Source organism: Bradyrhizobium sp. 132, from assembly GCF_023074185.1.
Classification (GTDB): domain Bacteria; phylum Pseudomonadota; class Alphaproteobacteria; order Rhizobiales; family Xanthobacteraceae; genus Bradyrhizobium.
On the sequence record NZ_JADPKY010000030.1, the window covers coordinates 171,462 to 227,087 of the forward strand.

The following is a 55,626-nucleotide window of genomic DNA, read 5'->3' on the forward strand; positions in this document are numbered from 1 at the left end:
CTGGAGCGGCGTGCGCTTCAGAAACGGCTCGAGCCTGAGCAGCCTTGCGGCTTCCGCCACGCGCGCCTCGATTTCAGCGCGCGGCTTGCCCTGCACACGCAAGGGCGACGCGATGTTCTCATAGACTGTAAGCGAGGGATAATTGATGAACTGCTGGTAGACCATCGCGACCGAACGCTTGCGCACGTCGGCGCCGGTGACGTCCTTGCCGTTGACCAAGATCTTGCCCGAAGTCGGCTTGTCGAGGCCTGCGAGCAGCCGCATGATCGAGGTCTTGCCCGACAGCGTCGGCCCGAGCAGCACGTTGAGCGTACCGCTCTCGAGCGTCAGCGAGACGTCGCGGATGTGCGGGACGCCGTCGACAGTCCGGGTCACGTGATCGAGTGTCACCGTCATGAGCGTCCTCCGGCTTCCAGCAGGGGACTTTGCGGCACGGCGTGGGTCCTGATCCAGTCGTCAAGCGCCGCGATCTCGTCGGCACTTAGTCGCAGGCCGAGCTTTGAGCGGCGCCAGACTATGTCCTCGGCAGTGACGGCCCATTCGTTGGCCATGAGATAGCGGACCTCGCGCTCGCTCAGCGTCGCGCCGAAGGCCTGGCCGAGATCGGCCGCGGATTTCGCATCCCCGAGCAGCTTGATCGCCTTTGTGCCATAGGCGCGCGCGAGTCGCCGCGCATGCTCGTGGCTGAGGAAGGGATAGCCGCGCTGAAGCTCCGCGATCAGGCCGTCGACATCGGAGACGCCCATGTCGCCGCCGGGCAGCGGCCATTTGCCGGTCCAGCCCTCGCGCGCCTTCGCACTGCGAAGATAGGGCGCGAGCCGCTCCAGCGCCTCCTCGGCGAGACGGCGGTAGGTCGTGATCTTGCCGCCATAGATCGACAGCAGCGGCACGCCGCCGGGCGTGTCGAGCTCGAACACGTAGTCGCGCGTCGCGGCCTTGGCTTCGCTGGCGCCGTCGTCATAGAGCGGGCGCACGCCGGAATAGGTCCAGACCACGTCGTCAGGCGTGACCGGCTTGGCCAGATATTCGCTTGCCGCGGTGCAGAGATACTGGATCTCCTCGGCCGTCGCCTTCACCTTGGCCGGATCGCCGTCATAGTCGCGGTCGGTGGTGCCGATCAGCGTGAAATCGTCCTGATACGGGATCACGAAGATGATGCGGCCGTCCGCGTTCTGGAACATGTAGGCGCGGTCGTGGTCGTAGAGTTTTTTCACGACGATGTGCGAGCCCTGCACCAGGCGCACCTTGGCTTTCGCGTTGACGCCGGCGCCACTGCCGAGCACGTCCTCGACCCAGGGCCCGCCGGCATTGACGAGCGCACGAGCCTGGATCGACGAGCGCGCGCCGGTCAGCGTGTCGATCATGCTGACGGTCCAGATGCCGTCGGACTGCTTGATATCCGTCGCCCGGGTGCGGGTGCGGATCTCGGCGCCCTTGTCGGCGGCGTCGCGCGCGTTGAGCACGACGAGACGGGCGTCATCGACGAAGCAGTCGGAATATTCGAACGCGCGGGTATAGCGGTTCGGGATCAGCGGGCGACCGACCTCGTCACGCCTGAGATCGACCGAGCGGGTCGCCGGCAACAGATGGCGGCCGCCGATATGGTCATAGAGGAAGAGGCCGAGGCGCAGCAGCCAGGCCGGTCGCAGGCCTGCATGGTGCGGCAGAACGAAACGTAAGGGGCGAATGATGTGGGGTGCGATGCCCCAGAGGATCTCGCGCTCGATCAGCGCCTCGCGGACCAGGCGAAACTCGTAATATTCGAGATAGCGCAGGCCGCCATGCACCAGTTTAGTCGACCAGGACGACGTCCCGCTCGCCAGATCGTTCATTTCGCACAGGAAAACCGTGTTGCCACGGCCCACCGCGTCGCGCGCGATGCCGCAGCCGTTAACACCGCCTCCAATGATGGCGAGGTCAAAAATACGCTCCAACAGACGCATCCCCCGGCGACCGCCCGTTCAATCGAGCGGTTACTTTCGTTTTTGATTAGATCACACCGAAAAACGAAAGCAAGATGAAAGAGAGAAGAAAGGAAGTGAAAGCGGAACTTTTAAGTGGGGCAGACAGACGCGGAATTGAGCAGCCTGGGCCGGCAATTCCAGCGGCAAAAGCACCCTTGAATGCTTAGCTTCAGAGAATTATAGTCATAGTAGTCATATTGGTCGATATTCTCATGGCCGACTCCAACACTGCACCCGATGCGCTTCCAACCGATGACATCTGGACGCTTGCCAACGCCAAGGCACGGCTTTCCGAGGTGATCGACCGCGCCCAGTCCGGCCCGCAGGTCATCACCCGTCACGGCAGGCCCAATGCGGTTGTCGTTTCCGCCGACGAGTGGGCGCGCAAGACGGCGCGCAAAGGCACGCTGGCCGAATTCCTGCTGGCGTCGCCATTACGCGGCGCCGACCTCGATCTTGAACGCATGCACGACACGCCGCGCGACGAGATGCCGTGAACTTGCTGCTCGACACCAAGGTGCTCTCGGAGGTTCGGCGGCCGACGCCTTCCCCGAAAGTTTTGGCGTGGCTCGATACGATCGACGAGGACCGCGCCTTCATCAGCGTGGCATCGATCGCGGAGCTTCGCCGTGGCATCGCACTGCTGGATGACGGCGGCCGGCGCGCGGCACTGACTGCCTGGCTCACGCATGATCTGCCGGAGCGTTTTGCCGGGCGCATCCTGCCGATCGACCATGCGGTCGCCGAGCGCTGGGGCGACCTGATGGCGCAGAGCCGCCGCAGCGGCATCGCTCTGTCCGTGATAGATGGATTCTTCAGCGCGACCGCGCTCGCAAACGACCTCACACTCGCCACACGCAATGTGAAGGATTTTGCGGCATTCGGCGTCGTGCTGCTCAACCCGTGGGACGACGTATAAGACTAAGACGTCGGCCGACCCAAAACTCAGGGCAGCAGCCCTGCCGCCCTGTAAGCCTCGATCGCCTGGTCGTAGACCGCGATGTCGCCTCGCCCGCGCGCGACGAGCTGTGCGCCCTCGACGGCCGCGAAGATCGCGAGCGCCCGCTGCTCAATCGCTCCCGTTGCCGCCTTCTTTCCACGCGACAGCAATTTGACCAGCCACCGGATGTTGACGTCGGTGAACCTGTCGACCTCAGCTCTGACTTCGGCCGGCAAGTCATCGTGCTCGGCGGCCATGATCCCGCACAGACACATCCTGTTGTCGTTCGACAGCGCGGAACGGAAGACGTCCGTATACATCCTCAGGCAGGCCCCGACGTCCTGCGAGGCTTCGAGGAACCCGTCGAAGATCTCGATCGCCTCGTCGGCATAGCGACGCGCAAGCGCGGCGCCAAGATCGCCCTTGGTCGGAAAATGATAGTGGACGCTGGCGCTCTTGACGCCCACCTCCTTCGCCAGGTCGCGAAAGCTCAGGCCGTTGTAGCCGCGCGCCTGCACCATCGCGCGGGCCGCATCCATGATCACCTGCTTGGTATCGGCCGTCATCGTCGCCCCCATCTATCTATCGATAGATAGCCGTTGACTCCGCCATTGCAAAGGCCCCATATCCGCCTGCCCACCTATCTATCGATAGATAAAGGAATGTTCTCATGAAAATCTACGACCGGCCCGGATTTCCCAATTCCTCGCGCATTCGCATCGTCCTTTCCGAAAAGGGACTCGACGACCGGGTCGAGTTCGTCAGCGTCGATTTGATCGGGGCAGAGCACAAGCAGGCGCCGTTTCTCGCGATCAACCCCTCGGGGAAAATCCCGGTGCTCGAACTCGATGACGGCACCTTGATCTCGGAGTCGACGGCCATCACCGAATATCTGGACCATCTCGATGGCCATCCGGTCCTCACCGGCAGGACACCGCGCGAGAAGGCGGTGATCCACATGATGCAGAATCGCGCCGAGGCCGAGCTCATGGGCGCGGTCGACGGCTACTTTCACTATGCCACGTCGGGCCTCGGACCTGCGATGCAGCCCTATGTGGCTCCGGAATGGGCCGGCAGGAAGGAATGGGGTGAGCGACAGCGCGCCAGGTTCATCCGCGGCATGAATTATTTCGACGGCGTCCTGAAGAACACACCGTTCGTTGCCGGCGACGCCTTCTCGATGGCGGATATCACGGTCTTTGCGAGCCTGGACTTCGCTGGCGCAGCGGGGATATCGATTCCCGATGCGTGCAAATCCCTCATCGCTTGGCGGGAAAGAGTATCAAATCTGCCAAGCGTCAAGAACCGGACAGGTCGAGATTTCCTGCCGGAGGACCTGAAGCGTTTTGGTCTGTGAACTGCGGCGTGATGTCAGCTCCGGATCGATCGCAGCCATCTAACGCAACCGAACGACCGGCGCGGCCTCTTGCGCCGGTTCGGCCGCCTCATCGATATCCGCCCCCTTCGGCATCGCTGCCATCACCTCGATGCCCTTGGCATTGCAAATCGTGGCGAGGCGCTCGGGCAATTCCTGATCGGTGACGAAGGTCTGGATCTGGCTGATATGGGCGATGCGCACCGGCGCGCTGCGGCGGAGTTTTGTGGAATCGGCAACCAGCATAACGCTGCGGGCATTGGCGATGATGGCCTGCGCCACCTGCACCTCGCGATAGTCGAAGTCGAGCAGCGCGCCTTCCTCGTCGATCGCGGACGCCCCGATGATGGCGTAGTCGACCTTGAACTGGCCGATCAGCTGCGTCGCGGTCGAGCCGACCACCGCACCGTCGGCGCGCCGTACCGTGCCGCCGGCAACCACCACCTCGATGCGGGGATGGCGGTAGAGCAGCATGGCGACGTTGAGATTGTTGGTGATGACGAGGAGGTCCTCGTGCGAGGTCAGCGCGCTTGCCACTTCCTCGGTCGTGGTGCCGATGTTGATGAAGAGCGAGCAGCCGTTCGGGATCAGCGATGCGGCCGCGGCTCCAATCGCCTTCTTCTCGTCGGCGGCGACGAAGCGCCGCGCCTCATAGGCGAGGTTTTCGACGCCGGAGGCGATGATGGCGCCGCCATGGATACGGGTCAGCGAGCGGCGCTCGCAGAGATCGTTGAGGTCCTTGCGGATGGTCTGGGCCGAGACCTCGAACCGGCGCGCCAGCTCCTCGACCATGACGCGGCCCGAAGCCCGCGCGATGTTGAGGATTTCGGCTTGGCGATGAGTCAGTCCGGTCACGACAATAGCCTCAAGTCAGGAAGCCGCATGGTGCGGCGGTTCGCACGTTCGGTCAATGCGCGTGCCGATCACGGTTAACGGACCAACGTCCTCACCACGCCATCGCGGCGGCGAGGCGCGCCAGCAGTGTCGGATCGTCGTAAGCGCTGGCGGAAGCGACCGCGCCGGCGGCAACAAGGTCGGCGTGGCCGAGAGTGGTGCGCATCCCGATGGTCGGAATGCCGGCGGCGGCGGCCGATTGCACGCCGGAGCGGGAATCCTCGAACGCGATCGAGGCCGCCGCGCTGGCGCCGGCGAAGCGCAGCCCTTCCTGATAGGGCAGCGGATGCGGCTTGCCGTGCGGCAGCTCGTCGCCGATCACGATCGCCTTGAAGCGGTCCGTAATGCCGAGGCCCGACAGCAGCAGTTCGGCGTTGAGACGCGGCGCGTTGGTCACGGCCACCATGGGAATGCCGGCGCTATCGGCACGGTCGAGCAGCGCCATCAGGCCCGGAAGCGGCACGATCTGTCCAGCCACCAGGTCACGAAAGATCGCCTCCTTCTCGCCGAGGATTGCAACGCGACGTTCCGGCGATTCGTCCGGCAGAAATCGCTCCCCGATCGACACATTGGAAAAACCCTGGAGCTCGCGCTTGAAGCGCTCCTCATCCACGATATGGCCGCGCGGGGCGAACACGCGATGGAACGCCTCGCGATGAAGGAAATCCGTGTCGGCCAACGTGCCGTCGATGTCGAACAGCAGCGCCCTGCCCATCGCGTCGATCATGTCCGTACTTTCCCAAATGCGCAGCGCATTGATGCGAAAGACGTATCAATACACCCTCGATCGCGCAATGACACATCCACATGACGGAGATGCGCCACTCGACAAAGTCGCGCGCGGCTGCAACACTGGCTGCAAGATCAAAAAGGAGGAAACGATGACGATCAACCGACGCGATCTGGCTCTCTCGACTCTTGCCGTCTCGGCGCTTGCTGTCTCAGCTGTCACGACACCGGCGCTGGCGGCATCGGCGGACGAGGAAGCCGTGGCGAAGAAGGTCGAGGCCTTCCGTCTCGCCCAGATCGCCGCCGATCCCAAGGCGCTCGGTGCGCTGTGCTGGGACGATGTCAGCTACAGCCATTCCAGCGGCAAGGTCGAGGACAAGGCAACCTTCGTCACCAACGCCACCGACGGCAAGTCGAAATTCCTGTCGATCGAGTACAAGGACCCGACCATCAAGGTGGTCGGCCCCGCCGCGATCGTGCGCTTCCATTGGGTAGCGGAACAGGAGATGGCGGCCGATGGGAAAAAAGTGCCGACCAACCTTCACATCCTGATGAACTGGCAGAAGCAGGGCGATGACTGGAAGCTGCTCTCAAGGTCGGCGACGAAGTTGTGAACAACGGCTCTTTCCCTCTCCCCCTTGTGGGAGAGGGTGGCTTCGCGAAGCGAAGTCGGGTGAGGAGTTTCTCTCCGAGAACGAATCTCCCGCTTCTGAATCTGCTGAAACGACCCCTCATCCGGCGCTTCGCCCCACCTTCTCCCATAAAGGGGAGAAGGGAAGGCAGAGTTCGCGGCAAAAGATTCCTACCTCTCGCGCTACGCGCGACCCTGACCAGCGGGACTACTACGCCGCTTCCTTCACATCACCGTTAACCAGCTTGCGCGCGGCGCGCTCGGCTTCGCGGGCGTTGCGGAAGAGCTGGCCTTCAAGGCGGTTGAAGCGGTGGGATGAGGCGAAGAAGCAGTAGCCCCCTTGAGAACGAACGACGATACCTGCGGTCTGCGAATTGACTTCGATGATGTAGCTGTCCGGCATGGCCCTTAGATTCCTCAGTGCGAGCAAATAACGGCATCGGTGCCCAAAGGTTCCTTGAGCAAATCAGCCTGTTTCCACCCGAATCGACGGGAAATTGAGTACGCCGGGACCTCATCCATTTTATGACTTGTTCTTGGCGAAGACGCGACGATGGCAGGCGCAACGCCGCGCGGTCATGCGTCGCGCGCGGTTACGTCGCGATTGGTGGATCGTTTCTCTGGATCGTTTGCGGACGGCCGTCGTCGTCGATCGAGACGTAAGTGAAATTGCCGTCGGTCACCAGGATCGGCTGGAGCTCCCTGCGCCGCAGCGCCCAGGCTTCGAGATGCACGGTCATCGAGGTACGGCCCACGCGGACGAGATTGGCATAGACCGAAACGAGATCGCCGACATAGACCGCTTTGCGAAAATTCATAGCTTCGATTGCGACGGTCACCGTGCGCGACTTCGCGGCTTTTGACGCAAACACGCCGCCGCCGACATCCATCTGGCTGAGCAGCCAGCCGCCGAAGATGTCGCCGTTTGCATTGGTGTCGGCGGGCATCGCCAGCGTGCGGATGCAGAGATCGCCGCTCGGCCCGGTATTGGCTTGTTCGTTCATGCCTCTCTCACTTGAAATTTGCTCACTTGAAATTGTCCCAGCCCGGATCCGGCGCAAAGCGCTCGCCGAATCTCCCGGCCAGCGCGCGCAAGGTGGATACGACATTCTCCACGCCGCGCGTGCGCGCATAGTTCAACGGACCACCACGGAACGGTGCATAACCGGTTCCGAAGATCATGGCGCCGTCGACCATGTCGGCATCGTCGACGATGCCTTCGCGAAGTGCCGCGACGCAGACGTTGGACATCGGCAGCACCAAACGGTCTATCATCTGCTCGGTGACGCGGGGGCCGGTTTCCGGCAACGGCGCCTTCTCCGCCTTGCCGTCCTTCCAGGTGTAGAAACCCTTGCCGGTCTTGCGACCGAGTTCGCCCTTGGCGACCTTCTCGCGCAGCCAGGCCGGCGTCGGCGGCAGCAGATCGCCGAACTTGGTGCGCAGCATGTCGCCGACATCAATGCAGATGTCGAGCCCGACCTGGTCGGCCAGTTCGATCGGCCCCATCGGCATGCCGAACTGCTCCGCGGCCGCGTCGATCAGGCGCTGGTCGATCTTCTCGTCCAGCATCACCATCGCCTCCAGCATGTAGGGCGTCAGCGCGCGGTTGACGAGGAATCCGGGCGAGCTTTTCACCGACAGCGGCAGTCGGTCGATGGCGCCGACGAAGGCGAGTGCTTCCTTGAGCACCTGCCCATCGTTGCCGTCATGGCTGACGATTTCGACCAGTTGCAGCCGCGACACCGGATTGAAGAAATGCAGGCCGACGAGGCGTTCCGGCCGCGCCAGCGTCGTGCGCAGGTCCTGGAGCGGAATGCTCGAGGTGTTGGTCGCAAGGATCGCGCCCGGCTTCATCTTCGGCTCGATACTCGCATAGACCTTCTGCTTGAGCTCCAGCTTTTCCGGCACCGCTTCGATGATGAGATCGGCGTTGCGGACCCCCTCCCCGTCCAGATCGGGGATAAGACGATCGAGCGCGTCGCGGACATCGGTGGGCTTCCGGATGATCTTGCCAAAAAGATCGGCGGCGCGCTTGACCGCGCCCGCGATCGGCTCCGCCTTCATGTCGGCAAGCGAGACGCGCAGCCCCTGCCCCGCACACCAGGCCGCGATGTCGCCGCCCATGGCGCCAGCGCCGATGACGTGAACCTGCTTGACCGTGTTGCCGGGGCCTGCCGCCTTCTTCATCTGCTCGCGCAGGAAGAACACGCGGATCAAATTCTGCGCGGTCGGCGTCACCATCAGCTTGGCGAATGAGGCCTGCTCTGCCCTGAGCATCGCGGCTTTGCTGCCGCCATGGGTCTCCCAGAGGTCGATCAGCGCGTAAGGCGCGGGATAGTGCGCGCGGGACGCAGCCTTCGCAGCTTCGCTGCGCATGCGCCTGGCAAGGAGCCCCCGCACCGGTCCGAAATTGGCGGCGCGGGTGAGAATCCCCGGGCGCGCTCGCTTCAACCGGCCAAACAGCGCATCCTTCACCGCATTGCTGACATGGCGCTCCTGCGTCACGGTGTCGACGAGGCCGAGCGATTTGGCGCGGCGCGCATCGATGGTGCGGCCCGTCAGCATCAAGGCCATCGACTGGGCCGGATTGACCAGCGCGGTGAAACGCGCCGTGCCGCCGAGACCAGGATGCAGGCCGAGCATCACCTCCGGAAAGCCGAAGCGCGCGCCGTCGATGGCGATACGCGATTGGCAGGCGAGCGCGACCTCGAGCCCGCCGCCGAGACAGAAACCATGGATGACCGCGACGGTCGGCAGCCTCAGCGCCTCCAGATGATCGACCACCGCATGCGCGGCGCGGATCCGTATCTCCACCATTGCGGGATCGCTGGCGCCGCGGAATTCGTTGACGTCGGCGCCGGCAATGAAGCCGGACGATTTTGCGGAGCGGATCACGAGGCCGGCAGGACGCTCGGTCTCGATCGCCGCGAGCACGGTGTCGAACTCCTCCATCACATCCGAGGACAGCGTGTTGGCGCTGGCATCGGCGCGGTCGAACAGCAGCCAGGCGACACCGTCGGCATCGCGCGTCAGCTTGAAGTTCTTGTAGGGACTGTCTGACGCCGGCTTCGGCCCGAGCGTGAGGACGCGATCGCCGAGCGCGGTCATGATCCTGGAATCCATGGTCACACCGCCTCGATCAGCATGGCGCCGCCGAGTCCGCCGCCGATGCACTCAGTAGCAACGCCACGCCGCGTGCCGAGCCGCTTCATCGCATTGACCAGATGCAGCACGATGCGGTTGCCGGAGGTGCCGACGGGATGCCCGAGCGAGATGGCGCCGCCGTCGACATTGAGCTTTTCGCGGTCGATCTCGCCGGCCGCGCCGTCGAGCCGCAAAATCTCGCGGCAGAATTTGTCGTCATTCCAGGCGGCAAGGCAGCCGAGCACTTGCGTGGCGAAGGCCTCGTTCAATTCCCAGGTCTCGACATCCTTGATGGTGAGGTTGTTGCGCTTCAGTAGCGGCGTCGCCGACATCACGGGACCGAGCCCCATGATAGCAGGATCGAGCGCGGCCCAGTTGCTGTCGACGATAACCGCCTTCGGCGTCAGCTTGTACTTGGCGACCGCTTCGTCGGAAGCCAGGATCACCCAGGACGCGCCGTCGGTGATCTGCGAGGAATTTCCGGCGGTGACCCGGCCCCAGGGACGCTCGAACACCGGTCTCAGTTTTGCCAGCGTCTCGGCCGACGAGTCCGGCCGCACGCCATCGTCATGGTCGAAGAACTTGCCGTCGCGGGAGAATGCGGTCTCGACCTCGCCCTTCAGAAAACCCGACGTCTGCGCATGCGCAAGCCGGCGATGGCTCTCGGCGGCGTAAGCGTCGGACTGGGCGCGGGTGATGCCGAAGAGATGGCCGACGACCTCGGCGGTCTGGCCCATGTTCAGGTCGGTGATGGGATCGGTCAGCCCACGCTCGAGCCCGATGATCGGCTTGAGATAGCGCGGCCGCAATTTGAAAGCAGCGGCAAGCTTCGCGGCCACGCCCTTGGCCGTGGCAAGGCCGGCGAACCAGCGCACGCCGGAATTCGGCCAGACCAGCGGCGCATGACTCAAGGCCTCGGTGCCGCCGGCGAGGATCATGTCGGCATGACCTTCGCGGATGTAGCGGTAGGCGGTGTCGATCGACTGCATGCCGGAGCCGCAATTGATCTGCACTGTGAAGGCGACCATGTCCTCGCCCATGCCGAGCCGAAGCGCGGCGACGCGGGCCGGGTTCATCTCGTCCGCGATCACGTTGACGCAGCCGAGAATGACCTGGTCGAAGGTATCAGGCGAAAACGGCTGGCGCGCCAACAGCGGCCGGCCGCATTGCACGGCGAGATCGACCGGCGTGAACGGACCCGGCCCCGAACGCGCTTTCAGAAACGGCGTTCGGCTGCCGTCGACGATGAATACCGGTCGTGCCATCAGCTCGCCGCCCTTTGGTCACCGAGTTCCTGGAAGAACTGATGCACGTCGCCGGTTTTCTTGTAAATCGGCGACAGCGCCTCCGGCGCAAAATCGTCGACCTCGATCACTTTTGCGACGGCTTCGCGAGCCGCGGCGAGCTGCTCGCCCTCGGCCTGCGTGATTACGCCCTTGGCGACCGCATCCTTCCAGTCGCTCATATGCGCCGCGCGCATGCGCTTGGCGATGGCGTCCGTGCCTGCGACCAGCTTGAACGCGCGCTCCAGCCGGGCAAAGCCGCCGTCGTCATCGACATGGGCAAGATCCGGCGTAAGGCGCTCGCGCGCCGCCGAGGGCTCCAGCACCAGGCTTGCACATTGGTGCACGACGCGGTCGGAGGGACCCAGCACCCGTGCGCCGAACGGCTGGACCACCAGCTTGAGAAAACCGGCGACAAAGCGGTTCGGCAGATTGGCGAGTATCTCCGCGAGCCGGTTCTCGATGGTCTTGAAGCCGGTCGCCATGCACCATTCGAGCGCGGCAAAATCCTCCTTCTGCCGGCCCTCGTCATGCCAGCGTTTGAGCGCGGCAGAGAGCAGATACAGCTCGGACAGGATGTCGCCGAAGCGCGCCGACAGCATCTCCTTGCGCTTGAACGCGCCGCCGAGCGTGAGCAGCGCCATGTCGGCGCAGAGTGCAAACGCCGCCGAATAGCGTGAGAGCTGGCGATAGAATGGCGTGGCGTCGCCCGCATCGGGCGCTGGCGCGAAGGCACCGAAGGTCCAGCTCCGGCCGAAGGCGCGCAACAGCGTCTCGAAACTATGGCCGACATGCTTCCAGAACGCCTTGTCGAAGGCGGTGAGCCCGCGTTCACGGTCGGTATCGGCAAGCGCATTCATCTCGTCGAGCAGATAAGGATGCGCGCGGATGGCGCCCTGCCCGAACACGATGAGATTGCGGGTGAGGATATTGGCACCCTCGACGGTGATGCCGACCGGGACGGCGCGGTGGAGATTGCCGAGATAGTTTTGCGGACCGTCGATCACGGCCTTGCCGCCATGGATGTCCATGGCGTCGTCGACCGCGGTGCGCATCCGCTCGGTCGCGTGCAGCTTCATGATGCCCGAGATGACGGCGGGGTGGATGCCGGCATTCAGCGCGGCGCAAGTGAGCCGCCGTGCCGCGTCGAGCTGATAGGCGGTCGCGACGATGCGGGCGAGCGGCTCCTCGACGCCCTCGAACTTGGAGATGGAGATGCCGAACTGCTCGCGGATGCGGGCATAGGCGCCGGTGGTGCGGGCGGCATAGGCGGCGCCGGCCGCAGACAGCGATGGCAGCGAGATGCCGCGGCCGGCGGCGAGCGCCGTCATCAGCATCTTCCAGCCCTGCCCCAACCGCTCCTGGCCGCCGATGACATAGTCGAGCGGGATGAAGACGTCGTGGCCCCGGTTCGGGCCGTTCTGGAACACCTGCATCGACGGCAGATGGCGATGGCCGATTTCGACGCCGGGCAGATCGGTCGGGATCAGCGCCACGCTGATGCCGAGCTGTTCCTGATCGCCGACGAGATGATCGGGGTCATGGGCTTTGAAGGCGAGGCCCAACAGCGTCGCGACGGGACCGAGCGTGATGTAGCGCTTGTGCCAGTTGAGCCTGAGGCCGATGACCTCGCGGCCCTCGAAATCGCCCCTGCAGATGATGCCGGTGTCGATCATCGAGGCCGCATCGGATCCGGCTTCCGGGCTGGTGAGACCGAAGCAGGGAATGTCGCGGCCGTCGGCAAGACGCGGCAGCCACCGCTGCTGCTGCTCCTTGGTGCCGAAGTGCATCAGGAGCTCGCCGGGGCCCAGCGAGTTCGGGACCATCACCGTCACCGCGGCGGCGATCGAGCGGGTCGAGATCTTGCGCACCACTTCCGAATGCGCATAGGGCGAAAAGCCGAGGCCGCCAAACTCTTTCGGAATGATCATGCCGAAGAATTTTTCGCGCTTGATGAAGGCCCACACGTCCTGCGGCAGGTCGCGCAATTCCCAAAAGATCTTCCACTCGTCAAGCATGGCGCAGAGCTCGTCGACGGGGCCGTTGAGAAAGGCCCGCTCCTGTTCGGTCAGCGTTGCCTGCGGGACCTTCAGCAGCTTCGACCAATCAGGGTTACCGGTGAAGAGATCGGCGTCCCACCAGACGTCGCCGGCCTCCAGCGCCTCCCGCTCGGTGTCCGACATCGCCGGCAGCACGCCGCGCGCCCAGGAGAAGATCGGCTTTGTGATGGTATCACGGCGGAAGCTCATAGCGGACCTCGTGCATCGGCGCGGTTATCGGGCATTTTAGCGAAAAGTGGCCGGCGGAGGTGAACACTTCGCCTGCGAAAATACGCGAATTGACGCGGCCGGGCGGCCGCCCAGAGGCTATAACGGCCGGGGCGTGGTGGCAGTTCCGGGAGGGGCTAGGCGACGAGGTCGGCCGGGCTAATCCGGCCGCACCATCTCGAACATGTTTTCCGGCTTGATCTCGAAATAATCACCGCTGCGGCCGGCGCGGACAATCGGGCGGGCGGCGGCGGTCTGGTAGACGCCGTCCTTGATCATGGCCTTGTCGATGTGGACGGCGACGACTTCGCCGAGCGTCAGCCAGGCATTGGCTTCCTTGCCGTCAGCGCCCTTGAGGCGGACGATATCCGCCACCTTGCATTCGAAGGCGACGGGGCTTTCGCCGACGCGCGGCACGTTGACGAGCTTGCCGGGCACGGCGGTCAGGCCTGCAATCTTGAACTCGTCGACCTCAGGCCCGACGTGGGCGGCGGTCGCGTTCATGTGCCTGGCCAGGTCCATCGTGGCGAGATTCCAGACGAACTCGCCGGTCTGCTGGATGTTCGCGACGGTGTCCTTCCAGTTGGTGGAGGAGAAGCCGATGATCGGCGGCACATAGCAGAACGCGTTGAAGAAGCTGTAGGGCGCGAGATTGACGTGGCCGTTGGTGTCGCGCGACGAAATCCAGCCGATCGGCCGCGGCGCGACGATGGCGTTGAAGGGATCGTGCTTGAGGCCGTGGCCCTTGGCGGGCTCGTAGAAGTGCAGGTCTTTGTCGGTCACGCTGGCTTTTCCCCGGTCCTTGTGCCCGGATTGCGCTTCGCTCCATCCGGACTACGTCGGCCTGCTTATAGGAGGAAATCCGCCGCCGCGTCAGTGCCGCGGGGACAATCCCGCGATGACGAAATCGATCATCTGGTCGATGGTCGGACCCGGCTTGGTGGCGCACTGGGCGATCATCTGGGGGTGGAAGAAGCGCATCATCGCGGTGCAGGCGCAGAGCGCGGCCAGTTTCAGGTCCGGGGCCTCGAACTCGCCGGAGGCCGCGCCTTGCGCGATCATCTGGCCGATGACCCCGGCAATGCACTCCATGTGGTTGACGCAGACGTCCCAGTCCTCCTGCATCGCGATCTCGACCATCTCGTGCAACTTGGAATCGCCGACATAGCGCTCGGTGTTCATGCGATGGATGGTGGAGAGCAACTCGCGGAAGCGCGGGAGTACCGGACCCGGCCTCGCCACGATCCGCTGCGCTTCCAGTTCGACCTCGCACATCAGCGAGCGGGCCACCGCCTGATGAATCGCCTTCTTCGATTCGAAGAAGCGATAGACGTTGGCGGGGCTCATCTTGAGCTCCTTGGCGATGTCCCCGACCGTGGTCTTGAGATAGCCGATCTGGCGGAACAGCCGTTCGGCCACCTCGAGAATACGATCCCGGGTGTCGCCTTCGATATGTTCCGAAACCAGTGTCATCTGTCAGGACTCGTCAATCAGCAGTTCATCTTCACTTATTCAGCCGCCTCAGCAAGCGGAATTGCGTGCTCGTCATCGCTCCCATGCTGCGGTGCGGCGGGCTGCTCGGGGGTGCCTGCCTCATCCAGGCTCTTGCGGAACCAGAGGGCGTAGAGGCCCGGCAGGTACAGCAGCGTCAGGAAGGTCGCAACGAACAGTCCGCCCATGATGGTGATCGCCATCGGGCCCCAGAACGCCGAGCGCGACAGCGGGATCATGGCGAGGATGGCGGCGAGCGCCGTCAGCACCACCGGCCGGGCACGGCGGACGGTGGCCTCTACGATCGCCTCGCGACGGGTCAAGCCATGAGAAACGTCGGTCTCGATCTGGTCGACCAGGATCACCGCGTTGCGCATGATCATGCCGGCGAGCGCGATCAGGCCGAGCAGCGCCACGAAGCCGAACGGAGCGTTGGCGATGTTGAGCCCGAGGGAGGCGCCGACGATACCGAGGGGTGCGGTTAAAAACACCAGGATCAAGCGGGAGAAGCTCTGAAGCTGGAACATCAGCAGCGTCAGCATCACCATGACCATCAGCGGGAAGAGAACGAAGATCGAGGCGTTACCCTTGGCGGATTCCTCGAACGCGCCGCCCGCCTCGATGCGGTAGGCCGGCTCGAGGTTGTCCGTGATCGCCTTCAGCTTCGGCGTGATCTGGCCGGTGACGTCAGGCGCCTGCACGCCGTCGACGACGTCGGAGCGCACAGTGATCGCCATGTCGCGATTGCGCCGCCACATGATCGGCTCCTCGTGGCCGTATTCGATCTTGGCGATCTGCTGGAGCGGCACGGCAACGCCGTTACGCGAGGTGATGGTGAGATCACCGACGCCGCCGAGGTCGAGGCGTTCGGACGGGATCGCACGGGCGACCACGGCCACCTTCTCGATACCGTCGCGCACGGTCGTCACCTGTGAGCCCGAGATCAGCATCGACAGCGCCTGCGACACGTCCTGCGGCGTCAGGCCCATGGCGCGGGCGCGATCCTGGTCGACGACGAGCTTGAGGTAAGGCGACTGCTCGTTCCAGTCGAGCTGGACGTCCTTGACGCTCTTGTTCTGCCGCATGACGTCGCGAACCTGGTAGGCGATCTCGCGCACCTTGTTGGCGTCGGGGCCGATCACGCGGAACTGCACGGGAAAGCCGACCGGGGGACCGAAATTGAAGCGGTCGACGCGCACGCGGGCCTCGTTGAGCGCGCCGTCGGCGACGGCGTTTTCAAGCTTGGCCTTGATACGCTCGCGCGCCTCGACGCCCTTTGCGACGATGACGATTTCGGCAAAAGCCTCGTTCGGAAGCTGCGGATTGAGGCCGAGCCAGAAACGCGGCGAGCCCTGCCCGACATAGGCCGTATAGGTCTCGATGTCCTTGTCGTCCTTGAGCAGCGTCTCGGCCTTCTTCACCGCCTTTTCCGTGACGTTGAAGGCGGTGCCCTCGGGCAGGCGAAGCTGGAGGAACAGCTCGGGGCGCTCGGACAGCGGGAAGAACTGCTGCTGGACGTGGCCGAATCCGACGATCGAGGCGATGAAAACGCCGACGGTCGCGACCACCACGGTGACGCGGTGGTTGACGCACCATTGCACGATGGCGCGCAGGCCCCGATACATGCGGGTCTCGTAGACCGCGTGCGGATCGTGATTATGGTGCAGCTTGATGTTGGGCAGCAGCATGACGCCGATATAGGGCGTGAAGATCACCGCCACGAACCAGGACGCGACCAGCGCAATCGCCACGATCCAGAAGATGCTGCCGGCATATTCGCCGACCGCGGAATTGGCAAAGCCGATGGGGAGGAAGCCAGCGGCCGTGACCAGCGTTCCCGTGAGCATCGGAAACGCAGTGGATTCCCAGGCAAAGGACGCCGCACGCATGCGGTCCCAGCCCTGCTCCATCTTCACCACCATCATCTCGACCGCGATGATGGCGTCATCGACGAGCAGGCCGAGTGCGATGATCAGCGCTCCCAGCGTGATGCGGTGCAGGTCGAGCGACATCGTGTTCATGACGACGAAGACGATGCCGAGCACCAAGGGCACCGACAGCGCGACCACGATTCCGGTGCGCCAGCCGAGCGCCAGGAACGACACGAACAGCACGATGACGAGGGCTTCCATGAAGGAGTGCACGAACTCGCCGACGGCGTGCTCGACCACCTTGGGCTGGTCGGCGATCAGCTTGACGTCGACGCCCTGCGGCACCGCCTTCATGAATTCAGCCGTCGCCTTCTCGACCTCCTTGCCGAGATCGAGGATGTTGGCGCCCTTGGCGGTGACGACACCGATGCCGATCGCGGCCTTGCCTTCCTGGCGCACGATGAAACTCGGCGGGTCGACATAGCCATGGGTGACGGTGGCGATGTCGCCGAGACGGAACACGCGGCCATTGCTCTCGACCGGGGTTTCGGCCACGGCCTTGGCGCCGTCGAGCGCCCCCGTGACGCGCAGCGGCACGCGCTGCGACGAGGTCTCGACCGTGCCGGCCGGGGTCACGTTGTTCTGCTTGGCGAGCGAATCGAACAGCGCCTGCGGCGTGATGCCGAGGGTGGCGAGCTTGGCGTGCGAGAATTCGACGAAGATGCGCTCATCCTGGTTGCCGTAGACGTCGACCTTGGTCACGCCGGGCACCTTCAGGAGGCGCTGCCGAAAACCCTCCGAGACCTTCTTGAGCTGCGCATAATCGGCGCCGTCGCCGGTCATCATGTAGAGAATCGAATCGACGTCGGAGAACTCGTCGTTGACAACGGGGCCCAGAATCCCCGCGGGCAGTTGGGCCTGCACGTCGACCAGCTTCTTGCGCAGCAGATAAAAGAGATACGGCACATCCTTCGGCGGCGTGGAATCGCGGAAGGTCACCTGGAGCGCGGTGAAGCCGGGCTTGGAATAGGTCTGCACCTTCTCGAAGTAGGGCAGCTCCTGGATCTTCTTCTCGATGGGATCGGCGACCTGAGCCTGCATTTCCTGCGCGGTCGCGCCCGGCCAGATCACGGAGACGTTGACCACCTTCACCGTAAAGAACGGATCCTCGGCACGGCCGAGCTTCTGATACGAGAAGAACCCGGCGATGCCGAGTATGACCATCAGGAACAGGACCAGGGTCGGATGGCTGACGGCCCAGGCCGAAAGGTTGAAGCGCTTCATCGCACTCTCCAAAGATGATCCGGTTGCAAAAAAAGGCAGCTACTCTGTTCAACGCGTCGTCGCGAGGCAGCGAAGCAATCCAGGGGGCTGGGCAGGTTCTGGATCGCTTCGCCGCTTCAGCCCCAGCATTTGCGCTTAGGCCGAAACTCACCTCACACGACGTAACTCGTAAACGAGACTTAAAAGGACAGTGACGATACGATCCGCACCCTCTGGCCCGGATCGAGCTTCTGCACACCGAGGGCGACGATCTTGGCGCCCTCTTCGACACCGCCGGTGATGACGACGTCGTTGCTCTCGTAGGACTTCACCGCGACCGGCTTCAGCGTGACCGCGCCGTTGTCGTCGACGACGAAGAAGGACGGCTTGCCGCCTTCGTTGAACAGCGCCGACAGCGGCAACCGCGCGACGCGCTCGGTCGCGGCATCCGACAGCGTCAGCGTCGCGGTCATGCCGAGCGAAACCCTGTCGTCGGCCTCGGGCAGCGAGAATTTTGCGAGATAGGTGCGCGTGGCGGAATCCGCGGTCGGCGCGATCTCGCGCAGCTTGGCCGTATATTTCTTGCCCGGCTCCGACCAAAGAGTGACGCTGGCGGCGCCCGACTTGGCACGTCCGACCAGCGTCTCAGGGATCGCGACGACCGCTTCCTTTTCGGCAAAGCGGGCGACACGGATCGAGGTCTGGCCTGCGGCAACCACCTGGCCTGGCTCGATCAGCGTTGCGGTGACGACGCCACGGGCGTCGGCGTTGAGCGTCGCGTAGGAAAGGGAATTATTGGTCAGCTCGACCGAGCGCTCGGCCCGATTCAGGCGCGCGCGCGCCTCATCGGCGGAAGCGCGGCTCTGGTCGAGTTGGGCGTCGGTGGTCCAGCCCTTGGCCTTCAAATCCTTGGCGCGCTGCTCGGCGGCGGCGGCCTGAGCCAGCACGCCGGTCGCAGCGGTTTGCTCGGCGACCGCTTGCTCAGCCTGGAGCTTCAGGTCGATCTCATCGAGGGTCGCGAGCGGCTGGCCGATCTCGACGGTCTGGCCGACCTCGACCAGGCGCTTGGCAACCTTGCCGGCGACGCGAAAACCGAGATCGCTCTCGATCCGCGGCCTGACCGTGCCGACGAAGCTGCGCTCCGGCGTTTCGGCATCATAATGGGCCGTTGCGACCAGAACCGGCCGCGGCGGCTCGGCCTTTTCAGCAACGGTGTCATTGCACCCGCCCAGGGTGGCAGCCATCAACGCCAGCGACACACCCGCCAATAGCTTGGAATAGCTCGACAAAACTGACCGGACGAACATCGGAGAACACTCCTGCGGCTGCAATGAGAGGAATGTCGACTAATCATTGATAAAAGTCAATATTCGTCAGTCATCAGGAAAGCGTGATCGTTAAGGGATAGTAAGATTCCGTGGATTGGCGGAACTCCCTTCGCCTGATATGGTTACATGTAACCAAACGGAGAGAACTATGCCGTCCTCTTCTAAGCCGAAGTCGTCGCGAGCGAAGGTCCGCAAGCATCGAGAGCGGCTGCGCGCGCAGGGGCTCCGTCCGATCCAGATCTGGGTTCCGGATGTACGTTCAGCCTCTTTCAAGGCGGAAGCCCATCGCCAATCATTGGCGGTCGCATCGAACCCACATGAGGATGAGGATCAGGCTTTCATCGATGCGATCTCCGATTGGCCTGGCGAGACAGAATAACCTGTGAACAGCGCAGGGAATCTCGTCGGCAGGGCCTCAGGCCCGAAACAGCTTCGCAGCAGGCTTTGGCCCAAACTCGCTCCCACTGAAATTCGTCCGCGCGCGGACGGAGGTCCAGCAACTGAGCGTGCCCAGCATGGCGGTTCACGAACCAATGAAGAGAGGCGAAGTTTGGACAGCAGCAGGCGCAAAGGACTACGGAGGGAAACCGCGTCCGGTCATCGTCGTGCAAGACGACGATTTTGACGCAACGGAATCGATCACGGTTTGCCCAATAACAACATTCGAAACTGAGGCACCACTCTTCAGATTGCAGGTCGAACCGAACGATCGCAACGGCCTCCGAGTGGCATGCCGCCTGATGGTCGACAAGATCACCACGGTACCGAAATCCAAGATGGGCATGCTGATCGGGCGGCTCGACGACGAGGATCTCTTGCGCCTCAATCGCGCCATGCTGGTGTTTCTCGGGCTGGCTGGCTCACAAAAATCCCGTGGCACAGGTTAGCGATCCGTGCGCCGGAGCAGCTTCGCCCTTCCAGGACGGTCCGAAGGACCACCCCGGAATATCAGCCCCCTCGCCGCCCCTGTTCGGCGAACTCGTGCTTGCTGTCGTGGCCGCCGATGAACACCAGGATGCCGGCGAGCAGAGGCAAGACCGCCAGCACCAACAAGCCGGTCGAGGTCTGGCCGGTGGCTTCCTTGACCCAGCCGATCAGGTAGGGGCCGCCGAAGCCGGCGAGGTTGCCGATCGAGTTGATCAGGGCGATGCCGCCGGCCGCCGCCGTGCCGGAGAGCCAGGCGGTCGGCAGGGTCCAGAACACGCCGAAGCAGCAGAACACCCCGATCGCGGCGACAGTCAGCACCACCATCGTCATGGTGGGATCGGTGAGATAGGAGGAGACGGCAAGCGCAGCGGCGGTAAGCAGCAGCGGCGCGCCGACATGCATCACGCGCTCGCGCGTGGCGTCCGAGTGCCGCGCCCACAGGATCATCGCCATGGTGCCGAACAGATATGGGATCGCGGTGACGAAGCCGGTCTGCGCATTGGTGAGGCCGAACGCCTTGACGATCTGCGGCAGCCAGAACTGCATGCCGTAGAGCGCGCCGACGAAGCCGAAATAGACCAGGCTGAGCGCGATCACCTTCGGCGACGACAAGGCCTCGCCGAGCGACAGATGCTTCACCGCCTGCTTGGCCGCGACTTCCGAATCGAGCCTGGACTTGAGCCAGGTCTTCTGCTCGGCAGAGAGCCAGTCCGCCTTTTCCGGCCTGTCGGTGAGATAGAACCAGGTGACGATGCCGAGCAGCACGGAAGGAATGCCCTCGATGATGAACAGCCACTGCCAGCCCTTCAGCCCCATCGCACCGTCAAGTCCGAGCAGCAGGCCCGAGACCGGCGCACCGATCACGGTCGAGACCGGAACGGCGATGGCGAAGGCCGCGAGAAAGCGGGCGCGATATTCGGCCGGATACCAATAGGTGAGATAGAGGATGATGCCGGGGAAGAAGCCGGCTTCGGCGACGCCGAGCAGGAAGCGCAGGACGTAGAAGCTCGTGACACCGCTCGTGAGCGCCATCAGCCCCGAGATGATGCCCCAGGTCACCATGATGCGGGCGATCCAGCGGCTGGCGCCGAATTTCTCCAGTGCCAGATTGCTCGGCACCTCGAAGATGAAATAGCCGATGAAGAAGATGCCGGCGCCCCAGGAGAAGATCAGCGGCGTGAACTTCAGCTCGGCATTCATGGTCAGCGCAGCGAAGCCGAGATTGACGCGGTCGAGATAGGAGAAGAAGTAGGCCAGCACCAGGAACGGAATCAGGCGCCAGGATATAGCGCGAATCGTCGAGGCCTCGATTTCGCTCTTGGCGCCGCCGGTCGGACCGGCATAGGTCGTGGTCTGGCTCATGGCTTCCCCCCGGGGTTGTTGCTTTTATTGGCTGAGAGCGGTTTTGAGCATGATCGGCCAAGAGTCAATGGAGCGAGCAATGCAAGGGGCGCAGCCGGATAAACCTGTTGCGCCGTTACGGACATCCCTGATCCGCGCCGGGCTGGCGCTGGCGGTGATCGTCTGCGGGCTGTCCCTGCGCTGGTACGGTTTTCCGCTCGGCCTGCCCGCCTTCGTGGTGAAGTACGGCGGCTCGCTGCTGTGGGCAACGATGGTGTTTCTGCTGGCGGGCGTTTTGCTGCCGCGGCTGCCACCAGCGCAGATCGCGGCCATCGCGATGGTGATCGCGGTCGTCGTCGAGTTTTCCCGGCAGGTGCATACGCCGTGGCTCGATGCGTTCAGGCTGACCACAGCCGGGGCGCTGCTCTTGGGGCGCATCTTCTCGCTGTGGAATTTGCTGGCGTATGCTGTCGGGATTGCGTTCGGCGTTTGGATTGATCGATTCATCGCGATGCGTAGGGTGGGTCAGCCGAAGGCGTAACCCACCACCTTCGCTTGCGCGGAAATAGACAGTGGAGGATTACGCTGCGCCAATCCGGCTTACGACGACATCCTCACTCCGCCAGCTGAAACTTCTCGAAACGATCGAGCTCCTCCTCGATCTTCTGCTTCAGCTCCTTGCGCGCCGCCGTCTTCTTGCCCTGCCCGACCCAGGTCCATTTCTGCATCAGCAGCTTCTTCGCCTGCCGGTCGGTCTTCAGATCGAGCGCGGCGACGATTTCGTCGCCGACCAGCACGGGGAGCGCGAAATAGCCGAGCTTGCGTTTCGCCTTGGGCACATAGGCCTCGAACAGATGGTTGTAGCCGAAGAAGAGATTGGTGCGCTTGCGCTGGATGATCAGCGGATCGAACGGCGAGAGGATGTGGACGAGATCGGAGGACGCGCGCTCGCCCGGCTCGAGCGCTGCCGGCTGTGCCCAGTGCTCCTGCTTGCCGGCACCGTCGATCGTCACGGGCACGAGTTTGCCACGGCGGGCGCGCGAGGCGATCAGGCCCGCCACCGCCGCCTTGCGCGGCGCGTCGAGATGGCAGATCGAATCGAGGCTCACCACGCCCTGCGACCGTAGCGCGCGGTCGAGCAGATAGGCCGTGATGTCCTTGGTCGAGGCCGGCTTCGGCAGCTTGTCCCAGCCGAAATGGCGCGTCATCAGCTCATAGGTCTTGAGCATGCCCTGGCGCTCGCTGATGGTCACGGCCCCCGTATAGAAGGCGAGTTGCAACGCCCGCTTCGAGGGTTTTCGGCTCTGCCAGAGATGCTCCTTCTCGGTGAGCACGTCGTCCTCGATGTCGCGGATCGTCAGCGGGCCGGCGCGCACCAGCCGCATCACCTTGCGCATGTCGGCAGGCATCACCGAGGCGAACCATTTGTGCCCCTCGCGGCGGTGCTCGCGCATGGCCGGCAGGAAGAAGCGGAAGTCGCCGGCCGGCACGTAAGAGAGCGCATGCGTCCAATATTCAAAGACGCTTCTGTCCACGCTCTGGGCGTGGCGCAGATCGGCGCGGCGGTAGGACGGGATGCGGCTGAACAGGATGTGGTGATGGCAGCGCTCGATCACGTTGATGGTGTCGATCTGTACATAGCCGAGATGGGCGACTGCGTCGGCGACGGCCTGCGCCCCGCCTCCGAACGGCGCGCGCTCATCCAGCCGCTGGGCATGAAGCCAGATCTGCCGGGCCTGTGTCGTGGTGAGTGGAATCGGTTTGGGCGCGCGGGACATTGCGGGAAGGAATGTAGCGGAATTCGCGCCGGGAGAAAGGAGACGGCAAAGCATCGGCCAAAGAAAAAACGCGCTGCCAACTGCTGACAGCGCGGTCGATGGGCGCGCCTCGCGCCTATTTCATCGTCATCGCCTTCTGCGACTTCATGTAGTGAATGCAGGCGCTCTTCATCTTGCCGTTGCTCATGTCGGTGTTGGCCATGGCCATTTCCTTGTTGGCCGCCACCTTGGCCGGCGTGTCGGCGGTGCCCATCATCATGGCCGTCGATTTCATCATGTTATCGCCGGTGCACGCCATCATCGCGGCGGATGCCGGTGAGAGGGAAAGAGTGAACGCGACAAAAGCTGCGGCTGTGAGCAAGATCTTCATGGAAAAAGTCTCCTCCGTAAAACGAAACCGGCGTCATGCCGGCCTTCGCAATTACGTATTCGCTGGCGAAGACGTTTCGTAGAGAAGACAATTTTCATTCTTGCTGCGGTGCGCAGGTGGAGGCTCAGCGGTCATCTTTCGGGGCTTTGGACCGGTCGCCGATGCTGCCTGTGGCGACGTCCGGCTCGCACGCGGCTCTGCCGCGCCCCTCCGCCTGGCAGCGATAGACACTGCCGGTGAGACGATCGACCAGCCACATGTTCTCGTCGGTCGACCCTTCAAGCCCGACATAGCGGGCGGTCATCCCTGTGATCAGCGTCGATAGAAGGATCGCCACCGCGATCATGGCCGCGCCGATATAGACGGGCATTGAGCTCAGGGGCACCGTCCGTTCCGTCGGGCCACTGCGATAGGTCTGGTAGTCACTTGGCCTCGGCACTGGATGGAACTCGGCTCCCTCGCTCGTGATTGTCGGTTGAAGGGGCTAGGCGCGCATCTGGCCGACATCTTGTCCGCGAGCTGACCATGCCGCGACGGCTTTGCGACGATCGATGTCCACGCCGCAAAATGCGCTAGGATCACTCCGGGAGCGGCTGTAGCCACCGTGACCAAGATCACATTAGGTGCTTTGAACCTTCTCTATGCTCGCAGCAGCATCAAATCGCCATCAGGCGTAACAGCGAGGATACGACAATGACCCGTTTTGTTAATTTTTTTGGACTGAAGGCGATTACGCTCTCGGCAGCGCTGTCGATGACGGCGGGCCTCGCCCTGGCCGGCGACAACAACGTCTCCACAGGTCAGATCCTGGATGCACTGAAGCCGAAGCCGACGACCCGCGGCCTCTCCGCCGGTCCGCAGGCCGATCCGGCGGTGCAGGCCAAGGAATCGACCTTCCTGAATACGGTGCGCAACCGCTCGACCCGGTCGCTCTCGACCGGCGAGCGCGACCAGATCGCCGAGCTCGCGGCGACCAAGCCGAACATCGATCTGGAAATCCAGTTCGACTACAACTCGGCCAACATCGCCAAGACCTCGGTATCGTCGGTGCAGGCGCTCGGCAAGGCCCTGTCCGATCCGTCGCTCAAGGGCTCGACCTTCGTGGTCGCCGGCCACACCGATGCGGTCGGCGGCGAAGAATACAATCAGGGCCTCTCCGAACGTCGCGCCGACACCATCAAGACGTACCTGGTGCAGAACTACGGCCTCACCGGCACCGATCTCGTCACCGTCGGCTACGGCAAGACCAAGCTGAAGGATACCGCCAACGGCGCCGACCCGATCAACCGCCGCGTCCAGGTCGTGAACATGGATACCAAGACCGCGTCGAAGTAATTCCCCGGTCATCGCCAATGAAGACGCCGCCTGCCGTTCCCCCGGCAGGCGGCGATGTCATATCCAGCTCTGGAACAGCATCAGCCGGCCGAAGGTTTGCATCGACGCGCCGACAAACGCCGCGGAGATCGGCAGCATGACCGCAAAACCGATCGCTGCGATGCCGACATAGGCCCACAGCATCCAGCGGGGCAGACCGTCCCGGCGCAGCACGTAGACCAGCGCAAGTGACGCCACGGTCGCAGCCGGCAGATAATAGTAGATGAAGCCGAGCGTGCGCGGCAGCAACGCCCAGGCGAGCCAGGACCCGAAGTAGAAGGCCGCAATCAGGAACGCATCCCAGCGGCGCGCGACGACGAAATCGCGCAGCACGACCGCGAGCGCGAGCAACGCGGGCCACAGCACCAGCGGATTGCCGAGGAAGACGATTGCGGAGACGTTGTCCTCCGTAGTCTTGTCGAACAGGAACCATACCGGTCGCGCGAGCAATGGCCAGGATGGCCACGCGCTCATATAGGTGTGGCCGGCGATCGCGGTCGTGGTGTTGTCGGCGAAGATCCGGCGCTGCGCCTCGATCAGATCCGATAGCGACAATCCATGGAGCGGAACGAACGCGGCGAGATACGTCAGCGCCGGCAGAACGGCAAAGCACAGCGCGGCGTGCTGCATCCGAAAATCGGGCCACAGATCGGGCCGATACCAGTCACTCGGCTTCGCGTCGGCAAACAGCGTGCGCCAGCCCTGCATCAGGCGGATCGCCGCGACGATGACGATGCAGATTCCGAGCGGAAACAGGCCGCTCCATTTGCAGGCCGCAGCACAGCCGAACAGGCTGCCCGCGAGCGCGAACAACGCATGCGGGCGATCCCTTCGAAAACCGTGCATGAAGGCGGCCATCGCGAGCAGGCCGAAGCCCAACGCAAAAATGTCGAGCATCGCAATGCGCGCCTGCACGTACAGCATCTGGTTGCAGCCGGCGATCAGCGCGGCGGCGATCGCAGGTCCTTGCGCGGCGAACAGCGCGAGGCCGCACAGATAGGTCGCGACGATCGCGAGCGCCCCGAACAATGTCGCGGGATAGCGCCAGCCCAGCGCGTTGTCGCCGAAGCCCGCGATCGAGACCGCGATCAGCTCCTTGGCCAGCGGCGGATGCATCGGATTGAGCATCGGTTGCGACATCGCCGGTGCCAGCATCTGCCGCGCAGCCGGCACGTAGTGCACCTCGTCGAAGACGAACTTCTCCGGCGTCGTGAGGCCGATCAGCAGCGCGAGATGCGCGACCAGGAAAATCACGACAGCAATCACTGCGCTCCGCGACACCTTCGGAACTGCGGGCAAGTCGAGCGGCATTTGTGGAGAAGTTTTGCGTGGCAAATTTGCGTCACCGCGGACAAAAACAAAGATCGCGCTTTTCATTGAACGCATTCTGCCGCAACTGTCACTAAGCATAACGCAGGTCCCGCGTCGCTTGTGATAATTTCGCCACATCGCAAGCGCGCGCGATCCGGTACGATCAGGGACAAATCGATCGATTGCGAAATGAATTTGCGTTTCTGGCTTTTCTCCACGCTGTTGTCGGCCGCCTTGTGCGCAGCGCCTTGCGCGCAAGCGCAGACGCGCGTCGGTGAAGCCGTCGTGATCCAGAACGAGGTCGTGCGCGTGGCCGCGACCACGACGCCGATCAGTGTCGGTGATGGCATGCTGCGCGACGAGACCGTGCGCACCGGCGCCGACAGCGCGGCGCGCTTCGTGATGGCCGACAGCACCAATCTGTCACTCGGCCCGAGCGCGACGCTCAAGCTCGACCGCACCGTCTTCAACGACGAGCACAGCTATCGCGACGTCGCGATCCGCATGACCACCGGCACATTCCGGTTAGTTACGGGACATTCCGCGAAGACCGCCTACAAGATCACGACGCCGCTCGCGACCATCGGCGTGCGCGGCACCACGCTCGATATCCTGTCCCAGCGCGGCCGCTCGGTCGTCGTGCTGCAGGACGGCGCCGCCAGCGTCTGCACGACGAGCCTGCAGTGCGTGCAGCTCACGCAGCCCGGCGACACCGCAATCATCACCTCGACCGGCGGCAAGATCTCTATCGGTAAGACCAATACGCCGCCCTGGACGTTTGCCGCGACCTGCGCCGCCAGTGCCGGGCTGTGCGCGGTCAACCAATATGCGGAGGCGTCGCCGACCATCACGCCCGCCGTCCATGACGACGGCATGCTGTGCGGGCGCTGACGATGGAGGTATTCAACGTCAGGCGCTTCATCCTGGCGAGCGTGCTGACCGCCGCGGCTGCGGTTGCGTTTGTCGCGGTCGATGCCCGTCCGGCGGCAGCCGCCACGAATTGCGCGTCCGGGTGCGGAGGGTCGACGCCCATCCCAGCGCCGAGCTATTCACCCTCGCCGACACCGACCTACAGCCCCTCGCCCTCGCCCAGCCCCTACCCGTCATCGTCGCCGAGCCCTTATCCGTCCTCCTCGCCGAGCCCGACGCCGACGCCGACCGGCGCGGATTCCAGCGGCAACTCGATCGGCGGCCTTGCCAATCAGCGCTTCAACCAGATGATCACCAACCGGGTGCTCGGCACGGTGCTGCTCGGCGTCAACGAGCAGGTCAATTGCAGCAACTGCATCAGCGCGTTCGGCTCCGCGGGCTCGTTTTCGGCGGGCATCCATGGCCGCAAGGAGCTGACCAACAATCTGTCACTGCTCGCCGGCATCGCCTACACGCAGTACAGCGAGGGCGGCTACAACATCACCAGCGCGCCGATCGGCGCTTTCGCGCTGCGCTATGACTTCACCGACTGGGGCTCGTCGCGCCCGTTCTTCGACATCGGCACGATCCTGACGCCGTGGGAGAAGGCGCGCTACACCCGCAGCTACAACACCAGCCTCGGCCCGGTGAGCGTCACGAGTTCGACCAACGCCTCGAACTACGCCGTCTACGGCCGCGCCGGCTGGATCAGCCGTGTGTCGCCCCGCGACGAGGTCGCCGCCTCGATCGAGGTCTGGCAACTCTGGCAGCGCGTCTCGGGTTATACCGACAGCGCGGTGGCGTTCAATCCGTTCGACGCCAGCATCGCGACCGGCACCGACCGCACCAACCTGGTCAAGATCGGCGGCCAGTGGACACATCTCTACGGCAGCAATATCGAGGCCAACATCAATGGCGGCTGGGTACAGTCGTTCGCCAGCCATAGCGGCATTGTCGCCACCGTGACCGGCGACGGCACGGTGGTGCCGACCATGGGCAACCAGGGCTGGTTCGAATATGGCGGCCGGCTCGGCTTCCGCGTGCAAAAGGGCTGGATCGTGGACCTGTTCGCCAACGGCACGCTGGGTCCGCAGCCGGTGGGCAACACCATCCATGGCGGCGTGGGGCTGCGGATCAATTATTAATTCCTCATGGTGAGGAGGCGCGCGCGCGCCGTCTCGAACCATGCAGGCCCCGCTTTAGCAGCTCGGCCTTTCATCCTTCGAGACGCTTGCCGCGCAAGCTCCTCAGGATGAGGAGTCCGGTCTTAGGCCGAACCGCCACCGCCTCACGCCGCCGACTTGCCCTCGAACGCGCGGCGCAGCACATCCTCATCCAGCTTGACCATCTTCATCATGGCCTGCATGGCGCGTGCGGCGGCGGCCTTGTCGGGGCTCGAGAGGAATTCGAACATCACCTTCGGCACCACCTGCCAGGACACGCCGTAGCGGTCATGCAGCCAGCCGCATTGCTCTTCCTTGCCGCCATGGGCCAGGAAGGCATTCCAGACGCTGTCGACCTGGACCTGATCGTCGCAATGGATCATGAGCGAGAGCGCGTGGGTGTATTCCATCTTCATGCCGCCGTTGAGCGCGACCAGAGGTTGTCCGGCGACCGTGAACTCGACCACCAGCACGGAGCCTTCCTTGCCGGACGGGTTGTCCGAAACGTTGCGCTGAACGTGCCTGATCTCCGAATTCGGAACGAGCGAGACGTAGAATTTCGCGGCTTCCTCGGCATCGCCGTTGAACCACATGCAGGGCACGACCTTTGACATCTTGAATGCTCCTCTTCAGTTTCGTGGTGTCGTGGCTTGGATCAGGCGTTCGACATGTCGGACTGCGCGGCAAAGGCTGCCATGTCCATCCAGTTCACACCCCACATGTGGCCGTCCGGATCCTCGAAGCTGCGGCCGTACATGAAACTGTATTCGTCCTTCGGGCCGGGATCGGCCGCCCCGCCCGCCGCCGCGGCCCTGCCGACGATATCGTCGACCTCGTTGCGGCTGTCCGCGGACAGGCAGAACAGCGCCTGGTTCGAGGTCTTGGCATCCGAGATCGGCTTCGGTGTGAACTGGCGGAATTTGTCGTGGGTCAGCAGCATGGCGAAGATGGCCTCGGAAAAGACCATGCAACTCGCCGTTTCGTCGCTGAATTGCGGGTTCCTGACCGCGCCGACCGCCTCGTAAAAGGCGGTGGCACGCTTGAGGTCGGTCACCGGAAGATTGACGAAAATCATTTTGGGCATCGAAAGCTCCTGGGACGGGGTTCTGCCCAAGGACGGATGGCTGGGCAGCCACCCGACATCGCTTCCGGATATTTTCGCTTCCTAACCTGTGCGGTTCTGTCGCATCGCCCCCCGCGCGGTTTTGGGCAGCCTACTTCTTCTCGTTCGGATCGCGGTGAATGGGATCGACCCACAGCACGGTCTCGGGCTTCTCGACCGGCTCGATGTCGAGGTTGATCGCGACCGCCTCGCCGTCACTGCGCACCAGCACGCATTCCAGCACTTCGTCGCGGCTGGCATTGATCTCCTGATGCGGCACGTAGGGCGGGACGAAAATGAAGTCGCCGGGGCCGGCCTCCGCGGTGAATTGCAGGCTCTCGCCCCAGCGCATCCGCGCCTTGCCCTTCACCACGTAGATGACGCTTTCGAGATGGCCGTGGTGATGCGCGCCGGTCTTGGCGTCGGGCTTGATGCTGACCGTGCCCGCCCACAATTTCTGCGCACCGACGCGCGCGAAATTGATCGCGGCCGCGCGGTCCATGCCCGCCGTCGACGGCACGTTGGTATCGAGCTGGTTGCCGGGAATGACGCGCACGCCGTCATGTTTCCAGCGATCGTCGTGATCGTGGTCATGGTGGGAATGCGAATGGTCATGGCCGGTCATGGGACTTGCTTTCTGTTGGTTCCGTGCGCGGCAAATTAACCCAAAGCCGCGTCCGCAAGCCATACCAAAATCGGAACCCTCATAGCCGTCGGGCGTTGTCTCGGTAAGCGAACCGCAAGGAGAGTTTCATGGGTAGCACGACCGACAAGATCAAGGGCTCCGCCAACGAGGCAATGGGCAAGGCCAAGCAGGGCATCGGCGAAGCCACCGGGTCCGACCGCATGAAGGGCGAAGGCGCAGTCCAGGAAGTGAAGGGCAAGGGCCAGCGGGCCATGGGTGACGCCAAGGACGCCGCGAAAGACGCGGTCGATCGCGCGGCGGCTGCGGCCAAGCGCGGAACGGAATAACACGTCCAGCATTGAGACAAACAAGACTGAAAGCGAAAGACCGGCCGAGAGGCCGGTCTTTTGTTTGCGGGCTTACTTCACCCCGAGCAATTCCACGTCGAACATCAGCGTTGCGTTCGGCGGGATCGCGCCGCCTGCGCCGCGGGCGCCATACCCGAGCTGCGGCGGAATGATCAGCGTACGCTTGCCGCCGACCTTCATGGAGGCAACGCCCTCGTCCCAGCCGCCGATGACACGGCCCTTGCCGATCGGGAATTCGAACGGCTCGCTGCGATCGACCGACGAGTCGAATTTCTTGCCCTTCTGGCCGTTCTCGTAAAGCCAGCCGGTATAGTGCATCACGCAAATCTGTCCGGGCTTCGGCGAAGCGCCGGTGCCGACGACGCTATCGGTGATCTGCAATCCTGAAGCTGTGGTCATGGTCTTTCCTGCGGTCTGGGCCGAGGCCGTTGTGGAAACGAACGTCGACACACTGCCGATCAAGGTGATCGCAAGTGCCGACATGATGGCGAGGAGCACGCGCTGTAAACGCTGCATAAGACACCTTCCGTTTGAGGCGGAAGGTGTCTAGCGCAACGAGCATGCGGTTTCCACCCCTCAGACCTCGATATTTTCCAGCCGCACGGGCAGCTTGCGGATACGCTGGCCCGTGGCGTGGTAGATCGCATTGCAGATCGCCGCATTGGTGCCGACATTGGCAAGCTCGCCGAGGCCCTTCACGCCTGCCGGGTTGATGTGATCGTCCTGCTCGGAGAGCAGTATCACCTCGACACCGGGCACGTCGGCATTCACAGGCACGAGATAGTCGGCAAGATTGTCGTTGACGTAGCGCGCATTGCGCTCGTCGATCTCGGTGGCCTCCAGCAACGCCGAAGACATGCCCCAGATCAGGCCGCCCATGAGCTGGCTGCGCGCCGTGCGCGGATTCATGATACGGCCCGCCGCGAAGGCTCCCACCAGCCGCGGCGCACGGATTTCATGGGTAAAGCGGTCGACGCGGACCTCGACGAACTCGGCACCGAAGGCATAGGCAATCTTGTACTTCATCGAGTGACCACCGACGAGGCGCGCGTGCCCGCTGTGCATGGCCGCGAAGGAGTCCAGCGGCGCGCCTTCCGGCTTCCACTCGCCGTATTCCTCGACGACGCCGACACCGAGCGCGTCGAAGGCCTTGTCCAGATCGAGCGGACGATCGCTTTTCGCCGCCTGCGTGCTTGGCGTCTGGCTGATGCCGACAGTCTCCTTGGCCTTGTCGGCGAGGCTGTCGCCCGGCATCACGGCCTTGAACAGCCTTTGGCGGATTTGATCGCACACCATCATCACTGCCGAGCAGGTGCTGGCGGTCGAGTTCGAACCGCCGGCAACCGGCGCCGGCGGCAGGTCGCTGTCACCCACGAAGACCGCGACCTTTTCCAGGGGCACGCCGAGCCGCTCGGACGCGGTCTGGGCGATGACGGTGTATGCACCGGTACCGATCTCGTGACCGGCGATCTCGACCCGGGTACGGCCGTCGCGCTGGAGCCGGACGCGCGCGGCGGACGGCGCCATCTGCGTCGGATAGCAGGTGGCGGCACAGCCATAGCCAACCAGCCAGTCGCCGTCCGACATCGATTTCGGCTGCGGCGAACGCTGCGACCAGCCGAACGCCTTGGCGGCCTCATCGAAGCACGCCATCAATGACCGGGACGTATAGGGCTTGCCGCCGATCGGCTCAACGGTGGTGTCGTTGATGCGGCGGAGCTCGACCGGGTCCATGTTCAGCTTCACCGCGAGCTCGTCCATCGCGCTCTCCAGCGCGAAGAGATATGGCACCTCCGGCGGTGAGCGCATGAAGCCCGGCGTGTTGCGGTCGGCGCGCACAATCGACACCAGACTGCTGACGTTCGGGCAGGCATAGAGCCGCGTCGTCGTCTTGGTGCCGCCGACGCAATAGGCATCCGGACGCGACGAAACCTCGGAGCCCTCGTGCCTCAAAGCCGCCAGCTTGCCGTCCCGACCAGCACCAAGCCTGATCTCATGGCGCGTCTCGGCGCGGTAGGTCGCGATGGTGAAACCCTGGTCGCGGGTCGGCACCAGCTTGATCGGCCGGTTCAGGCGCTTGGCGATGCCGGCGATAATGGCGGTTCGCGGCGTCATCGAGCCGCGCGAACCAAAGCCGCCGCCAACATAGGGATTGACGACACGGACCTTGTCGGCGTCGATGCCGAGCTGCTCGGCGACGCCGTTCTTCAGCCCATAGACATACTGGCTGCCCTCATAGATGACGAGGTTATCGCCCATCCAGGCGCAGCTCGTCGTAAACAGCTCCATCGGGTTGTGGTGCTGGGTCGGCGTGTCATAGGAGGCGGTGAGCTTGACCTCAGCCTGGTCGAACGCCTTGGCGAAATCGCCGACCTCCGGGTCTTCCTTGAACTGCGAGTTTTGCCCTTTCGCCGCAGCCGTGGTCGTTCCCGGCGAGTCGAAGCTCGCACTCGGCGCTACGGCCGTGTAGCTGACCTTGACGCGATTGGCGGCCTCGCGCGCGGCCTCGTAGCTCTCGGCGATGACCACCGCGATGATCTCGCCGTCATGGGCGATGTCGGCCGATTTCAGCGGCTGGATCGTGGTGCCGGCATAGCCGCCATTGCTGAACAGCTTCGACTCCTTCAGCTTCGGGGCGTTCTCGTGCGTGACGATGTCGATCACGCCGCGGACGCCTCTGGCGTCGTCGAGATCGAAGCCGTCGATGCGACCCTTGGCGATGGCACTGGTGACCAGGAATGCGTAGGCGGGATTGTCGAGCGGCATGTCGGACGCATATGTCGCCCGTCCCGTGACTTTTGCGGCGGCGTCATAGCGCGGCACCGGCTGGCCCATGTTTGCCTTCGGCTCGGGAGCTGCAGCGGTCATGATCGGACCTCCATCGTTACGGCCTGCTGGAGCGCGCGCGCCACCACGCGCTTGCCGAGCGCGATCTTGAAGCTGTTGTGCTGGCGTCCCCGCGCGTCCGCGAAAGCGGCAGCGGCAACACGCTGCGCCAGATCGTCGTCGAATTTCTGTCCCTTCAGCAGCGCCTCCGCCTCGCGCGCCCGCCACGGCACGGTGGCGACGCCGCCCAGCGCGACGCGTGCGTCCCTGATCGTGCCATCCTGCACGTCGAGCGCGACGGCAGCCGACGACAACGCGAACTCATAGGACTGACGGTCGCGCGCCTTGAGATAGACCGAGCGCGGCCAGCGGCCGGGAACGGAGAATGCCGAGATCAACTCACCGGGCTGAAGTGTGGTCTCGATGTCGGGCGTGCTGCCGGGTGCCTTGTGCAGATCTGCGAACGGCACGTTGCGCGTGCCGGACCTGCCGGTGATCTCGACCATTGCGTCCAGCGCGATCAGCGCCTGGGCAAAATCGCCGGGATAGGTCGCGATACACTGATCGGACGTACCGAGCACCGCATGCATGCGATTAACGCCATCCATGGCGGCACAGCCCGAGCCAGGATTGCGCTTGTTGCAATTCTCATAGGAGACATCGCGGAAGTAGCTGCAACGCGTGCGCTGCATCACGTTGCCGCCGAGCGTCGCCATGTTGCGCAGCTGGGCGCTGGCGGCGAGATTCAGGGAGTTCGCGATCACAGGATAGTTGCGCTGGATCTCGGTATGCGCGGCCACATCGGACATCTTCGCGAGCGCGCCGAGCCGCAAGCCGTCGCCTTTGGATTCGATCGCGGACCAGCCGCTAGCAAGCGGATTGATATCGACGAGCGCGGCGGGACGCATCACGTCCAGCTTCATCAGGTCGATCAGCGTGGTGCCGCCGGCGAGCGGCTGTGCCGCGGCCTGCGTCAACGGATTGTTGGCAGCCGCGGCAGCGCTGAGCGCCTGCACGGCCAAGTCAGGATCTGTTGCTCTCTGATACGAAAACGGTCGCATGCGCCTAGCCTTTCATGATCTCGGGCGCGGCCTGCTTCACGGCGGCGACGATGTTGGGATAGGCGGCGCAGCGGCAGATGTTGCCGCTCATATATTCACGGATGTCTGCCTCGCTGCCCGCATGCCCCTCCTTGACGCAGGCCACTGCGGACATGATCTGGCCCGGCGTGCAATAGCCGCATTGAAAGGCGTCGTTGTCGACAAAAGCCTGCTGCATCGGATGCAAATGATCGTCGGTGGCAAGGCCCTCGATCGTCGTGATCTCCTGCCCCTCGGCTGCGAGCGCGAGCGTCAGGCACGATACCACGCGCCGATCGTCGATCAGCACCGTGCAGGCGCCGCACTGGCCGTGGTCGCAGCCCTTCTTGCTGCCGGTGAGCTTGAGATGTTCACGCAGCGCATCGAGCACCGTGGTGCGGGCGTCAATGTGCAGGCGCTTGTCCTTGCCGTTGACCCGCAGCGTGACATCGACCGGAAGCGCCGGATCCTGCGCGGCTGACACGCTCGCATCCTGCGTGGCCGCGCGCGCCGTCATAGGGACCAGCGCACTGCCGGCAGCGCCCGCTATGAAGGCGCGTCGATCGAATCCGGATCGTCCGGAACCTGGTTTTTCGGACATGGAGGGCCTCCGCCGCTTCGAGCAAAAGCAGCGCACACCTGCACCGCTCATCGCCCCTTAACCTGAAGCAATGAGCTCCGTTCCGAACGAGAAAGGGCGACGCAGCAAATGCCGCGTCGCCCTTCGTCAATTTTTCCTGATCGTGCGCAGGGAACCCCGTGCGCGGTGGTCAATAGCCGAGGGCGCAACCATCCTTGCGCGGATCGGAACCGCCGGTGAGCGTGCCCTTGTCCCAGTCGATCCAGATCGCCTGGGCGCCGCCGAGCGGACCGACCACGCTGGTAGTCTTGTGGCCGAGCTTCTTCAGGCCTTCGACGATATCGGCCGGCATGCTGTCCTCGAGCTGGTACTGGCCCTCGTAATGCAGGCCGCGCGGCATATCGATCGCCTCCTGTACGTCGCAGCCATAGTCGAGAATGTTGGTCACCACATGGGTCTGGCCAACCGGCTGATACTGTCCGCCCATCACCGCGAACGGCATCACGGACCGGCCGTCCTTGGTGAGCAGACTCGGCATGATCGTGTGCAGCGGACGCTTGCCGCCGGCGATGCAATTCGGGTGGCCGGGCTGGATACGGAAGCCGCCGGCGCGGTTCTGGAGCAGGACGCCGGTCTTGTTCGAGACGATCGCCGAGCCGAATGAATGCGCGATCGAGTTGATGAACGAGCAGACGTTGCGGTCCTTGTCCACGACCGTGATGTAGATGGTCGAGGGATTCATCGGCGGCGCGACGTTCGGCAGGTCGAGCATACCGTCCATGCGGATCTTGTCGATGTGCTCGTTGCAGAATTCCTTGGCGAGGATTTTGGCGACCTCGATCTGCATATGCTCGGGATCGGAGACATGCAGCTCGCGATGCATGTAGGCGATGCGCGCGGCCTCGGCTTCGAGATGGAAACGCTCGATGGTGAGCGGCGCGTATTTTGTCAGGTCGAACCGCGACAGGATGTTCAACATCAGCAGCATGGTGAGGCCAGGTCCGTTCGGCGGGCACTGCCAGACGTCGTAGCCCTTGTACATCGTGCCGATCGGCGTCGTCGTCTCGGTGGCGTGCGCGGCGAAATCGTCGAGCGTGTGCAGGCCGCCGATTCCGCGCAGGGTCTCCACCATGTCTTCCGCGATCGGGCCATTGTAGAAGGCGTCGCGACCGTCCCTGGCGATCGCCCGCAGCGTCTTGCCGAGCTCCGCCTGGCGGATGACATCGCCGGCCACCGGCGGCTTGCCGTGCGGCAGCAGATAGCGCTCGGTGTTGGTGCCGCCCTTCAGCTTCTCGAACTGGTTCTTCCAGTCGAAGGCGATGCGAGGGGCGACGACGTAGCCTTCTTCGGCCGCCTTGATCGCGGGCTGGAGCAGCCGGTCGAAGCCGAACTTGCCGTGATCGCGCAAAACAGTCGCAAAGGCGTCGATCACGCCGGGGACCGAGACCGCATGCGCCGAAGTCAGCGGCACGGAGTTGATCTTGCGCTCGAGATACCAATCGGCGTTCGCCGCCTTGGGGGCGCGGCCGGAGCCGTTATAGGCGATGATCTTGCCTTCGCCGCGCGGCTGGATCAGCGCAAAGCAGTCGCCGCCGATACCGGTCGATTGCGGCTCGATCACGCCGAGCAGCGCCGAGCCCGCCACCGCCGCGTCCACCGCCGTGCCACCCTCGCGCAGCACCTCGATCGCGGCGAGCGACGCCTGCGGATGCGAGGTCGCCACCATTGCGTTGGTGGCGTGGACCGTGGACCTGCCGGGGAAATGGAAGTTTCTCATCGAATCCTTGCTCTCGTTGGGCGTCTCACGCGGATGGTGCGCTGGGTCGGAAAAACCGGGCTTACATGACACATTCCGGCCCGCCGGGGCAATGCTGGCATACCAGGGAAATGGCTGCTACCCGCTGGGAATAGAGCTGCGCGTTGCGGGTTTTCCGGGCGCGGGCCGCCTGCTAAACGGACACCATGATTTACAAGGTCGCCGCCTTCTACCAATTCGCCGCCCTGCCCGATTACCGCGAGCTGCGTGAGCCGTTGCGCGCATTCTGTGCAGGCCTGGCGTTGAAGGGTAGCGTGCTGCTGGCGCAGGAGGGCATCAACGGCACGGTCGCCGGCACGGTCGAGGCGATCGACGCCCTCGCCCATGAGCTCGCGCACGGCGACATGTTCGGCGGCAGGCTAAGCAATCTCGAACTGAAATTCTCGACCGCCGAGGCGATGCCATTCGGCCGGCTCAAGGTGCGGCTCAAGAAGGAGATCGTCACGCTCGGCGATCAGGCCGCCGATCCGACGCGCCAAGTCGGTACCTATGTCGATGCGAGCGAATGGAACGCACTGATCGCGGCGCCCGACACGCTGGTGCTCGACACCAGGAATGCCTTTGAGGTGGCGATGGGGACGTTCGACGGCGCGATCGATCCCGGCATCAACAGCTTCGGCCAGTTCAGGGAATTTGCAGCCGAGCAGCTCGATCCCGCCAAACACCGCAGGATCGCGATGTTCTGCACCGGCGGCATCCGCTGCGAGAAGGCGAGCGCGCATCTGCTCGCGCGCGGCTTTGCCGAGGTCTATCACCTCAAGGGCGGCATTCTCAAATATCTGGAAGAGGTGCCGGAGGCGCAGAGCCGCTGGCGCGGCGAATGCTTCGTGTTCGACGAGCGCGTCGCGCTCGGCCATGGTTTGCGAGAACTTGGCTCGCAAAAACTTGGATTGCACGAACTTGGATTGCGCGAACGGGACAAGGACACGGCACGTGACGAATGAGATCAAGACGCTCGGCGAGCGCATCGACAAGATGGAAACGCGCCTCTCCTATCAGGACGACACGATCGAGACGCTGAACCAGACCATCACCGCGCAGTGGAGGCAGATCGACGCGCTGACGCGGAAGATCGCGGAGCTCGGCGAGCGGCTGCAGGAGGCCGAGGCGAATGCGCCGGGAGCGGCCAATGAGCCCCCGCCACATTATTGAGCGGTGTTACTGACCGGACGCCTTGCGCAGAAGGTTGGTCACCTCGCCCGACATCATCAGCCGGTTGCGCCCGGCCTCCTTCGCGGCATAGAGCGCCTGGTCGGCGGCCTCGACGAGCGAGACAACGCCAGCAGTGCGCTCCAGCGCCGGCCGGCAGGCTGCACCGCCGAGCGAAGCGGTGACGCAGCCGGACGCATGGTTGCTGGTGTGGACGAGGCCCGCATCACGGATCGCCCGTCGAATCTGCTCGCCGATCCGGGCGCAGCCCGCGGCGTCGGTGTTCGGCAGCAGCACGGCGAACTCCTCGCCGCCGTAGCGCGCCGCCAGATCGCCCGGACGCTGCATCTCGGCGGCGAAGATCTGCGCCACCAGCCGCAGGCAGGCATCGCCCGCGGGATGGCCGTATTCGTCGTTGTAGGACTTGAAGTGGTCGACGTCGATCATCAGCAATGAGAGGCTGGAGCGGTCGCGATAAGCGCGCGCCCACTCCTCCTTCAGCCGTTCGTCGAAGCGGCGGCGGTTGGCAAGCCCGGTAAGGCTGTCCTCGATCGCGAGCGTTTCCAGCCTGGTCTCCAGCTTCTTCTGCTCGGTGATGTCGCGCGAGATCGCGACCACGCCGTCGGCGCGGCCATTGTCCTTGCGGGTCACCCGCATGGTCGATTCGAGCCAGACTTCGCCGTTCAGCCGGTGCGCGTTGCGATAGGTGACGCGCGCCTCCTCCTTCTCGCCGCGCTTCATGGCGTCGACGAGAGCCTGGACCTGCGGCCGATCATCCGCGTGAACGCCGGCGAGCGAGGGCGTTCCAATCAGTTGGTTGGCGCGCCAGCCGACGACGCGGATCGACGACGGCGAGACATAGCGCAGCCGCTCGTCGAGCCCGATACGCGTCACCATGTCGCTGGAGCCTTCGGCAAGCAGCCGGAAATGCGCTTCCTTCTCGACCAGCGCGGCGGCCATGCGCTGGCCCCGCTGCAGCTGCCGCACCAGCACCGCACCGATGATTGCGATCAGCATGACCAGCGCGAGCACGTAGAGCATGCGGGAGATCGCTGCAGCGCGCCAGGGCGCCAGCAGCTCGTCCTTGTCGACGGTGGCGAGCAGGACGAGCGGATAACGGCTACTGCGCTTGAAGAAGCTGACGCGTGCGGCGCCGTCCAGCGGCGACTTGAAATGATAGGCACCGCTCAGCTGCTGCAGGCCGGCGTCGCGGAAGAGCGGGGTGTCGCCGACGCTGCGGCCGACGAACCTGTCGTTGCTGGGATTGCGTGCAATGATCATGCCGTCGCCGTGCATCAGCGCCACCGAGCTGTTGCGGCCGATCTCGAACTGCTCGTAGAAATGCGAGAGATAACTCGAGCTGATGGTCGCGAGCACTACGCCGCCGAAGCTGCCGTCGAGCTTGTTGAAGCGCCGCGACAGGGTGACGACCCACTCGCCATCCAGCAGGCTTTTCACCGGGCGGCCGATATGGGGCTCACGTTTCGGCGAGAGCTGGTGATAGCGGAAGAACGCGTCGTCGTTGAACGTCGAGCCGATCGTGCCGGGCGAGGTCAACCAATTGCCGTGGTCGTCGATGATGGCGAGGCTGTGGACGCGCTCCATCGCCTTCTTGCGCGCCTCCAGCAAGGTTCTGAGCTTGGCGACCGTGGCCGGCTCGGTGCCGTCCATCTCCAGCCGGCTGACGACGCCGACGACGCCTGAATCCAGGAGATCGAGGCTGTCCTCGGCATGCTGGGTCAGCGAGCGCGCAACGTTCGCCATCTCGGTTTCGGCGCCCTTGAGCACCGCGTCGCGCGCCGCCCATTCCCGCCAGCCACTGACGCCGAGGATGGTCGCGCAGGTCAGCGCGACGAACGCGGCCGCCCGCAGCGGCAGGCGGCTCCATCCGGCTCTTTGGGTCACAGCGTTCATGCGGCAGATTTCTCCGATGATCGGAAACTCTGCCGTTTCTGTTATCGAACTCTGAAACGCCTGCAGCAATATGCGGTTACGTCTGCGGTTTCCCGTAGTCGTACGGACGCCGGCATCAGCACATCGCTAACAAGGCATTAGCAAACCTGTCGGAATCCGGCGTCCCGGCTGCTAGGCGAAGATGGCCTTCACCTTGTTCCAGAGCGAGGGATTGTCGGCATCCGCATCGGCCTTCGAGGGCGCCGGCTGGGCGGCGCTCACGGGATCGGAGGCCGGGAAGGTATCTTCCAGCCCGGCGTCAAGCTTGGCGTGGCGATCGGCAGCGAGCGCTTCGTGCAGATCGTCGGCATGCTTGTCATGCGGGGCGGGGTTGAATGTCTCAGCCATGATCTCTTCCTCCGTTGGCTGATCAACGCGGCTCAGTTGCGCTGGTTCCCCTGTTCCGCTCGGGGCTGCGGCGGTGTATCAGGAGCCGTAACCATCTTCAGGACCGTTCGTGCCCCAGTCTGCGACAAAACCGTTCATCGACGTCCTCACCGGCCAGCGGCAAGTCATCCCGCCGGTCTGGATGATGCGGCAGGCCGGCCGTTATTTGCCGGAATATCGCGAGGTGCGCGCCAAGGCCGGCGGCTTCCTCGATCTCTGCTTCAACCCGGAACTCGCCGCCGAAGTGACGCTGCAACCGATCCGGAGGTTCGGCTTCGACGCGGCGATCATCTTCTCCGACATTCTGGTGATCCCCTATGCGCTCGGACGTTCCGTGCGCTTCGAAATCGGCGAGGGTCCACGGCTCGAACCGCTGGATGATCCCGCCAAGGTCGCGACACTGGCGAAGCACGCCGATTTCAGCAAGCTCGCGCCGGTATTCGAGGCGCTGCGGATCGTCCGCGGTACGCTCGATCCCAAGATCGCGCTGATCGGCTTCTGCGGCGCGCCGTGGACGGTGGCGACGTACATGGTCGCCGGCCAGGGCACGCCCGACCAGGCGCCGGCGCGGATGATGGCCTACCGGCATCCGGAGGCGTTCGCAGAGATCATCGACGTGCTGGTCGAGAACTCGATCGAATATCTGCTGGCGCAGCTCGCGGCCGGCGCCAACGCCTTGCAGATCTTCGACACCTGGGCCGGCGTGCTGCCGCCCGCCGAGTTCGCGCGCTGGTCGGTCGAGCCGACGCGGCGCATCGTCGAAGGCGTGCGCGCCAAGGTGCCGGACGCGAAGATCATCGGCTTTCCGCGCGGCGCCGGTGCGCAATTGCCCGGTTTCGTCGAGGCAACAGGTGTCAACGCCGTCAGCATCGACTGGACTGCGGAGCCGGCCTTCATCCGCGAGCGCGTGCAAAGCAAAGTCGCCGTGCAGGGGAATCTCGATCCGCTGGCGCTGATCACGGGCGGCGCCGCGCTCGACCGCGCGGTCGACAACGTGCTGGCGAATTTTGCGCAAGGGCGGCTGATCTTCAATCTCGGCCACGGCATTCAGCCGGAGACGCCGATCGCCCATGTCGAGCAGATGCTGAAGCGCGTGCGGGGTTGATTTATTTCGCGCCTGGGGGGAGCGGAAAAACAAAAACGCGAAAACAACCCCATGCACAGTAGCCAAGTCATTGAAAAAGTTAGGCTTGGAAAAAGTTAGGCTGAGAAAAAGTTTGGCTGGCATGGCTCGAGCGGCCGCCACCAGGCCGTTTGACCCGTCGGGCAAAACAGGCGCATGATACCACCATCGCCCCCATGAGCATTTCGGTAAGAGCTTAGCGCGGCCGGCTACGCTCGATGATCTCCGCGGCGCCCTTGGCCAACAGATCCAGACCCACCGCACGGCCGAGTTCGCGTGGGCGATCGGCGGGGCCCGAGCGCAAAGCTTCGATGATGGTGTCGCCGGAGAGATCGAGCACGGACGCGGTCAACGACATCTGATCGCCCGCAATCGTCGAAAAGCCCGCGATCGGCGAGTTGCAGTGGCCGTTGAGCACCCACAGCACCTCGCGCTCGGCATCGGCAGAGGCATGTGCGGAGGGATCGTCGATCGATGCGAGGATTTGCCTTGTCTGCCAGTCCTGCGCGGCACATTCGACCGCGACGATGCCCTGGCCCGCCGCGGGCAGCATCTCCGCCGCGGTAAACTCGTAGGCGATGCGCTGCGAAAGGCCGACACGGTCGAGACCCGACCGCGCCATGATCAGCGCATCCGCAGGACCCACCGCGCCGCCATCCGGCAGGCGCTGCTTCTCACCATTGTCGAGCTTTCGCACGCGCGTGTCCGCGGCGCCGCGGAAGTGGATGATCTCGACGTCGGGGAATAGCCGCCGCGCATAGGCGGCACGGCGCACGGCGTTGGTGCCGACTTTGAAGCCCTTGCCGCCCGACTGGCGCAGCGCCTCGACCGTCACGCCGTCACGCAGCACCAGCGCGTCATTGGCGGGATCGCGCGAGAGCGTGGCACCGATCACGAGGCCAGGCGTGTCTTCGTTGCCGGGCATGTCCTTCAGCGAATGCATCGCCGCATTGAGTTCGCCCGACAGCACGGCGGCGCGGATCTGCGCCACGAAGGCACCGCCCTTGCCGCCATGGGGCAACAGCTTGCTGGTCTGGTCGAGATCGCCCGTGGTGTCGAACTTGACGATCTCGACATCGAGATCGGGCATGGCAGCGATCAGGCGGCGCGCGATCTCTTCCGTCTGTGCCAGCGCCATCGCGCTCTTGCGTGTGCCGATCTTGAGTCGCGTAGCCAAGCCGTGTGCTCCTTCTCGATGCGCTGGTCTCTTGTTTGGGGCATGATCTTATCGGAAAAACCGGTTCCCACTTTTCCGGATCATGCCTTATGGCGCATCCTCCAATATCATGTCGGAAGCCTTTTCGGCGATCATGATGATCGGCGCGTTGGTGTTCCCCGACACGAGGTCCGGCATGATCGAGCCGTCGACCACGCGAAGGCCTTCGAGCCCCCTCACCTTCAGCCGCTGGTCGACCACCGCGAGCGCATCATTGCCCATACGACAGGTCGAGGTCGGATGGTAGATGGTGCTGCCCCGCTCACGGCAATAATCCAGCAGCTCGGCATCCGTGGATACCTTCGCCCCGGGATCGTACTCGCCAGCCACGAACGGCTTCATCGCCGGCGCATGCAATATCTTGCGCAGGATCTTCAGAGCTTCGACATTGGTGGTGCGGTCGGTCTCTGTCGACATGTAGTTGATGCGGATCTCGGGCGGCACGGTCGGGTCGGCGCTTCTGATGCGCAAGGTCCCCCGGCTTTCGGGACGGAGCTGGCACACCGACGCCGTGAAGCCGGAGAAATCATGCAGCTTCTCGCCCATCTTGTCGGTCGAGAACGGCAGGAAGTGAACCTGGATGTCGGGCGAGGCCAGCCGCGGACTGGTCTTGAAGAACGCGCCCGCCGTGCCGGCCGCGATCGTCAGCCATCCCTTCCGGAACAGCGCATAGCGCGCGCCGGCCATCGTGCGGCGGAGCAGGTGATTGACGGTGTCGTTCAGCGTGATCTTCTGCGAGCAGCGCATCACGATTCGCACCTGCATGTGGTCCTGAAGGTCGTGACCGACGCCCGGCGCGTCCAGCACGATGTCGATGCCGTGCTTGCGCAGGAGGTCGGCAGGACCGACGCCGGAGAGCTGGAGCAGCTGCGGCGAGTTGTAGGCGCCGCTCGACAGCACGATCTCCCTGCGCGCGCGGGCGCGGCGCACCGTCGCGCCCTGACGGTATTCGACGCCGACCGCGCGGCGGCCCTCGAACAGCACGCGCTGGCCGAGCGCGCCGGTTTCGATCTTGAGATTGCCGCGCGTCTTGGCGGGGCCAAGATAGGCCACCGCCGTCGAGGCGCGGCGGCCGTTGCGCGTCGTGGTCTGGAACAGGCCGACGCCTTCCTGTGTGGCGCCGTTGAAATCAGGATTGTAGGGCAAGCCGTTCTCGACCGCCGCGTCGATAAAGGCCTTCGACAGCGGGTCGGTCACGACCATGTTGGACACCGGCAGCGGGCCGCCGCTACCGTGATATTGATCGGCGCCACGCGACTGGTTCTCAGCCTTCTTGAAATAGGGCAGCACGTCGTCATAGCCCCAGCCGGTGTTGCCGCGCTGGCGCCAGCGGTCATAGTCCTCATGCTGGCCGCGGACATAGAGCAGGCCGTTGATCGAGCTCGATCCCCCCAGCGTCTTGCCTCGCGGCTGGAACACCTGGCGCCCCTTCAGCTCGGGCTCCGGCTCGGTCTGGTACATCCAGTTGACGGTCTTTTCCTTGAACAGCTTTCCGTAGCCGAGCGGCACGTGGATCCAGATGTTGGAATCCTTCGGGCCTGCTTCAAGCAGCAAGACGCTATGCTTGCCGTTCGCCGACAGCCGGTTGGCGAGAACGCAGCCGGCGGAGCCGGCACCGACGATGATGTAGTCGAATTCAGGATCGGAGGGCGTGAGGGAGGAAGTTGCGTTCATGCGCTACTGTTCTTTTTGTTGGTGTGGGCGTTTCCGTGTCGTCACTTAGCACGATCATGTAGCGACGCGCAGAGCCTCGACCAGCGACTTGAACGCACGGGCGTATTCCGCCCCTGCCCTTGCGATATCCGCGCGCCCGGCGCAGGCGACCGCGGCCTCCGTCACCGCGCCGAGCAGCAGCCGGGCCAGCGGCTCGACCGGCTGCCGTGCGATCAGCCCGGCCTCCATGGCCGCCGCAATCGCACGCGGCAGCTTGCCGCCGAAATGTTTGGCGTCGATCTCGCGCCAGCGCTCCCAGCCGAGCACGGCCGGGCCGTCGCGCAGGATGATCTGGCCGGTCGGGCCCTTGGCGGTCGCCGCGAAATAATGCTGAGTGCCGGCGACCATCGCGGCGAGCACATCCTTTTCGGCGCGCGCGGCGCTGTCGATCTCGGCGACCAGATCGCGCGAGACCTGGTCGAACACCGCTTCGAACACCGCCTCCTTGGTCTTGAAGTGATGATAGACCGCGCCCTTGGCGACGCCGGCGGCTTCGGCGATCTCGTCCATCGTCGTCGCGGCAAATCCTTGTGCTCCCAACAAGCGGCGCGCCGCCGTCAGGATCGCCTCCGAAGTCGCTGCCCGCCGCTCCGCCTGTTTCGCCATGAGTCTTCCTCTAATCGAATTCAACACAGCCGGCCAGTTGACTTTTCGACTACCAGTCGGTATTTACCGACTATCAGTCGGTTATTCGTGAGGTGTGCCATGCCGAGCCGTGGCGTCGTCGAAGCTTTTGCCAAACGATTGGAGACCGGGGATTTTATCGGCGCGATCGAGCAGTTCTATACGCCCGAGGCCGCGACCTACGAGAACAACGCAGCACCAACGATCGGCCGCGACAAGCTCGTCGCCAAGGAGCGCGGCGTGCTGGCGGCCTCCAGGGAGGTCAAGGCGGTCCGCATCGGGCCAAGCCTGATCGAGGGCGACCATGTGGCGACACGCTGGAGTTTCAGCTTCACCAGCGCCGAAGGCATCATCCGAACGTTGGATGAGATCGCATGGCAGACGTGGCGGGGCGATCAGTTGATCGAAGAACGGTTTTACTACGACCCGAAGCAGCTGGGGCACTGACCAGGACACTGCACTTGCAGGCGTCCGATCAGACTTCACGTCGGCCGATCAGGCGCGATCATCGCGTCCGCGAGCTTGCGCATCAAACGTACTAGGTCCTCGACATCCTGATCGTCCCAGGTCGCAAACATCGCCGCGACGATCCGTTCGCGTGCCCTGTCGATCGCGTCCGTCATGGCTTTCCCGCTCGGGGTGATTGTGGCCTCACTGACGCGGCGATCCGCTTCGCTGGCGCGGCGCTTGATCAAGCCTAGACTTTCCAGTTTCGCGACCTGCCGGCTGACCGTCGTGTAGTCCCGTCCCATGCGATCGGCGAGATCGACGACGCCGATCGGACCACGCCGCTCGATGCCCACGAGCAGCGGAAACAGCGCGCGATCGAGCGATATGCCCGCTTCGCGAATCATCATGTCGTCGCCCTGCCGGCGATTCATGACACTGGCGATGTCGATCAACGCTTCGTGAAGAGAGCGCACCTGTTTTTTAATATGTGTATTTTGCACCCTTCTTGACATTCCGATTGTCCTCTGCTTAATGCGTGCATATTACACATATTGAGGGTGCCATGACAAAGCAATTCAAGACGGATGTTCTGATATGCGGAGCAGGCGCGGCGGGCCTTACGCTCGCTATCGATCTCGCCCGGCGGGGCATATCCTTTCGGCTGATCGAGAAGAGCGACGGTCCGTTTCACGGGTCTCGCGGCAAGGGAATCCAGCCCCGAACCCAGGAGATTTTCGAGGACCTCGGCATCATCGATCGTATCGTTGCGGCCGGCGGTCTCTACCCGCCACAGCGGAAATATCGGGACGATGGCAGCTTCATCGAGTCGGAGGTTTCTGAGCAAACCGCCCCGACACCCGCAGAGCCCTACCACATGGCGCTAATGATCCCGCAATTTCTGACCGAGAGCGTGATGCGCGAACGCCTGCTCGAATTTGGCGGGCGGGTGGAATTCGGCTGCGAATTGGTCGGCTTGGAGCAGGATCAGGACGGCGCGAATGCGCGTCTGTCAGGCCCGGTCGGTGAGGAGACGGTGCGGGTGCGTTACCTCGTCGGCGCCGATGGGGGCCGCAGCTTCGTCCGTCACGCTCTCAATATCGGTTTTCAAGGCAAGACGCTTGGCGTGCGTGCCGTCGTCGCCGATATTGTCCTGACGGGGCTGGACCGCACGGCGTGGCACCGCTTCAACGATGGTGCAATGGATCGCCAGATCGCGCTGTGTCCACTGGCCGGGACGGAGCTCTTCCAGTTGCAGGCACCGGTTCCGCTCGAAGGCGAAGTCGATCTATCGGCCGATGGGCTATCAGCGATGGTCGCCGAGCGCACGGGGCGCAACGATATCCGCATCCGGCGCGTGCACTGGGCGTCGGCCTATCAGATGAACGCGCGCCTCGCCGATCGGTACGGGGACGGCCGTGCATTTCTGATTGGCGATGCGGCTCACATTCATCCGCCGACGGGTGGACAAGGCCTCAACACCAGCGTGCAGGATGCCTACAACCTCGGTTGGAAGCTCGCGGCGGTTATCCGTGGCGCTTCGGCAACTCTGCTCGACAGCTATGAGAGAGAACGTCGCCCCGTCGCTGCAAGCATGCTCGGCCTTGCCACCGTATTGCTGGAAGCCGCCAAACGCGGCGATATGAGACGCGGCCGTGAGGTGCAGCAACTCGACATCGGCTATCCGGGATCACCGCTGACGCTGGAAATACCGGGACGTCTGGAAGGCCCCCGCGGGGGAAACCGTGCACCGGATGCGCCGCTACGCGGGGCCGCCGGACAGCCCATACGCTTGTTCGGGTTGCTCAAGGGGCCGCATTGGACGCTGCTTGGCTATCAGGTGAAACGCGGAGCGCTATCGGCGTGCAATGGACTGCACATCCACTGCATCGGTCCAGGTGCGGAGCTCGTCGACGAAAGCGAGCAATTTCGCGCGGCATATTCCGTGTCGCCGGGGGATTGGGTGCTGGTGCGTCCTGACGGCTACATTGCCGCCCTCGTAGACTTCCGGCAGATCGATAGGCTCACGCATTTCCTGGCCGAACAGGGTCTCGCCTGATTCAAGGCCGCTTGGACTTATGATGAGACGTCGGGCCGCAAGTCCGCTTGCGGCCCGACAAGATCCTCTGACCCGCTCCGCGACAAGGGGTGCAGCGCGCCCTGCTGAGCGTTACCGCCGCGCATTTGTATCGATTTGTTATCGATACTCCGTGACGAACACGCAGAAGTGGTCGCGGTGATCGTCGCAAGCTCGGATAATTCATAGTTCGTCAAAGGTTTGCAGCGAATTCTCTGGGTCGGGCCGGACAACCGGCCCATGCTGCTAGGCTCTGCAATGCGGACTCAAACGACCAGCTATTTCGCGCGGCTGTTCGCCGGCGATCTGTCGGCCTTTGGCGGTCCTGCAACCGACGAAGCCGTCGCCGGCCATATCCGCGCCGAACAGATGTCGCTGGTGCTCGGCTATTCGGTCGGCATCATGCTGGCGAACGCCTGCAATGCTGCCGTACTCGCTGTTGCGCTGTGGCATTCGCCCGACTGGAAGTTTGCGCTGGCCTGGGCCATCGTCGTGGCCGGCGCAGCGATCGCATTCGGCCTGCAATCGCACGCCTCACGCCGCATCACCAAACCGCAATTCGTCTCGCGCCGGGCAATGCATCGGCTGGTGCGCAACGCTTTCGTGCTTGGCGCCGCCTGGGGCATCGTCCCGGTCGCCTTCTTCGCCGACGCAGCGACCGGCGGCCAGCTCGTCATCACCTGCCTTTGCTCGGGCATGCTCGCCGGCGGTGCGCTGGCCTTCGCCACGATCCCGATTGCGGCGATCGCTTTTACAACACCGATCTTCATTGGCATCGCGATCTGCCTCGGCCGGGACGGTGATCCCGCCTATATGCTGATGGCTATCCTGGTGGTGGTGTACGGGAGCGTGCTGCTGCGTGCGGTATTCGTCAATTCGCTGGCGTTCGCACGACGCGTGATGCGGCAGATCGAGGCCGAGCGCACGGTGCGGCAGGATTCTCTGACCCATCTGCCCAATCGGGTCGCCTTCAACGAAACGCTCGATGCTGCCTTGAAGCGGCTCGCTCTGTCCGGCGAGGAATTCGCGGTGCTTCTGCTCGATCTCGATCGCTTCAAGGAGGTCAACGACAAGTTCGGCCATCCCGCCGGCGACGAATTTTTGGTCCAGATCGCAAGCCGCCTGCAACGCTGCACCCGCGCGGCCGAGCATGTCGCACGCATCGGCGGCGACGAGTTCGCGCTGGTGATGGCCAATCTGGCACGGCCGGAGGATGCGCTCGAGATCGCCGAGCGCTTCATCGCGGCGTTCGATGAGCCGTTCCAGATCGAGGGCCGCCAGGTCGTCGGCGCGACCAGCGTCGGCATCGTGCTCGCACCGCGGGACGGCAACACGCCGCTCGACGTCACGAAGAATGCCGACGCCGCGCTGTACCGTGCCAAGAAAGCGGGACCCGGCACGGTGTGCTTCTTCGAGGCCAGCGACGACAAGGTGTCTCGCGACCGCAAGGCGCTGCAATCGGATCTGGAAGGCGCCATCGCCAGGGACGAGCTGTTCCTGGTGTTCCAGCCGTTCCTCGACCTCGGCGACAACCGCATCACCGGCTTCGAGGCGCTGCTGCGCTGGCAACATCCCCAGCGTGGACTGATGCCGCCGAGCGAATTCATACCGATCGCGGAGGAGACCGGGCTGATCCACGAGATCGGCGAATGGGTCATCCGCCGCGCCTGCGCGACGGTTGCCGAATGGCCCGAGGAGATCAGGGTCGCCGTCAATTTTTCGGCCGCGCAGTTTCACAACACAGCCATCCTCCAGATCATCGTGCAGGCGCTTGCGGACGCGAAGATCGCGCCGCACCGGCTCGAGATCGAGATCACCGAATCGATGCTGCTGTCGAAATACGGTTCCGCCGCGTCGGTCCTGAACGCGCTGCTGGAGCTCGGCGTCACGGTTGCGCTCGACGATTTCGGCACCGGCTTCTCCTCGCTGACTTACCTGCGCAAGCTGCCGTTCAGCCGCATCAAGATCGACCAATCGTTCATCCGCGACATGCTGGTGCAGCCGGACTGCGCCGCAATCGTAAAGTCGGTCATCGGCCTCGCACGCGACCTGCGCATCGACGTGGTCGCCGAAGGGGTCGAGACCGCGGACCAGCTCGAATATCTGCGCCAGATCAGTTGCGACGAAGTGCAGGGTTCTCTGATCAGCCGGCCGGTGTCGGCCGAGCACGTTCCGGCGCTGCTGGATCCGAAGAAGCTTCGGGCGAGTTACGCGGCGTAGCGAGCGTTAGGAGCGGGATTAGTGCTGCGACGGAGAAGGTGCGCTCCCTCTCCCGCTTGCGGGAGAGGGTTGGGGAGAGGGTATTTCCGAAACGGGACAATCCCCAAGAGGAGAGAGCCCTCACCCGCGCCTTCGGCGCGACCTCTCCCGCTTGCGGGCGAGGTGGAGCCCGCGGCCCCGTCCATTCCGCCCAAATAGATCCCGCTACAGTCCCCTCAAATCGCATCCGCGCGCAACAGCGTGTCTATGGTGATCGTCCCTCGCGCGCGGGAGACGCAGGCGCAGATCTTCTGGTTGCTCTCCTTCTGATGGTCGCTGAAGAACACGTCGCGATGGTCGATCTCGCCGTCGACCTCGACGACGTCGATGGCGCACAGGCCGCATTCGCCGCGCTTACAGTCGTACATCACGTCGTGGCCGCTGGCATTGAGCACATCAAGCATCGATCGCTCGCGCGGGATCTCCAGCTCGACATTGGACCCCTTCAAGCGCACGCGAAATGTCTCGGTCGGCAGCGTGCCGCTGGAGCCGAACGTCTCGTAGCGGAGATCGGGAAGCGGGTGGCCGGCACCGGTCCAGGCGTGGCGCGCGGCATCCAGCATCCGCATCGGGCCGCAGAACAGCGCCAGCGTGCCCGGCGCCAATGACGCAAACAGCGCATCGAGATCGAGCCGGCGGCCTTCGTTGCTGGCATGAACCACCAGACGATCACCAAGCAGACTTGCAAGATCGTCGAGATAGGCAGCGTCGTTGCGCGAACTCACGGCATAGTGCAGCACCACATCGGCGCCGCGCCGCGCCAGCGCCTGCGCGGCGCCGAGGATCGGCGTGATGCCGATGCCGCCGGCGATCAGACAGTAGTTTTGGCGCGCCCAGTCGACCGCGAGCAGCGAGGCGGGCGTCGTGATGTCGAGCCGCGCGCCCGGCTGCAATGACCACATATAGCGCGAGCCGCCGCGCGAATCCTCCGCGCGGCGCACCGCGATCTTCAAGCCGCGCGACGAGGCTTCGCCGACCAGCGAATAGGACCGCGTCTCGGGCTGCCCGTCGATGGTGACGCTGACATTGACGTGGCTGCCGACCGGATAGGCGGCGCCGTCGAACCGGTCCGGCAGGATCAGGAATTCGCGGATGCCCGGCGCGAGATCGCGCGTCGAGACGAGCGTCGCCGGAATCCAGGTTTCGATGAAGCGCATGGTGACTGCCCTCAATCGGTTGCGGACTTGATCAGCGCGAGCGCCGGCAGGAGGTCGAGATGGGTCCGGTTGCGCAGCGCAAGCCGCAAATTGCGCACCGCGAGCCGCGCATGCTCGCGCATGATCGCTTCAGCGCGCGCGCCTTCGCGATTCTCGATGGCGTCGATCACGACGCGGTGGTGCTCCTGCCCGATGATCAGGATCTGCTGCGCTTCCGGCAGCGCCGATTGCGCCATCACAAAACCGCTCGGGGATGCAAACGGCAGCGCCGAGGCGCGGTCGATCTGCCGGATCAGCGGCGGACTGCGCGACAGTTCCGTGAGCAGCGCATGGAAGCGCGCGTTCAGCGTGACATAGGACGAGAACGCATCGACCGAGATCGGCACCTGACGCAGCAACTCGTCGATCGCGGCCAGGCATTCCTTCAGCGGCTCGAGCTCGCGCGCGGAAACGCCGCGCTCGGCGGCGAAGCGTGCGGCGAGCCCTTCCAGCGTGCCGCGCAGCTCGATGGAATCGGAGATGTCGCGCTCCGAAAACGCCTTCACCATGAAGCCGCCGGACGGGATCGCCTCCAAGAGGCCCTCCTCCTCCAGCCGCACCAGGGCCATGCGCACCGGGGTGCGCGAGGCGCCGGTGGTCTCCACCGCCTGCAGCTCGGAGATGCGTTCGCCCGGGCGCAACGCGCCCGAGAGGATCTGGTCGCGCAGCGCGAGCTGCGCCTTCACGGTCTGCGAGACGGAGCGGTCGACCTCACGCTCGGCCATACGCTTACTCCGCGGCCTGGAGGTGCTGCGGCGGGTTTTCCTTGGCCACCATCCGGTCGATCAGCTTGCGCGTCCACATCGCGCCGGCATCGATGTTGAGGTTGTAGAAGATGCGATCCGGGTTCTCGTCCATCGCGCGCTGCTGCGCTTCGAGGATCAGCTCGTCCTCGTGGAAGATGCCGGAGACACCCTCGCGGATCTCGGTGGTGATGCGCTGCTCGCCGAGCTGATAGTTGCGCACGAACGCCCAGAAATAGTGGCAGGTCTTCTCGGTCTCGGGCGTGATGGTGTTGAGCACGAAGCCGTTGACGCCTTGCGAGCGGTCGCCTTCCGGCGCGCCGGTGCCGGTCGGTGCCACGCCGACGTCGATCGCGATGGTGCACGGCGCTTCGAAGCGGATGATCTGCCAGCGGTCGACGAGACCGGACTTGCCGGGTTGCTTGCCGAGTTGCTTGGCCCAGAACGGCGGCGCCTCTATGCCGCGCATCCAGCGCGTCACCGTCACCGTCTTCTCGCCATGGGTGACGTCGAACGGCGCCTCTGCGACCGCCTCGTTGCCGATGGACGAGCCGTGCACGAAAGTCTCGTGGGTGAGGTCCATGAGATTATCGAGCACGAGGCGGTAGTCGCAATTGACGTGGATGGTCTTGCCGTCTCCGGCCCAGGCCGGGTCGTGATTCCAGTGCAGGTCGGGCACCAGCCCGGGATCGGCCAGGGCGGGATCGCCCATCCAGAGCCAGATGTAGCGGTGACGTTCGACCACGGGATAGGCGCGGACGCAGGCCGACGGGTTGATGGTTTCCTGCGAAGGCATGAAGGTACAGCGGCCCTGCGCATTGTATTTCAGGCCGTGATAGCCGCAGACGACGGTGTCGCCTTCGAGCCGGCCCCTGGACAGCGGCACCAGGCGGTGCCAGCAGGCATCCTCCAGCGCGGCCACCGAGCCATCGGCCTTGCGGTACATCACGACATGCTTGCCGCAGATCGTCCGCGGCAGCAGCGCCGGCTTCACGTCGGCATCCCACGCGGCGACGTACCAGGCGTTCATCGGGAAGGGTTTTGTCACCGGTCTCGCTCCCAAGACTGTTGAATACGCTGTGTATACAATATCGCAGGAATGAAATCATTCAAGGGCGAAACAGCGTATCTAAATACCCTTGTCTCTCTAACGGTATACAGAGCCAGGAAACTACAGGAACAGGCGCTGCGCACGAGCCTTCGTGGCACGGCAAGGACGTGGATGGCCGGGACAAGGCCCGGCCATGACGTGCGACAATCGCCGCGGCTGAAGCACCATCTCCGAAGGAGGCAAGACCGGCGCTTGTCCTACGCCTTTTACGCTCCGAACACCTTCATCAACCCCGCCTGCGCTTCTTCCTGGATCCGCTTCAGGTGCTCGGTGCTGCGAAAACTTTCCGCGTAGATCTTGTAGACGTCCTCGGTGCCCGACGGCCTCGCGGCGAACCAGCCGAAATCGGTTTCGACCTTGATGCCGCCGAAGGGCTGGCCGTTGCCGGACGCCTTGCTCAGCGTCGCCCGGACTGGATCGCCGGCGAGATCCTTCAGGCCGAGCTGCTCGGGCGTGACGGACTTCAGGATGTTTTTCTGCGGCGTGGTCGCGGCGACGTCGATGCGCGCGTAATGGGGCACGCCCAGCTCGGCGGTGAGGTCGTTGAAGAGCTGGCTCGGATCGCGGCCGGTCTTCGCCATGATCTCGGCGGCGAGCAGGCCGAGGATGATGCCGTCCTTGTCGGTGGTCCACACCGTGCCGTCACGGCGCAGGAACGAGGCGCCTGCACTCTCCTCGCCGCCGAAGCCAAAACCGCCGCTGAGGAGCCCGTCGACGAACCATTTGAAGCCGACCGGCGTTTCGACCAGCTTGCGGCCGAGCTTCTTGGCGACGCGATCAATGATCGAGCTCGACACCACGGTCTTGCCGATCGCGGCATCCTTGCCCCAGTTCGGGCGGTGCGCGAACAGATAGGAGATCGCAGTCGCGAGATAATGGTTCGGATTCATCAGTCCGCCGGTGCGCGTCACGATGCCGTGCCGATCGGCATCGGTGTCGTTGGCAAAGGCGACGTCGAAGCGGTCGCGCATCGCGATCAGGCTGGCCATTGCGTAAGGTGAGGAGCAATCCATGCGGATCTTGCCGTCCCAGTCCACCGTCATGAAGCGGAAGGTCGGATCGATCGCCTCGTTCACCACGGTCGCCTTCAGGCCGTAGCGCTCGATGATCGGATGCCAGTAATGCACGGCGGCGCCGCCGAGCGGATCGATGCCGATATTGATGCCGGCGGATTTGACGAGGTCGAGATCGACCACGTTGCCGAGATCGGCGACGTAGGGCGTAATGAAGTCGTAGGCGTGGACGTTCGCAGCCTTGCGTGCCCTGGCGTAGTCGATGCGGTTCACGCCCTTGAGGCCATCGGCGAGATAGGCATTGGCGCGCTTCTCGACCACGGAGGTCGCGTCGGTGTCGGCCGGCCCGCCATGCGGCGGATTGTACTTGTAGCCGCCGTCCTCCGGCGGATTATGTGACGGCGTGACGACGACGCCGTCGGCGAGGCCGGAGGTGCGGTCCTTGTTGTAGGTCAGGATCGCGTGCGAGATCACCGGCGTCGGCGTGTAGCCGCCGTCCTTGTCGATCATGATGTCGACGCCGTTGGCCGCGAACACCTCGACGGCGCTGACCAGCGCCGGCTCGGCCAGCGCATGGGTGTCGATGCCGATGAACAGCGGACCGGTCAGCCCCTTTTCTCGTCGATGATCACAAATCGCCTGCGTCGTCGCGAGGATATGGCCCTCGTTGAAGCTGTTCTTGAACGAGGTGCCGCGATGGCCGGATGTGCCGAACGCCACCCGCTGCGCGGGATCGGCGACATCAGGCTTGCCAGCGAAATAGGCCGTCACCAGCCGCGGAATGTTGGTGAGCGCGTCCGGCGAGGCCTGCTTGCCCGCCGCGGGATGAACATCAGCCACTGAATATACCTCGTCCTGTCGTAGAAATTGCGGAATACCATAGCATCGGCCGGGCGCCCGCCAAGGGCACAACACGCGCGGCGGGGCGGCCGTTCCTGAGATCATGCTATGGTCTTTTCGATCGGGGCTTTTCGAGTCGGGGCATGACGCTGTTTCAGAGGCTCTTGGTTGTTCTGATTGCCTGGCTTGCGACGGCCGGCATCGTGGCCGATGCGATGGCCGCGGAGTTCTACACTGAGGATTTGCGCATCCCCATGGCGGAGGCCGGGTCGCAGGGGCTGGAGGCGTTCCTGGTCCGGCCAGCCGGCACGAAGCGCTATCCGCTTGCGCTGCTCAGCCACGGCTCGCCGCGCAGTTTTGACGATCGCGCGACGATGTCCGCGCACAAATATTACGGCATCGCTCTGGAATATGCCCGGCGCGGCTTTGCCGCGCTGATCGTGATGCGGCGCGGCTACGGCACCTCGCCGGGCGGCCGCGTCGACAGCGTCGGCGGTTGCGCGAATGCCGCTTACCTGCCGGCGGCAGCGGTCGCGGTGGCGGATTTGCGCGCGGCGATCGATGCGATGGCGCGCAGGGCCGACGTGACGACGTCGGGCATGATCGCGGTCGGCCATTCCGCCGGCGGGCTCGCCACCGTTGCGCTGACCGCGCAGGCGCCGGCCGGCCTCGTCGCCGCGATAAGCTTTGCCGGCGGCCGCGGCTCGCGCGATGACGACGACGTCTGCAATCCCGATGGGTTGGTGCAGGCCTTTGCCACCTTCGGCAAGACCTCACGCGTGCCGATGCTGTGGGTCTATGCCACCAATGATTCCTTCTTCGGTCCCGATCTCGCGCACCGCCTCCATGACGGATTTCGCGCCGCCGGCGGCAATGCGAAATTCAATGCGGCGCCGCCTTACGGCGACGATGGCCATTATCTCTATTCGGTGGTGGGCCGCCCGCAATGGACGCCGTATCTCGACGCCTTCCTGCGCGAGCGCTCCCTCGGCCATGATATCCTGAGCCCGCCCGATCCGCTGCCGC

Annotated in this window: 55 protein-coding genes (2 of these 55 running past the window's edge); 18 read left to right on the forward strand and 37 right to left on the reverse strand. The window is 64.2% G+C overall.

Annotated features, from left to right (window positions below; translation table 11 throughout):
• A protein-coding gene (locus tag IVA74_RS04995; protein WP_247340454.1) for an ABC transporter ATP-binding protein crosses the window boundary here: on the reverse strand, positions 1 to 396 show its 5' portion. The gene continues 684 nt to the left of window position 1, outside the view; the window shows 396 of its 1,080 coding nt (coding positions 1-396); its start codon is at positions 394 to 396; the stop codon falls past the left edge of the window.
• A complete protein-coding gene (gene glpD, locus IVA74_RS05000) occupies positions 393 to 1,943 on the reverse strand; it encodes a glycerol-3-phosphate dehydrogenase (protein ID WP_247340456.1) in 1,551 nt (516 codons plus the stop codon). The genes IVA74_RS04995 and glpD overlap by 4 nt, the downstream gene beginning before the upstream one ends.
• 233 nt (positions 1,944 to 2,176) lie before the next feature.
• On the opposite strand from glpD, the gene IVA74_RS05005 reads away from it, so the two are divergent.
• Both IVA74_RS05005 and IVA74_RS05010 read left to right on the forward strand, forming a co-directional pair.
• Positions 2,177 to 2,461 (forward strand): type II toxin-antitoxin system Phd/YefM family antitoxin, encoded by a 285-nt coding sequence (locus IVA74_RS05005; RefSeq protein WP_247340457.1) that lies wholly within the window; start codon positions 2,177 to 2,179, stop codon positions 2,459 to 2,461.
• Entirely contained in the window at positions 2,458 to 2,883 is a 426-nt protein-coding gene (locus IVA74_RS05010; protein WP_247340458.1) for a type II toxin-antitoxin system VapC family toxin, read from the forward strand. Before IVA74_RS05005 ends, IVA74_RS05010 begins: the two co-directional genes overlap by 4 nt.
• A 26-nt stretch (positions 2,884 to 2,909) precedes the next feature.
• On the opposite strand, the gene IVA74_RS05015 is transcribed toward IVA74_RS05010, so the two are convergent.
• On the reverse strand, positions 2,910 to 3,470 hold the full coding sequence (locus tag IVA74_RS05015; protein ID WP_247340460.1) for a TetR/AcrR family transcriptional regulator: 561 nt from the start codon (positions 3,468 to 3,470) through the stop codon (positions 2,910 to 2,912).
• 104 nt (positions 3,471 to 3,574) lie between these two features.
• On the opposite strand from IVA74_RS05015, the gene IVA74_RS05020 reads away from it, so the two are divergent.
• On the forward strand, positions 3,575 to 4,261 hold the full coding sequence (locus IVA74_RS05020) for a glutathione S-transferase family protein (RefSeq protein ID WP_247340462.1): 687 nt from the start codon (positions 3,575 to 3,577) through the stop codon (positions 4,259 to 4,261).
• 39 nt (positions 4,262 to 4,300) lie between these two features.
• On the opposite strand, the gene IVA74_RS05025 is transcribed toward IVA74_RS05020, so the two are convergent.
• Together IVA74_RS05025 and IVA74_RS05030 are read right to left on the reverse strand one after the other, a co-directional pair.
• On the reverse strand, positions 4,301 to 5,134 hold the full coding sequence (locus IVA74_RS05025) for a DeoR/GlpR family DNA-binding transcription regulator (protein ID WP_247340464.1): 834 nt from the start codon (positions 5,132 to 5,134) through the stop codon (positions 4,301 to 4,303).
• 91 nt (positions 5,135 to 5,225) lie between these two features.
• Positions 5,226 to 5,900: an HAD-IA family hydrolase gene (locus IVA74_RS05030; RefSeq protein WP_247340469.1), complete on the reverse strand. Its 675-nt coding sequence runs from the start codon at positions 5,898 to 5,900 to the stop codon at positions 5,226 to 5,228.
• Positions 5,901 to 6,054: 154 nt separating this feature from the next.
• Between IVA74_RS05030 and IVA74_RS05035 the strand changes: the two genes are divergently transcribed.
• On the forward strand, positions 6,055 to 6,516 hold the full coding sequence (locus IVA74_RS05035) for a nuclear transport factor 2 family protein (RefSeq protein ID WP_247340470.1): 462 nt from the start codon (positions 6,055 to 6,057) through the stop codon (positions 6,514 to 6,516).
• A 228-nt stretch (positions 6,517 to 6,744) separates the two neighbouring features.
• Here the strand turns inward: IVA74_RS05035 and IVA74_RS05040 are convergent, their stop codons facing one another.
• From IVA74_RS05040 to IVA74_RS05080, 9 genes are all read right to left on the reverse strand, one after another.
• A complete protein-coding gene (locus tag IVA74_RS05040; RefSeq protein WP_024341426.1) occupies positions 6,745 to 6,936 on the reverse strand; it encodes a hypothetical protein in 192 nt (63 codons plus the stop codon).
• 190 nt (positions 6,937 to 7,126) lie between these two features.
• Positions 7,127 to 7,537 (reverse strand): acyl-CoA thioesterase, encoded by a 411-nt coding sequence (locus tag IVA74_RS05045; protein WP_247340472.1) that lies wholly within the window; start codon positions 7,535 to 7,537, stop codon positions 7,127 to 7,129.
• Between the two features lie 22 nt (positions 7,538 to 7,559).
• Positions 7,560 to 9,656, reverse strand: coding sequence for a 3-hydroxyacyl-CoA dehydrogenase NAD-binding domain-containing protein (locus IVA74_RS05050; RefSeq protein ID WP_247340475.1), 2,097 nt, complete (start codon positions 9,654 to 9,656; stop codon positions 7,560 to 7,562).
• Positions 9,657 to 9,658: 2 nt separating this feature from the next.
• The gene (locus IVA74_RS05055) at positions 9,659 to 10,942 is read right to left on the reverse strand and encodes an acetyl-CoA C-acetyltransferase (protein WP_247340476.1); all 1,284 of its coding nucleotides are present in this window, start codon (positions 10,940 to 10,942) and stop codon (positions 9,659 to 9,661) included.
• Positions 10,942 to 13,209, reverse strand: a complete 2,268-nt coding sequence (locus IVA74_RS05060; RefSeq protein WP_247340478.1) for an acyl-CoA dehydrogenase — start codon at positions 13,207 to 13,209, stop codon at positions 10,942 to 10,944. The genes IVA74_RS05055 and IVA74_RS05060 overlap by 1 nt, the downstream gene beginning before the upstream one ends.
• 177 nt (positions 13,210 to 13,386) lie before the next feature.
• Positions 13,387 to 14,010: a flavin reductase family protein gene (locus tag IVA74_RS05065; RefSeq protein ID WP_247340480.1), complete on the reverse strand. Its 624-nt coding sequence runs from the start codon at positions 14,008 to 14,010 to the stop codon at positions 13,387 to 13,389.
• A gap of 90 nt (positions 14,011 to 14,100) precedes the next feature.
• Positions 14,101 to 14,700: a TetR family transcriptional regulator gene (locus IVA74_RS05070; protein WP_247340482.1), complete on the reverse strand. Its 600-nt coding sequence runs from the start codon at positions 14,698 to 14,700 to the stop codon at positions 14,101 to 14,103.
• Between the two features lie 35 nt (positions 14,701 to 14,735).
• On the reverse strand, positions 14,736 to 17,873 hold the full coding sequence (locus IVA74_RS05075; protein WP_247340492.1) for an efflux RND transporter permease subunit: 3,138 nt from the start codon (positions 17,871 to 17,873) through the stop codon (positions 14,736 to 14,738).
• A gap of 179 nt (positions 17,874 to 18,052) precedes the next feature.
• The gene (locus IVA74_RS05080; RefSeq protein ID WP_247340494.1) at positions 18,053 to 19,159 is read right to left on the reverse strand and encodes an efflux RND transporter periplasmic adaptor subunit; all 1,107 of its coding nucleotides are present in this window, start codon (positions 19,157 to 19,159) and stop codon (positions 18,053 to 18,055) included.
• A 169-nt stretch (positions 19,160 to 19,328) separates the two neighbouring features.
• On the opposite strand from IVA74_RS05080, the gene IVA74_RS05085 reads away from it, so the two are divergent.
• Both IVA74_RS05085 and IVA74_RS05090 read left to right on the forward strand, forming a co-directional pair.
• Positions 19,329 to 19,559, forward strand: coding sequence for an antitoxin MazE family protein (locus tag IVA74_RS05085; protein WP_247340496.1), 231 nt, complete (start codon positions 19,329 to 19,331; stop codon positions 19,557 to 19,559).
• A gap of 154 nt (positions 19,560 to 19,713) precedes the next feature.
• A complete protein-coding gene (locus IVA74_RS05090; RefSeq protein ID WP_247340590.1) occupies positions 19,714 to 20,067 on the forward strand; it encodes a type II toxin-antitoxin system PemK/MazF family toxin in 354 nt (117 codons plus the stop codon).
• A gap of 61 nt (positions 20,068 to 20,128) precedes the next feature.
• On the opposite strand, the gene IVA74_RS05095 is transcribed toward IVA74_RS05090, so the two are convergent.
• Positions 20,129 to 21,469 carry an MFS transporter gene (locus tag IVA74_RS05095; RefSeq protein ID WP_247340498.1) on the reverse strand — a complete coding sequence of 447 codons (1,341 nt, stop codon included), beginning with the start codon at positions 21,467 to 21,469 and terminating at the stop codon, positions 20,129 to 20,131.
• Between the two features lie 79 nt (positions 21,470 to 21,548).
• On the opposite strand from IVA74_RS05095, the gene IVA74_RS05100 reads away from it, so the two are divergent.
• Positions 21,549 to 21,989, forward strand: a complete 441-nt coding sequence (locus IVA74_RS05100; RefSeq protein WP_247340499.1) for a DUF2809 domain-containing protein — start codon at positions 21,549 to 21,551, stop codon at positions 21,987 to 21,989.
• 73 nt (positions 21,990 to 22,062) lie between these two features.
• Here IVA74_RS05100 and IVA74_RS05105 read toward each other — a convergent pair whose 3' ends face one another.
• The 3 genes from IVA74_RS05105 to IVA74_RS05115 all read right to left on the reverse strand — a co-directional run bounded on the left by IVA74_RS05105 (position 22,063) and on the right by IVA74_RS05115 (position 23,966).
• The gene (locus tag IVA74_RS05105) at positions 22,063 to 23,226 is read right to left on the reverse strand and encodes a crosslink repair DNA glycosylase YcaQ family protein (protein WP_247340501.1); all 1,164 of its coding nucleotides are present in this window, start codon (positions 23,224 to 23,226) and stop codon (positions 22,063 to 22,065) included.
• Between the two features lie 115 nt (positions 23,227 to 23,341).
• The gene (locus IVA74_RS05110) at positions 23,342 to 23,596 is read right to left on the reverse strand and encodes a hypothetical protein (RefSeq protein ID WP_247340502.1); all 255 of its coding nucleotides are present in this window, start codon (positions 23,594 to 23,596) and stop codon (positions 23,342 to 23,344) included.
• A 124-nt stretch (positions 23,597 to 23,720) separates the two neighbouring features.
• Positions 23,721 to 23,966, reverse strand: coding sequence for a hypothetical protein (locus tag IVA74_RS05115; RefSeq protein WP_247340503.1), 246 nt, complete (start codon positions 23,964 to 23,966; stop codon positions 23,721 to 23,723).
• A 323-nt stretch (positions 23,967 to 24,289) separates the two neighbouring features.
• Between IVA74_RS05115 and IVA74_RS05120 the strand changes: the two genes are divergently transcribed.
• Entirely contained in the window at positions 24,290 to 24,931 is a 642-nt protein-coding gene (locus IVA74_RS05120; protein WP_247340505.1) for an OmpA family protein, read from the forward strand.
• Positions 24,932 to 24,988: 57 nt separating this feature from the next.
• Here IVA74_RS05120 and IVA74_RS05125 read toward each other — a convergent pair whose 3' ends face one another.
• The gene (locus IVA74_RS05125) at positions 24,989 to 26,419 is read right to left on the reverse strand and encodes a phospholipid carrier-dependent glycosyltransferase (RefSeq protein ID WP_247340506.1); all 1,431 of its coding nucleotides are present in this window, start codon (positions 26,417 to 26,419) and stop codon (positions 24,989 to 24,991) included.
• Positions 26,420 to 26,470: 51 nt separating this feature from the next.
• Here IVA74_RS05125 and IVA74_RS05130 point away from each other — a divergent pair, with 51 nt between their 5' ends.
• Both IVA74_RS05130 and IVA74_RS05135 read left to right on the forward strand, forming a co-directional pair.
• Positions 26,471 to 27,172: a FecR family protein gene (locus IVA74_RS05130; protein ID WP_247340507.1), complete on the forward strand. Its 702-nt coding sequence runs from the start codon at positions 26,471 to 26,473 to the stop codon at positions 27,170 to 27,172.
• A 2-nt stretch (positions 27,173 to 27,174) separates the two neighbouring features.
• On the forward strand, positions 27,175 to 28,335 hold the full coding sequence (locus IVA74_RS05135) for a hypothetical protein (RefSeq protein WP_247340509.1): 1,161 nt from the start codon (positions 27,175 to 27,177) through the stop codon (positions 28,333 to 28,335).
• Positions 28,336 to 28,478: 143 nt separating this feature from the next.
• Here the strand turns inward: IVA74_RS05135 and IVA74_RS05140 are convergent, their stop codons facing one another.
• The 3 genes from IVA74_RS05140 to IVA74_RS05150 form a co-directional block, all read right to left on the reverse strand.
• Positions 28,479 to 28,967: a VOC family protein gene (locus IVA74_RS05140; protein WP_247340510.1), complete on the reverse strand. Its 489-nt coding sequence runs from the start codon at positions 28,965 to 28,967 to the stop codon at positions 28,479 to 28,481.
• 41 nt (positions 28,968 to 29,008) lie between these two features.
• Entirely contained in the window at positions 29,009 to 29,437 is a 429-nt protein-coding gene (locus IVA74_RS05145; RefSeq protein WP_247340512.1) for a VOC family protein, read from the reverse strand.
• A 130-nt stretch (positions 29,438 to 29,567) separates the two neighbouring features.
• On the reverse strand, positions 29,568 to 30,080 hold the full coding sequence (locus tag IVA74_RS05150; RefSeq protein WP_007595213.1) for a cupin domain-containing protein: 513 nt from the start codon (positions 30,078 to 30,080) through the stop codon (positions 29,568 to 29,570).
• Positions 30,081 to 30,208: 128 nt separating this feature from the next.
• On the opposite strand from IVA74_RS05150, the gene IVA74_RS05155 reads away from it, so the two are divergent.
• A complete protein-coding gene (locus IVA74_RS05155; protein ID WP_247340522.1) occupies positions 30,209 to 30,427 on the forward strand; it encodes a CsbD family protein in 219 nt (72 codons plus the stop codon).
• Positions 30,428 to 30,499: 72 nt separating this feature from the next.
• Here the strand turns inward: IVA74_RS05155 and IVA74_RS05160 are convergent, their stop codons facing one another.
• The 5 genes from IVA74_RS05160 to ggt form a co-directional block, all read right to left on the reverse strand.
• Complete coding sequence (locus IVA74_RS05160; RefSeq protein WP_247340526.1) at positions 30,500 to 30,964, reverse strand: FKBP-type peptidyl-prolyl cis-trans isomerase; 465 nt, start codon at positions 30,962 to 30,964, stop codon at positions 30,500 to 30,502.
• Between the two features lie 60 nt (positions 30,965 to 31,024).
• Entirely contained in the window at positions 31,025 to 33,316 is a 2,292-nt protein-coding gene (locus tag IVA74_RS05165; protein WP_247340531.1) for a xanthine dehydrogenase family protein molybdopterin-binding subunit, read from the reverse strand.
• The gene (locus IVA74_RS05170; protein WP_247340532.1) at positions 33,313 to 34,335 is read right to left on the reverse strand and encodes a xanthine dehydrogenase family protein subunit M; all 1,023 of its coding nucleotides are present in this window, start codon (positions 34,333 to 34,335) and stop codon (positions 33,313 to 33,315) included. Before IVA74_RS05170 ends, IVA74_RS05165 begins: the two co-directional genes overlap by 4 nt.
• Positions 34,336 to 34,339: 4 nt before the next feature.
• Positions 34,340 to 34,954 carry a (2Fe-2S)-binding protein gene (locus IVA74_RS05175; protein ID WP_247340533.1) on the reverse strand — a complete coding sequence of 205 codons (615 nt, stop codon included), beginning with the start codon at positions 34,952 to 34,954 and terminating at the stop codon, positions 34,340 to 34,342.
• Between the two features lie 169 nt (positions 34,955 to 35,123).
• On the reverse strand, positions 35,124 to 36,710 hold the full coding sequence (gene ggt / locus IVA74_RS05180; RefSeq protein WP_247340536.1) for a gamma-glutamyltransferase: 1,587 nt from the start codon (positions 36,708 to 36,710) through the stop codon (positions 35,124 to 35,126).
• Between the two features lie 185 nt (positions 36,711 to 36,895).
• Here ggt and IVA74_RS05185 point away from each other — a divergent pair, with 185 nt between their 5' ends.
• Both IVA74_RS05185 and IVA74_RS05190 read left to right on the forward strand, forming a co-directional pair.
• A complete protein-coding gene (locus IVA74_RS05185; protein ID WP_247340537.1) occupies positions 36,896 to 37,693 on the forward strand; it encodes a rhodanese-related sulfurtransferase in 798 nt (265 codons plus the stop codon).
• A complete protein-coding gene (locus IVA74_RS05190; protein ID WP_247340539.1) occupies positions 37,683 to 37,901 on the forward strand; it encodes a SlyX family protein in 219 nt (72 codons plus the stop codon). Before IVA74_RS05185 ends, IVA74_RS05190 begins: the two co-directional genes overlap by 11 nt.
• Positions 37,902 to 37,907: 6 nt before the next feature.
• On the opposite strand, the gene IVA74_RS05195 is transcribed toward IVA74_RS05190, so the two are convergent.
• A complete protein-coding gene (locus tag IVA74_RS05195) occupies positions 37,908 to 39,812 on the reverse strand; it encodes a diguanylate cyclase (protein ID WP_247340541.1) in 1,905 nt (634 codons plus the stop codon).
• 171 nt (positions 39,813 to 39,983) lie between these two features.
• Positions 39,984 to 40,199: a hypothetical protein gene (locus tag IVA74_RS05200; RefSeq protein ID WP_247340543.1), complete on the reverse strand. Its 216-nt coding sequence runs from the start codon at positions 40,197 to 40,199 to the stop codon at positions 39,984 to 39,986.
• Positions 40,200 to 40,308: 109 nt separating this feature from the next.
• Between IVA74_RS05200 and hemE the strand changes: the two genes are divergently transcribed.
• Positions 40,309 to 41,343 (forward strand): uroporphyrinogen decarboxylase, encoded by a 1,035-nt coding sequence (hemE, locus tag IVA74_RS05205; RefSeq protein ID WP_247340547.1) that lies wholly within the window; start codon positions 40,309 to 40,311, stop codon positions 41,341 to 41,343.
• Positions 41,344 to 41,557: 214 nt separating this feature from the next.
• On the opposite strand, the gene hemC is transcribed toward hemE, so the two are convergent.
• From hemC to IVA74_RS05220, 3 genes are all read right to left on the reverse strand, one after another.
• Entirely contained in the window at positions 41,558 to 42,538 is a 981-nt protein-coding gene (gene hemC, locus IVA74_RS05210) for a hydroxymethylbilane synthase (RefSeq protein WP_247340548.1), read from the reverse strand.
• Positions 42,539 to 42,625: 87 nt separating this feature from the next.
• A complete protein-coding gene (locus tag IVA74_RS05215) occupies positions 42,626 to 44,251 on the reverse strand; it encodes a choline dehydrogenase (protein ID WP_247340549.1) in 1,626 nt (541 codons plus the stop codon).
• Between the two features lie 54 nt (positions 44,252 to 44,305).
• Positions 44,306 to 44,896 (reverse strand): TetR/AcrR family transcriptional regulator, encoded by a 591-nt coding sequence (locus IVA74_RS05220; RefSeq protein ID WP_247340550.1) that lies wholly within the window; start codon positions 44,894 to 44,896, stop codon positions 44,306 to 44,308.
• 99 nt (positions 44,897 to 44,995) lie between these two features.
• Between IVA74_RS05220 and IVA74_RS05225 the strand changes: the two genes are divergently transcribed.
• Positions 44,996 to 45,361, forward strand: a complete 366-nt coding sequence (locus IVA74_RS05225) for a nuclear transport factor 2 family protein (protein ID WP_247340551.1) — start codon at positions 44,996 to 44,998, stop codon at positions 45,359 to 45,361.
• A 35-nt stretch (positions 45,362 to 45,396) separates the two neighbouring features.
• On the opposite strand, the gene IVA74_RS05230 is transcribed toward IVA74_RS05225, so the two are convergent.
• A complete protein-coding gene (locus tag IVA74_RS05230; protein ID WP_247340552.1) occupies positions 45,397 to 45,876 on the reverse strand; it encodes a MarR family winged helix-turn-helix transcriptional regulator in 480 nt (159 codons plus the stop codon).
• Positions 45,877 to 45,926: 50 nt separating this feature from the next.
• Here IVA74_RS05230 and IVA74_RS05235 point away from each other — a divergent pair, with 50 nt between their 5' ends.
• A complete protein-coding gene (locus IVA74_RS05235; protein ID WP_247340553.1) occupies positions 45,927 to 47,420 on the forward strand; it encodes an FAD-dependent oxidoreductase in 1,494 nt (497 codons plus the stop codon).
• Positions 47,421 to 47,696: 276 nt separating this feature from the next.
• Positions 47,697 to 49,658 (forward strand): EAL domain-containing protein, encoded by a 1,962-nt coding sequence (locus IVA74_RS05240; protein WP_247340555.1) that lies wholly within the window; start codon positions 47,697 to 47,699, stop codon positions 49,656 to 49,658.
• A gap of 215 nt (positions 49,659 to 49,873) precedes the next feature.
• Here IVA74_RS05240 and IVA74_RS05245 read toward each other — a convergent pair whose 3' ends face one another.
• The 4 genes from IVA74_RS05245 to pgm all read right to left on the reverse strand — a co-directional run bounded on the left by IVA74_RS05245 (position 49,874) and on the right by pgm (position 54,600).
• Positions 49,874 to 50,854, reverse strand: a complete 981-nt coding sequence (locus tag IVA74_RS05245) for a PDR/VanB family oxidoreductase (RefSeq protein ID WP_247340559.1) — start codon at positions 50,852 to 50,854, stop codon at positions 49,874 to 49,876.
• 11 nt (positions 50,855 to 50,865) lie between these two features.
• Complete coding sequence (locus IVA74_RS05250) at positions 50,866 to 51,618, reverse strand: GntR family transcriptional regulator (RefSeq protein WP_247340561.1); 753 nt, start codon at positions 51,616 to 51,618, stop codon at positions 50,866 to 50,868.
• Positions 51,619 to 51,622: 4 nt separating this feature from the next.
• Positions 51,623 to 52,684 (reverse strand): aromatic ring-hydroxylating dioxygenase subunit alpha, encoded by a 1,062-nt coding sequence (locus IVA74_RS05255; RefSeq protein ID WP_247340563.1) that lies wholly within the window; start codon positions 52,682 to 52,684, stop codon positions 51,623 to 51,625.
• 269 nt (positions 52,685 to 52,953) lie between these two features.
• Positions 52,954 to 54,600, reverse strand: coding sequence for a phosphoglucomutase (alpha-D-glucose-1,6-bisphosphate-dependent) (gene pgm, locus IVA74_RS05260; protein WP_247340565.1), 1,647 nt, complete (start codon positions 54,598 to 54,600; stop codon positions 52,954 to 52,956).
• Positions 54,601 to 54,743: 143 nt separating this feature from the next.
• Between pgm and IVA74_RS05265 the strand changes: the two genes are divergently transcribed.
• Positions 54,744 to 55,626: the 5' portion of an alpha/beta hydrolase gene (locus tag IVA74_RS05265; RefSeq protein ID WP_247340567.1), read on the forward strand. The gene runs 260 nt beyond the window's last position; only the first 883 of its 1,143 coding nucleotides appear in the window; it begins with the start codon at positions 54,744 to 54,746; the stop codon falls past the right edge of the window.

Coding starts and splice junctions, on each gene's coding strand:
- glpD (WP_247340456.1), bottom strand. CDS start 1,943: ATGCGTCTGTTGGAGCGTATTTTTGACCTCGCCATCATTGGAGGCGGT.
- IVA74_RS05005 (WP_247340457.1), top strand. CDS start 2,177: ATGGCCGACTCCAACACTGCACCCGATGCGCTTCCAACCGATGACATC.
- IVA74_RS05015 (WP_247340460.1), bottom strand. CDS start 3,470: ATGACGGCCGATACCAAGCAGGTGATCATGGATGCGGCCCGCGCGATG.
- IVA74_RS05020 (WP_247340462.1), top strand. CDS start 3,575: ATGAAAATCTACGACCGGCCCGGATTTCCCAATTCCTCGCGCATTCGC.
- IVA74_RS05030 (WP_247340469.1), bottom strand. CDS start 5,900: ATGATCGACGCGATGGGCAGGGCGCTGCTGTTCGACATCGACGGCACG.
- IVA74_RS05035 (WP_247340470.1), top strand. CDS start 6,055: ATGACGATCAACCGACGCGATCTGGCTCTCTCGACTCTTGCCGTCTCG.
- IVA74_RS05040 (WP_024341426.1), bottom strand. CDS start 6,936: ATGCCGGACAGCTACATCATCGAAGTCAATTCGCAGACCGCAGGTATC.
- IVA74_RS05045 (WP_247340472.1), bottom strand. CDS start 7,537: ATGAACGAACAAGCCAATACCGGGCCGAGCGGCGATCTCTGCATCCGC.
- IVA74_RS05050 (WP_247340475.1), bottom strand. CDS start 9,656: ATGGATTCCAGGATCATGACCGCGCTCGGCGATCGCGTCCTCACGCTC.
- IVA74_RS05055 (WP_247340476.1), bottom strand. CDS start 10,942: ATGGCACGACCGGTATTCATCGTCGACGGCAGCCGAACGCCGTTTCTG.
- IVA74_RS05060 (WP_247340478.1), bottom strand. CDS start 13,209: ATGAGCTTCCGCCGTGATACCATCACAAAGCCGATCTTCTCCTGGGCG.
- IVA74_RS05070 (WP_247340482.1), bottom strand. CDS start 14,700: ATGACACTGGTTTCGGAACATATCGAAGGCGACACCCGGGATCGTATT.
- IVA74_RS05075 (WP_247340492.1), bottom strand. CDS start 17,873: ATGAAGCGCTTCAACCTTTCGGCCTGGGCCGTCAGCCATCCGACCCTG.
- IVA74_RS05080 (WP_247340494.1), bottom strand. CDS start 19,159: ATGTTCGTCCGGTCAGTTTTGTCGAGCTATTCCAAGCTATTGGCGGGT.
- IVA74_RS05085 (WP_247340496.1), top strand. CDS start 19,329: ATGCCGTCCTCTTCTAAGCCGAAGTCGTCGCGAGCGAAGGTCCGCAAG.
- IVA74_RS05090 (WP_247340590.1), top strand. CDS start 19,714: ATGAAGAGAGGCGAAGTTTGGACAGCAGCAGGCGCAAAGGACTACGGA.
- IVA74_RS05095 (WP_247340498.1), bottom strand. CDS start 21,469: ATGAGCCAGACCACGACCTATGCCGGTCCGACCGGCGGCGCCAAGAGC.
- IVA74_RS05100 (WP_247340499.1), top strand. CDS start 21,549: ATGCAAGGGGCGCAGCCGGATAAACCTGTTGCGCCGTTACGGACATCC.
- IVA74_RS05105 (WP_247340501.1), bottom strand. CDS start 23,226: ATGTCCCGCGCGCCCAAACCGATTCCACTCACCACGACACAGGCCCGG.
- IVA74_RS05110 (WP_247340502.1), bottom strand. CDS start 23,596: ATGAAGATCTTGCTCACAGCCGCAGCTTTTGTCGCGTTCACTCTTTCC.
- IVA74_RS05115 (WP_247340503.1), bottom strand. CDS start 23,966: ATGCCCGTCTATATCGGCGCGGCCATGATCGCGGTGGCGATCCTTCTA.
- IVA74_RS05120 (WP_247340505.1), top strand. CDS start 24,290: ATGACCCGTTTTGTTAATTTTTTTGGACTGAAGGCGATTACGCTCTCG.
- IVA74_RS05125 (WP_247340506.1), bottom strand. CDS start 26,419: ATGTGGCGAAATTATCACAAGCGACGCGGGACCTGCGTTATGCTTAGT.
- IVA74_RS05130 (WP_247340507.1), top strand. CDS start 26,471: ATGAATTTGCGTTTCTGGCTTTTCTCCACGCTGTTGTCGGCCGCCTTG.
- IVA74_RS05135 (WP_247340509.1), top strand. CDS start 27,175: ATGGAGGTATTCAACGTCAGGCGCTTCATCCTGGCGAGCGTGCTGACC.
- IVA74_RS05140 (WP_247340510.1), bottom strand. CDS start 28,967: ATGTCAAAGGTCGTGCCCTGCATGTGGTTCAACGGCGATGCCGAGGAA.
- IVA74_RS05145 (WP_247340512.1), bottom strand. CDS start 29,437: ATGCCCAAAATGATTTTCGTCAATCTTCCGGTGACCGACCTCAAGCGT.
- IVA74_RS05150 (WP_007595213.1), bottom strand. CDS start 30,080: ATGACCGGCCATGACCATTCGCATTCCCACCATGACCACGATCACGAC.
- IVA74_RS05155 (WP_247340522.1), top strand. CDS start 30,209: ATGGGTAGCACGACCGACAAGATCAAGGGCTCCGCCAACGAGGCAATG.
- IVA74_RS05160 (WP_247340526.1), bottom strand. CDS start 30,964: ATGCAGCGTTTACAGCGCGTGCTCCTCGCCATCATGTCGGCACTTGCG.
- IVA74_RS05165 (WP_247340531.1), bottom strand. CDS start 33,316: ATGACCGCTGCAGCTCCCGAGCCGAAGGCAAACATGGGCCAGCCGGTG.
- IVA74_RS05170 (WP_247340532.1), bottom strand. CDS start 34,335: ATGCGACCGTTTTCGTATCAGAGAGCAACAGATCCTGACTTGGCCGTG.
- IVA74_RS05175 (WP_247340533.1), bottom strand. CDS start 34,954: ATGTCCGAAAAACCAGGTTCCGGACGATCCGGATTCGATCGACGCGCC.
- ggt (WP_247340536.1), bottom strand. CDS start 36,710: ATGAGAAACTTCCATTTCCCCGGCAGGTCCACGGTCCACGCCACCAAC.
- IVA74_RS05185 (WP_247340537.1), top strand. CDS start 36,896: ATGATTTACAAGGTCGCCGCCTTCTACCAATTCGCCGCCCTGCCCGAT.
- IVA74_RS05195 (WP_247340541.1), bottom strand. CDS start 39,812: ATGAACGCTGTGACCCAAAGAGCCGGATGGAGCCGCCTGCCGCTGCGG.
- IVA74_RS05200 (WP_247340543.1), bottom strand. CDS start 40,199: ATGGCTGAGACATTCAACCCCGCCCCGCATGACAAGCATGCCGACGAT.
- IVA74_RS05215 (WP_247340549.1), bottom strand. CDS start 44,251: ATGAACGCAACTTCCTCCCTCACGCCCTCCGATCCTGAATTCGACTAC.
- IVA74_RS05220 (WP_247340550.1), bottom strand. CDS start 44,896: ATGGCGAAACAGGCGGAGCGGCGGGCAGCGACTTCGGAGGCGATCCTG.
- IVA74_RS05225 (WP_247340551.1), top strand. CDS start 44,996: ATGCCGAGCCGTGGCGTCGTCGAAGCTTTTGCCAAACGATTGGAGACC.
- IVA74_RS05230 (WP_247340552.1), bottom strand. CDS start 45,876: ATGTCAAGAAGGGTGCAAAATACACATATTAAAAAACAGGTGCGCTCT.
- IVA74_RS05235 (WP_247340553.1), top strand. CDS start 45,927: ATGACAAAGCAATTCAAGACGGATGTTCTGATATGCGGAGCAGGCGCG.
- IVA74_RS05240 (WP_247340555.1), top strand. CDS start 47,697: ATGCGGACTCAAACGACCAGCTATTTCGCGCGGCTGTTCGCCGGCGAT.
- IVA74_RS05245 (WP_247340559.1), bottom strand. CDS start 50,854: ATGCGCTTCATCGAAACCTGGATTCCGGCGACGCTCGTCTCGACGCGC.
- IVA74_RS05250 (WP_247340561.1), bottom strand. CDS start 51,618: ATGGCCGAGCGTGAGGTCGACCGCTCCGTCTCGCAGACCGTGAAGGCG.